This is a genomic window from Pseudomonas sp. KCJK9058 (genome assembly GCF_046230975.1).
Taxonomy (GTDB): domain Bacteria; phylum Pseudomonadota; class Gammaproteobacteria; order Pseudomonadales; family Pseudomonadaceae; genus Aquipseudomonas; species Aquipseudomonas alloputida.
The window spans coordinates 57672-105741 of sequence record NZ_JBJJLR010000018.1 but is presented as its reverse complement, the minus strand read 5'-3'; the positions used below and the strand labels follow the sequence as shown (position 1 = coordinate 105741).

Below are 48070 nucleotides of genomic sequence, written 5' to 3'. Positions count from 1 at the left end.
GTTCGCCCAAGGCCCTTGCATGTCCGACCCCCGCTATCAAATCGACGTCAGCGTCGTGACCCGCTACCTGAAAGAACAATCCGACCCCGAAAACAGTCGCTTCGCTTTCGCCTACACCATTACCGTGCAGAACAACGGCTCGCTCAGCGCAAAGTTGCTGTCGCGCCACTGGCTGATCACCAACGGTGACGGCGAGGTAGAGGAAGTCCGCGGCGCCGGTGTGGTCGGCCAGCAACCCAACATCGACCCAGGCCAGAGCCACACTTACAGCAGTGGTGCCGTCATCAGCACCCGCGTTGGCACCATGCAGGGCAGCTACCAGATGTTCGCCGAAGACGGTAAGCGCTTCGACGCCGAGATTGCCCCCTTTCGGCTGGCAGTGCCCGGAGCGCTGCACTGATGGCCACCTACGCCGTCGGTGACCTGCAGGGCTGCCTGCAGCCACTCAAATGCCTGCTCGATCGCGTCAGTTTCAACCCCGCCGTCGACCGCCTGTGGCTGGTCGGCGACCTGGTCAACCGCGGCCCCGAGTCACTGGAAACCCTGCGCTTCCTGTACTCGATCCGTCATTCACTGGTCTGCGTGCTGGGCAACCATGACCTGCACCTGCTGGCCGCCTGGCACAACGTCGAGCGCCTCAAGAAAAGCGACACACTGCGCGAGATCATCGAAGCGCCGGACGCCGACCAGCTGTTCGACTGGCTGCGCCAGCAGAAGCTGCTGCATTACGACGAGCCCCGCGGCATCGCCCTGGTTCATGCCGGCATACCGCCACAATGGACCCTTGGCAAGGCCCTGGAGCTCGCTGCAGAGGTCGAGGAAGTGCTGCGTGACGACACCCGCCTGCAGCTGTACCTCGACGGCATGTATGGCAACGAGCCGAACAAGTGGAGCAAGAACCTCGCCGGCGTCGAACGCCTGCGGGTCATCACCAACTACTTCACCCGCATGCGCTTCTGCACGGCCGATGGCAAACTCGACCTCAAGAGCAAGGAAGGCCTGGGTAGCGCGCCCAAAGGCTACAAAGCCTGGTACGCGCACAAGGACCGCCGCTCACGCCACGTGAAGATCATCTTTGGCCATTGGGCCGCTCTGCAGGGTGAGGTCACCGAGCCCGACGTCATCGCCCTGGACACTGGCTGCGTATGGGGCGGCGCCATGACCCTGTACAACGTCGACAGCGGCGAATACCACCGCTGCGACTGCGCCGACGACGGCACCCTGCGCCGGCCGGCACAACCCACTACACTCAACGACCACACCTGAAGGAAGTAGTACCCATGAGCGAATTCAAGCGCATCCCTCCTGAGCAGGCCTTGGAGCTTCGCAAGAAAGAAGGTGCGGTCGTCGTCGACATTCGCGACCCACAGGCCTTCGCCGCCGGCCACATCACCGGCGCCCGGCACCTGGATAACCACTCGGTCGCCGATTTCATCCGCAACGCCGACCTCGACGCGCCAACCCTGGTGGTCTGCTATCACGGCAATTCCAGCCAAAGCGCTGCCGCCTACCTGGTAGGCCAGGGTTTCTCCGACGTGTACAGCGTGGACGGCGGCTTCGAACTGTGGCGTGCGACCTACCCGGCCGAGACCGCCCAAGGCAGCACTGAATAATTTTTTTAATTTTTCCTGCAGCCCGCGCCCCGTGCGGGCTTGCGGCTTATCTGACGAACGGTCATTCGTAACTTCTGCCCTCCTCGCCCCTTGACCTTGCAGATAACCAACTACGCTTAAGCTCAGGCCATCCAAAAAAGGGGAGAGCCGGTACACCGGCGTGCGGGTCATCGGTAGCGTTACAGGGTGTTCTGGGGGGTATACAGCAATCGGCCAACCCGGTTGCATGCCAGCATCAGCTGACTGATCCGGCGTCGTCTCCACGTATCGAGCGAGGTGACGTCATGAGTATTTTTAGCCACTTCCAACAACGTTTCGAGTCTACGCGCCAGGAAGAACTCTCGCTGCAGGAGTACCTCGAGCTGTGCAAAGAGGATCGCAGTGCCTACGCATCGGCGGCCGAACGGCTGTTGCTGGCCATCGGTGAGCCAGAACTGATCGACACCTCTACCAACTCCAGGCTGTCGCGCATCTTCTCCAACAAGGTTATTCGCCGCTATCCGGCCTTTGCCGACTTCCATGGCATGGAAGAGTGCATCGACCAGATCGTGTCGTACTTCCGCCACGCCGCCCAAGGCCTGGAAGAGAAGAAACAGATCCTCTATCTGCTGGGCCCGGTAGGCGGCGGCAAGTCCTCGCTGGCGGAAAAACTCAAGCAGCTGATGGAAAAGGTGCCGTTCTACGCGATCAAGGGCTCGCCGGTATTCGAGTCACCTCTGGGCTTGTTCAATGCCACCGAAGATGGGGCCATTCTCGAGGAAGAGTTCGGCATCCCACGGCGCTACCTCAATACCATCATGTCGCCTTGGGCCACCAAGCGCCTGCAGGAGTTTGGCGGGGACATCTCCAAGTTCAAGGTGGTGAAGCTGTACCCGTCGATTCTTAACCAGATCGCCATTGCCAAGACCGAACCCGGCGATGAAAACAACCAGGACATCTCGGCCCTGGTCGGCAAGGTCGATATCCGCAAACTTGAGGAATACCCACAGAACGACGCCGATGCTTATAGCTACTCGGGCGCGCTGTGCCGGGCCAACCAGGGCCTGATGGAATTCGTCGAAATGTTCAAGGCGCCGATCAAGGTCCTGCACCCCTTGCTCACCGCCACCCAGGAAGGCAACTACAACAGTACTGAAGGCCTTGGGGCGATTCCCTATACCGGGATTCTGCTGGCGCACTCCAACGAATCGGAGTGGCACACCTTCCGTAACAACAAGAACAACGAAGCGTTCATCGACAGGATCTATATCGTCAAGGTGCCGTACTGCCTGCGGGTCAGCGATGAAATAAAGATCTACGACAAACTGCTGGTCAACAGCTCGCTGTCCAAGGCCCACTGTGCCCCAGATACGCTCAAGATGCTGGCTCAGTTCACGGTGCTTTCCCGCCTGAAAGAGCCAGAGAACTCCAATATCTATTCCAAGATGCGCGTTTACGACGGGGAAAACCTCAAGGACACCGATCCAAAGGCCAAGTCGATCCAGGAATACCGGGACTCTGCGGGTGTCGACGAAGGCATGAATGGCCTGTCGACGCGCTTCGCCTTCAAGATCCTGTCCAAGGTGTTCAACTTCGACCCACACGAAATTGCCGCCAACCCGGTGCACCTGCTGTATGTCCTCGAACAGCAGATCGAACAGGAACAATTCCCGGCTGAAGTGCGCGAACGCTATCTGCGCTACCTGAAGGAATACCTGGCACCGCGCTACATCGAGTTTATCGGCAAGGAAATCCAGACCGCCTACCTGGAGTCCTACAGCGAATACGGCCAGAACATCTTCGACCGCTACGTGTTGTATGCAGACTTCTGGATCCAGGATCAGGAATACCGCGACCCGGAAACCGGCGAAATTCTCAACCGCATTGCGCTCAACGAGGAACTGGAAAAGATCGAGAAACCGGCTGGCATCAGCAACCCGAAAGACTTCCGCAACGAGATCGTCAACTTCGTACTGCGCGCACGCGCTAACAACAATGGCAAGAATCCAAGCTGGCTGAGTTATGAAAAGCTGCGGGTCGTGATCGAGAAGAAAATGTTCTCCAACACCGAAGACCTGCTGCCGGTCATCAGCTTCAACGCCAAGGCCAGCAAAGAGGACCAGAAGAAACACAACGACTTCGTCACCCGGATGGTGGAGCGTGGCTATACCGACAAACAGGTGCGCCTGCTGTCGGAATGGTACCTGCGGGTCAGGAAATCGCAATAAAGCGGCAAGCTACGAGCCGCAAGCTGCAAGCTGCCTGGCGTTGGCATTGCTGCCCGCGTCACAGCTTGCAGCGGCGGTGGCTGCTCTTTCTTGCAGCTTGAAGCTTGTGGCTTGCAGCTTGTGGGTTGCAGCTGCATCCAGTCACCGGAGGGACCATGAGCTACGTTATAGACCGACGCCTGAACGGCAAGAACAAGAGCACGGTCAACCGCCAGCGCTTCCTGCGGCGGTACCGCGAACACATCAAGAAAGCCGTCGAAGAGGCGGTGAGCCGCCGTTCCATCATGGATATGGAACACGGCGAGCAGATCAGTATTCCCGGGCGCGACATCGACGAACCCGTCTTGCATCATGGTCGTGGGGGCAAACAGACCATCGTGCATCCTGGCAACAAAGAGTTCACTGCCGGTGAACACATCCCACGGCCGCAAGGCGGTGGAGGCGGTGGCGGTCGCGGCAAGGCCGGCAATTCCGGCGAGGGCATGGACGAGTTCGTCTTCCAGATCACCCAGGAAGAATTTCTCGAATTCATGTTCGAAGACCTTGAGCTACCCAACCTAGTCAAACGTCACCTGACTGGCGCCGATACCTTCAAGACTGTTCGCGCCGGCATCGCCAACGAAGGCAACCCGTCACGCATCAACATCGTGCGCACCCTGCGCTCGGCCCATGCCCGGCGTATCGCCCTGACCGGCAGCAGCCGCGCCCTGCTGCGCGAAGCACAAAAGGAACTCGATCGCCTGCGGGTCGAAGAGCCAGACAATTTCACCGATATCCAGGAAGTCGAACAGGAAATCGAGCGCCTGAAGGCACGTATCAACCGCCTGCCCTTCCTCGACACCTTCGACCTCAAGTACAACCTGCTGGTCAAGCAACCCAACCCCAGCTCGAAGGCAGTGATGTTCTGCCTGATGGACGTATCCGGCTCCATGACCCAGGCCACCAAGGACATCGCAAAGCGCTTCTTCATCCTGCTGTACCTGTTCCTCAAGCGTAACTACGAGCGCATCGAAGTCGTGTTCATTCGCCACCACACCAGTGCCCGGGAAGTCGATGAAGAAGAGTTCTTCTACTCGCGGGAAACCGGCGGCACCATCGTCTCCAGTGCCCTCAAGCTGATGCAGGAGATCATGGCCGAGCGCTACCCGGCCAGCGACTGGAACATCTATGCCGCGCAGGCTTCTGATGGCGACAACTGGAACGACGACTCGCCCATCTGCCGCGACATCCTCTCCAAACAGATCATGCCGCATGTGCAGTACTACACTTACGTTGAGATCACCCCCCGTGAACACCAGGCGCTGTGGTATGAATACGAGCGTATCGGAGATGCTTTCCCCGACACGTTCGCCCAGCAGCAGTTGGTATCGGCCGGCGATATCTACCCGGTCTTCCGTGAACTCTTCCAGCGCAGGTTAGCCACATGACCGCCAGAGCACAGAGACGCCAACCCATTTCCACTGGGTCCGAGTGGACGTTCGAGCTGATCCAGACCTACGACCGGGAAATCAGCCGCTTGGCCGAGCGTTACGCCCTGGACACCTACCCCAACCAGATCGAGGTCATCACTGCCGAACAGATGATGGACGCCTACGCCTCGGTCGGCATGCCGCTGGGCTACCACCACTGGTCCTACGGCAAGCAGTTCCTCAGTACGGAAAAGTCCTACAGCCGCGGCCAGATGGGCCTGGCCTACGAGATCGTGATCAACTCCGACCCTTGTATCGCCTACCTGATGGAAGAAAACACCATGTGCATGCAGGCACTGGTGATTGCGCACGCGTGCTACGGCCATAACAGTTTTTTCAAAGGCAATTACCTGTTCCGCACCTGGACTGACGCCAGTTCGATCATCGACTATCTGGTGTTCGCCAAGCAGTACATCGCCCAGTGCGAAGAGCGCCACGGTATCGATGCTGTGGAGGACTTGATCGACTCCTGCCATGCCCTGATGAACTACGGTGTCGACCGCTACAAGCGGCCTTACCCTATTTCTGCCGAAGAAGAGCGGCGCCGGCAACAGGAGCGCGAAGAGCACCTTCAGCGTCAGATCAACGACCTTTGGCGGACAATTCCGAAAAACGCCGAAAAGGGTAACGACCGCGATGAGGGGCGCTTCCCCGCCGAACCGCAGGAAAACATCCTGTATTTCATCGAGAAGAACGCCCCGCTGCTTGAACCCTGGCAGCGTGAAGTAGTGCGCATCGTGCGCAAGATCGCCCAGTACTTCTACCCGCAGCGCCAGACCCAGGTGATGAACGAAGGCTGGGCAACCTTCTGGCACTACACCCTGATGAACGACCTGTACGACGAGGGGCTGATTACCGAAGGCTTCATGATGGAGTTCTTGCAGTCGCACACCAGCGTGGTGTTCCAGCCCGGCTTCGACAGCCCGTACTACAGCGGCATCAACCCCTACGCGCTGGGCTTTGCGATGTACACCGACATCCGCCGCATGTGCGAAAACCCCACCGAAGAAGATCGCCACTGGTTCCCCGACATTGCCGGCAGTGACTGGCTTTCTACCATCAAGTTCGCCATGAGCAGCTTCAAGGACGAGAGCTTCATCCTGCAGTATCTGTCGCCCAAGGTGATGCGCGACCTCAAGTTGTTCAGCATCCTCGATGACGACCAGCGCGACGACCTGCTGGTGCCCGCCATCCATGATGAGGCCGGCTACCGGGTGATTCGGGAGCAGCTGGCAGCGCAGTACAACCTGGGCAACCGCGAACCAAACGTACAGATCTGGAGCGTCGACCGCCGCGGAGACCGCTCGCTGACCCTGCGACACCAGCAACACAACCGCAAACCGCTGGGCGACTCGACCGACGAAGTGCTCAAGCACCTGCATCGCCTGTGGGGCTTCGATATCCACCTGGAGACCGTGCAAGGCGAGCAAGTGATGAGTACTCACCACATGCCGCCGCGCGGCGAGCATAGCGAAAGCGCCGACTACGGTCGCATGGACCTGGCCGTTATCCACCACCTCTGATGCAACCCCATGACCGCCGACGGGTTATCCTGTCGGCAGTTATGGAGAGCTGCACATGCACATCTACAAAGTTGGCGGCGCCGTGCGCGACCGCCTGCTCGGCCGCCCTGTCAGCGATATCGACTGGCTGGTGGTGGGCGCCACCGTCGAAGAAATGCTAGCTAAGGGCTATCGGCCGGTGGGTGCCGATTTCCCGGTGTTCCTGCACCCGAAAACCGGCGAGGAATACGCCCTGGCGCGCACCGAGCGCAAGAGTGGGCGAGGCTACGGCGGGTTCACCTTTCACGCCAGCCCCGACGTAACCCTGGAGGAGGACCTGATCCGTCGCGACCTCACCATCAATGCGATGGCCGAGGATGAGGCGGGCACGGTATACGACCCCTACCAAGGCAGGAACGATCTGGATCAACGCCTGCTACGCCATGTTTCCCCCGCATTCGCCGAAGATCCTTTGCGCGTGCTGCGTGTTGCACGCTTTGCTGCCCGTTACGCATCACTGGGGTTCCGGGTTGCCGATGAAACCTTGGCGCTGATGCGCCAGATCAGCGCCTCGGGCGAACTGCAGGCACTCACTGCCGAGCGCAGCTGGAAGGAAATCGAGCGCGCGCTGATGGAAGTGCAACCGCAGGTGTTCTTCAAGGTGCTGAGCGCGTGCGGGGCCCTGCAGGAGCTGCTGCCAGAGCTCGATGACAGCTCCCGGACATTGGCGGCGCTGGAGCAGGCAGCGGTGCACGAACAACCGCTGCACGTGCGCTGGGCCTGCCTGTTGCGGGGGTTGTCACCGACATCAATCAAAGCCGTCAACCAGCGCCTGAAGGCACCGCGTGAGTGCCAGGAACTGGCCATGCTGACAGGGGAATGCCTGGCGCAGGGCAATCAGGCGCTCGAACTGCCTGCCACGGCACTGCTGGAGCTGTTGCAGAAGTTCGATGTTTACCGACGGCCGCAGCGATTTGAGGATTTTTTAGTCGTTTGCGAGATGGCAGCGCGGGGCGATGGCGAGCAGGGTTACCCACAGGCCGATTACCTGCGACGCGCAGCAGCGGCGGCGCGAGCGGTGGATGTGAAGCCGTTGGTGCAAGCCGGGCTCACGGGGCAGGCACTGGGCGAAGCACTCAAAGGTGAACGGCTGAAAGCGCTCGAAGCTTACCAGCGCGGTTAGACCTACCGGCCTCTTCGCGGGTAAACCCGCCCCTACAGGGGCACACATCGAGGGTTGGGCACAGCCCGTTGTAGGAGCGGGTTTACCCGCGAAAGGGCCGGGCCTGCTGGCCAATTTCCACCCGCTTTTCACCGTCGCAGCCGCCACCGTATTCGCGGGTAAACCCGCTCCTACAGGGGGCACACATCAGAGGTTGGGCTCAGCCCGTTGTAGGAGCGGGTTTACCCGCGAAGAGGCCGATACAGGCTTAAGCGGGCGTCAACTGCAACCCGCGCCACTCAAAGGCGACCGGGGCCAGCACCTGATCGATCTGCGCTTCCTGCCACAGCTGCGCCATGCGCTTGCCCACCCCCGGATGCACCAGGTCGGGTGCCAGCAACGACAGCGGCCACAGCACAAAAGCGTTCTTCAGGATCTCGGCACGGGGCAATACCAGCCCATCGAAGGTACCGTGCAAATCGTCATACATCAGCACGTCGATATCCAGCGGCAACCCTTTGCGGTCCGGGGCATAGCGGCCATTGTCGGCCTCGATGAACTTCAGCCGGCGGTCCAGCTCGATCAACGGCAACGCGGTTTGCCCGGTCACCACGAAGTTGATGAACGGCCCGCTCTTGATGCCCACCGCCTGGCTTTCGAATGCCGGCGAACAGCGCATGTCGGTCAGGATGCCAGCCAACGCATCGAGCCCGGCGCACAAATGCGCCTCACGGTCGATATTGCTGCCCAGGCCCAGGTAAACCGTGCTCAAAGACATCCGCGCTCGATCTCCACGCCTACACCACCACGGGCCGCCGGCACCGCGCCCGGCTTGGTCAGCTTCAAGCGCACCCAAGGGATGTGGAACTCGTCCATCAGGGTGGCCACCAGGCGCTCGGCAAATGTTTCAACCAGCTCGAAACGGGCCTGTTCGGCAAACGCCTGGATGCGCGCCGACACACTGGCGTAATCCAGCGCCAGGTTCAGGTCGTCTCCGGCGGCGGCCGGGCGGTTGTCCCAGGCAAAGCTCAGGTCCAGGCGCAAGCACTGGCGAATATCCCGCTCCCAGTCATAGGCACCGATAACGGTATCGACTTCCAGGCCTTCGATGAACACTCTGTCCAAGCACTTCTCTCCACAGCACGACAAGGGCGACTGGCGCCGTTAGAATCAGGGCGTCCTCGCCCGGAATAGTTAGCATGTTTTGGTTACTGGCGTTGCTCGCCTACCTGCTCGGCTCGCTGTCCTTCGCCATTGTTCTCAGCCGCCTCTCGGGCAGCCCGGACCCGCGTTCCAGCGGCTCAGGCAATGCCGGCGCCACCAACATGCTACGCCTGGCAGGCCGTAAACTGGCGATCCTGACCCTGCTTGGCGACCTGTGCAAGGGCCTTTTTCCGGTACTGCTCGCCCGCATTGCCGGGCTGGACCTGCACGCGCAGGCCTGGGTGGGCATATGCGCGGTGCTGGGCCATCTGTTCCCCCTGTACTTCCGTTTCAAGGGCGGCAAGGGCGTGGCGACGGCTGCCGGCATGCTCATGGGCCTGTATTTCCCGGCCGCGCTGCTGGCCATCGGCGCCTGGCTGCTGACCTTCTACCTCACGCGTACCAGCTCACTGGCCGCACTGATTGCCACGCCACTCACCTTGCCATTGCTGGCCTGGCGCGAGCCCGAAGCCCTGCTGCCGATCAGCGTACTGACTGTGATGATCGTGTGGCGCCACCGCAACAACCTGCGCGACTTGTTTGCAGGGCGCGAACGGCACTTCTGAACCTTCGACGCGCTGCCTTACAGCGGCGGCAACTGTTCCATTGGCCAGCGTGCCTGCACGCTGATCGCCAGGTCTTGCTGCTGCCCGGCCAGCAGGCGCTGGCAACCGGCGTAGGCGATCATCGCACCATTGTCGGTACAGAATTGCGGGCGCGCGTAGTACACGTTGCCCTTGATGCTACCGAGCATGTCCTCCAGGGACGCGCGCAGGGCCTTGTTGGCACTCACGCCACCCGCGATGACCAGCCGCTTGAGGCCGGTCTGCTTGAGCGCCCGCTTGCACTTGATGGTCAAAGTCTCTACCACCGCCTGCTGGAATGCCAGGGACAGGTCGCAACGGGTTTGCTCACTGTCGTCGCCAGCATTCTTGCATTGCTGCCAGGTGTTCAGGGCGAAGGTCTTGAGGCCACTGAAGCTGAATTCCAGGCCTGGCCGATCGGTCATTGGCCGCGGGAACACGAAGCGCCCAGGCACACCTTGCTCGGCCAGACGCGCGATTTCCGGACCACCCGGGTAATTGAGGCCGATCAGCTTGGCGGTCTTGTCGAACGCTTCACCGGCAGCATCGTCCAGGCTCTCGCCCAACAGTTCGTACTGACCGATGCCATCGACCCGGACCAGCTGGGTATGCCCACCGGAAACCAACAAAGCGACGAACGGAAACGCTGGCGGGTTTTCTTCCAGCATGGGTGCCAGCAGGTGACCCTCCATGTGGTGCACACCGATCGCCGGGATGTCCCAGGCAAAGGCCAGCGCCTGGGCGCAGGAAGCGCCCACCAGCAAGGCACCGACCAGGCCGGGACCCGCGGTGTAGGCGATGGCGTCGATTTCGGTGGCAACGCAGCCTGCCTCGTCCAGCACCTGGCGGATGAGCGGCAGCATTCGCTTGACGTGATCACGCGAGGCAAGCTCGGGCACCACGCCGCCGAAGACGCGGTGCAGGTCGATCTGGCTGAACAGTGCGTCGGCCAACAAACCGCGTTCACTGTCGTATAATGCGACGCCGGTTTCGTCGCAGGATGTTTCCAATCCCAGTACTAGCATGGGCTCGTCCCTTGTGGGGGCTGAATTCGAAGCCGCGCATGATAGTCCCCGTGTCGGGTGCCGACCAGCGGTTTTCGATCAGAGGCTTTGCATTCCGGCTTGCTAAGGGTTAACATCCGCAACCCTTGAAAACCGACGTTCTCCAGCACACCTTTGTTTTGCCAGGAGCACGTCTACCCCGGTAATGAATTAAGGTAGCCCTGGATGCCAGCCGTCAAAGTTAAAGAGAACGAACCCTTCGACGTAGCTCTGCGTCGTTTCAAGCGCTCCTGCGAAAAAGCCGGTGTACTGGCTGAAGTTCGTAGCCGCGAGTTTTACGAGAAGCCGACCGCAGAGCGTAAGCGCAAAGCAGCTGCTGCTGTTAAGCGTCACGCCAAGAAAGTTCAGCGCGAACAGCGCCGCGCCGTTCGTCTGTACTAGTACAGACGTTCAACGCAAAGCTTCTGCCCTGCCCGGCTAACCCCCGGGCGATGGCAGTGGTCGTTTCAAACTTGAGCAGCTAGCTCAAGGCCCTGCACAAGCTTCATGCGAACTGCATCATGGGCAACCTGCCTGAAACGTCAGAGCTGGTCCTCCTTGCTGTATGACCAGACGTGCACGTCCGACTGACGAGCCCTTAGGGGCTGGCGACGAGCACACATTCCCTCGCACTTCCCCAAGCAGCACTCGCCCCCTTCGGCGCGTGAGCGATTAGACTTGCCAGTTGCCAGATAACGAGACTGCCATGGCCGGGCTGATTCCCCAGAGTTTCATTGACGACCTGATCAACCGCCTCGACATCGTCGACGTGGTGAGTTCGCGCGTCCAGCTGAAAAAAACCGGCAAGAACTACTCGGCCTGCTGCCCGTTCCACAAAGAAAAAACCCCGTCCTTCACGGTCAGCCCCGACAAGCAGTTCTACTACTGCTTCGGCTGTGGCGCCGGTGGCAACGCCTTGGGCTTTGTCATGGACCACGACAACCTGGACTTCCCCCAGGCCGTCGAGGAACTGGCACGCGCCGCTGGCATGGAAGTCCCCCGCGAGCAAGGCCGCCGCGACCAGAAGCCGCGCCAGCCCACTGACTCGCCACTGTATCCGCTACTGGACGCCGCCTCGGAGTTTTACCGCCAGGCCCTGCGCAGCCACCCGTCACGCAAGGCAGCGGTGGACTACCTCAAGGGCCGCGGCCTGTCCGGGGAAATTGCCCGCGACTTCGGCCTGGGCTTTGCCCCGCCCGGCTGGGACAACCTGCTCAAGCACCTGGGTGCCGACACCCTGCAGCAGAAGGTGATGATCGATGCCGGCCTGCTGATCGAGAACGCCGAGAGCGGCAAGCGCTACGACCGCTTCCGCGACCGGGTGATGTTCCCGATACGTGACAGCCGCGGGCGCATCATCGCCTTCGGTGGCCGGGTGCTCGGCGACGACAAGCCCAAGTACCTGAACTCCCCGGAAACCCCGGTGTTCCACAAGGGACAGGAGCTGTACGGGCTGTACGAGGCGCGCAAGCACAACCGCAACCTCGACGAGATCATCGTCGTCGAGGGCTACATGGACGTCATTGCCCTGGCCCAGCAAGGCCTGCGCAATGCCGTGGCCACCCTTGGCACCGCCACCAGCGAAGAGCATCTCAAGCGCCTGTTCCGCGTGGTGCCCAGCGTGCTGTTCTGTTTTGACGGCGACCAGGCTGGGCGCAAGGCGGCCTGGCGCGCACTGGAATCGACATTGTCGAACCTGCAGGACGGCCGTCGCGCGCGCTTCCTGTTCCTGCCCGAAGGCGAAGACCCGGACAGCCTGGTGCGTGCCGAAGGTACCGACGCCTTCATGGCCCGTATCAACCAGCACGCCCAACCGCTGGCCGACTACTTCTTCGAGCAACTTGGCGTCGAAGCCGACCCGCGCTCACTGGAAGGCAAGGCGCATATGGCGACCTTGGCCGCACCGTTGATCGAAAAGATCCCCGGCGCCAACCTGCGTCAGCTGATGCGCAACCGCCTGAAGGAAATCACCGGCCTCGACCCGCAGCAGGTCGAGCAGCTGGCGCAGCAAGCGCCGGCGACCAGCAGCATGCCGGACTACGACCCTGGCTACGATTACGACGCCATGGCCAGCTACACCCCCGACTACGGCGACATGCCGCAGCACGACTATGCCCCCGTTCATCAGGAGCAGGCATGGAAACCCAACAAGGGTGGTAGCAAGAAGCCGTGGAGCGACAAACCCTGGGACAAGAACCGCAAGGGCGGCAAGCCCTGGCAGCAACGCGACGAAGCACCTCCCCGCGTGCCTGCACCGGTCGAGCCGCCCACCCTGGCAGCCCTGCGCACCCTGCTGCACCACCCACTGCTGGCAGGCAAGGTGGAAGATGCCAGCCACTTCGCCGACGAAGAACACCTGTACAGCCAGCTGCTGGTGGCGTTGATCGAAGCCGCGCAGAAAAATCCTGGGCTAAGCTCAATGCAGTTGATCGCACGTTGGCATGGCACCGAACAGGGCCGCCTGCTGCGGGCCCTGGCGGAAAAGGAATGGCTTATCGTGGCCGACAACCTTGAACAACAGTTTTTCGACACTATAACTAGCTTGTCCGCCCGCCAACGCGAGCGCAGCCTGGAACAACTGCTCAGGAAATCACGTCAAAGCGAATTGACCAGCGAGGAAAAAACCCAGCTCCTCGCCCTGCTGAGCCGAAATGTTCCCGCACAAACGCCGACCTCATCTGGCGCGTGAGGCCCATGCTCGGGTATAATCCTCGGCTTGTTTTTTGCCCGCCAAGACCTTCAGTGGATAGGGTGTTATGTCCGGAAAAGCGCAACAGCAGTCTCGTATCAAAGAGTTGATCACCCGCGGTCGTGAGCAGGGCTACCTGACTTACGCGGAGGTCAACGACCACCTGCCTGAGGATATTTCAGATCCGGAACAGGTGGAAGACATCATCCGCATGATCAACGACATGGGGATCAACGTATTCGAGAGTGCTCCGGATGCGGATGCCCTTCTGTTGGCGGAAGCCGACACCGATGAAGCCGCGGCCGAAGAAGCCGCTGCTGCATTGGCGGCAGTTGAAACCGATATCGGCCGCACGACCGACCCGGTGCGCATGTACATGCGCGAAATGGGTACTGTCGAGCTGCTGACCCGCGAAGGCGAGATCGAAATCGCCAAGCGTATCGAGGAAGGCATTCGTGAAGTCATGGGCGCTATCGCCCACTTCCCGGGCACTGTCGACTACATTCTCGGCGAATATGATCGCGTCACCACCGAGGGTGGCCGCCTGTCGGACGTCCTCAGCGGTTACATCGACCCTGACGACAACATTGCCGCGCCAACCGAAGAAGTGCCGATCCCAGGCGCCAAGGCTGCAGCGGCGAAGGAAGAGTCCGACGACGACGAAGAAGAATCCGAAAGCGGTGACGACGAGGAAGAGGCCGAGAGCGGCCCAGACCCGGTAGTCGCAGCCCAACGCTTCGGTGCGGTATCCGATCAGCTTCAGGCGACCTCCAAGGTCCTGAAGAAAAATGGTCGTAACCACAAGGAAAGCATCGAGGCCCTGCAGGCCCTGGCTGACCTGTTCATGCCGATCAAACTGGTACCGAAGCAGTTCGAGGTACTGGTCGAGCGTGTACGTGATGCCCTGAACCGTCTGCGGCAGCAAGAACGCGCCATCATGCAGCTCTGCGTACGTGACGCCCGCATGCCGCGAGCCGACTTCCTGCGCATGTTCCCAAGCAACGAAACCGACCAGACCTGGAGCGGTGACCTGGCCAAGCGCAACACCAAGTGGGCTGCCGCCCTGGGTGAAAAGAACGCTGCCATCGTCGCTTGCCAACAGAAGCTGATCGACCTTGAGACCGAAACCGGCCTGACCGTTGCCGAGATCAAGGAAATCAACCGTCGCATGTCGATCGGTGAAGCCAAGGCCCGCCGCGCCAAGAAAGAAATGGTCGAGGCGAACCTGCGTCTGGTGATTTCCATCGCCAAGAAGTACACCAACCGTGGCCTGCAGTTCCTCGACCTGATCCAGGAAGGCAACATCGGTCTGATGAAAGCGGTGGACAAGTTCGAATACCGTCGCGGCTACAAGTTCTCGACCTATGCCACCTGGTGGATCCGTCAGGCGATCACCCGTTCGATCGCCGACCAGGCACGCACCATCCGGATTCCGGTGCACATGATCGAGACGATCAACAAGCTCAACCGTATTTCCCGCCAAATGCTGCAGGAAATGGGTCGCGAACCGACTCCGGAAGAGCTGGGCGAGCGCATGGAAATGCCTGAGGACAAAATCCGCAAGGTACTGAAGATCGCCAAAGAGCCGATCTCCATGGAAACCCCGATCGGTGACGACGAAGATTCGCACCTGGGCGACTTCATCGAGGACTCGACCATGCAGTCCCCGATCGACGTAGCCACGGTCGAAAGCCTCAAGGAAGCCACCCGTGACGTGCTCTCGGGCCTGACCGCACGTGAAGCCAAGGTGCTGCGCATGCGTTTCGGTATCGACATGAACACCGACCACACCCTCGAAGAGGTGGGCAAGCAGTTTGACGTAACGCGTGAGCGGATCCGTCAGATCGAAGCGAAGGCGTTGCGCAAGCTGCGCCACCCGACTCGCAGCGAGCACCTGCGCTCCTTCCTCGACGAGTGATGACAAAACCCCGGCCCAGGCCGGGGTTTTTCTTTACTGGCCCGAGACATAAAGCCCGCCTTCCGTTGCACACCTGCAGCAATGCCCGTCTACACTCGACTTCAGACCACCTGAGTGCGAGGCTGCCATGTCCTTGAAGCCGGCCATTCTGTTGCTGATCCTGATTTTGTGGAACACAACGGCCGGCGCCCTGACCCTGACAGATGAGGAGAACGCCTGGCTGGCTGCCCACCCGCAGCTGAAACTGGGTGTAGACGCCTCTTGGCCACCGTTCGAGTTTCGCGACCAGGAGGGCCGGTACCAGGGATTGGCCGCCGACTACATCGCCATGATCCAGCAGCGCCTGGGCGTGACGTTCAAACCGGTCGAACCCAGCAGCTGGACCGAGGTACTGGCGCAAGCGCGGGAAAGCCGTATCGACCTGCTGCCCGGCATCATGTCCACCCCCGAACGCCAGGGCTTCCTGGCTTTCACTCGCCCGTACCTCGACTTCCCCATTGTCATCCTCGCGCACAAAGGCGGCGCACAACCGCGCAAGCTGGCTGACCTGTACGGCCTGAAAATTGCCGTGGTCGAGAACTACGCCCCGCACGAGTTGCTGCGTACCCACCACCCGGACCTCAACCTGGTTGCCCTGCCAAACGTCAGCTCCACGCTGCAAGCCCTGGCCACCGACCAAGTGGATGCCGTGGTCGGCGACCTCGCTTCCAGTATCTGGAGCCTGCGCCAACTCAAGCTCGACGGCCTCTACGTCAGCGGCGAAACGCCCTACCGCTACCAGTTGGCGATGGCCGTTCCCCGCGACAAGAGCGTGCTGGTCGGCATCCTCGACAAAGTGATGGCCGACATGAGCAGCAGCGAAATCAGCCAGATCCAGCAGCACTGGGTGGGCAATGTGGTCGACCAGCGGATGTTCTGGTCCGACCTGCTGGTGTATGGCCTGCCAACGGTGCTGTTGCTGATGGCTGTGCTGGCAGTGGTCATTCGCATCAACCGCCGGCTCAGCTCGGAAATTTCCCGGCGCATCGCCCTTGAGCAAGAACTGCGCAGCAGCGAGTACCACTACCGCGGCCTGGTCGAGAGCCTGTCAGCCATCGCCTGGGAAGCCGATGCCAACGACTTCACCTACAGCTACGTTTCACCCCATGCCGAAGATCTGCTCGGCTACCCATTGAGTGACTGGCTCAGGCCCGGTTTCTGGCGCAGTATCCTGCACCCGGAGGACGCGCTCTGGGCCCAGGCCTACTGCGACAGCGAGACCGCAGCGGGGCGCGACCACAGCCTGGACTACCGGGTGATCCGGGCTGACGGTCAGCCCCTCTGGATACGCAACATCGTCAGTATGATCGAGCACGGCCACCAGCCAGTGATGCGCGGGCTGATGATCGACATCAGCGAAACCAAGCGCACGGAGGATGCCCTGCGTCTGTCCGAACAGAAGTTCGCCTCGGTATTCCAGCAGTGCCCCGATATCTTGCTGATCGCTCGCCACAGCGATGGCTGCCTGCTGGAGGTGAACGAGGCTTTCGAAGAGCAGATCGGACTGCCCCCAGACCAGGTCATAGGCCGCACTGCCACCGACCTTGACCTGTGGGGCGTAGAGGGCAGTGGCCCGCTCCTGCTTCAAAGGTTGCACCAAGGGGGTGTCCGTAACCTGGAAATGAGCTTCCGCCGCAGCAACGGCCAACTGTTCACCGGCCTGACTTCGGCTGAAACCTTCGAACTGGACGGCACACCCGCGCTGGTAGTGGCGGTACGTGACATCAGCCAGCTCAAGGAGACCCAGCAGCAGCTGCAAACTTCTGAAGAAAAGTTCGCAAAGGCCTTCCACGCTTCGCCCGACGGCCTGCTGCTGTCGCGCCAGAGCGACGGTTTGCTGCTGGAGGTGAACGAAGGCTTCTGCCGCCTCACCGGCTACGACCTCAACCCAACCATCGACCAGACCTCGCTGGACCTGGGTATCTGGGTCGACCTCAACGAGCGCAAACGCCTGGTCGACCAGCTCAACCGTGATGGCTTCGTGCGCGACTTCACCTGCCATATCCGCCGCAGCGACGGGCAGATCCGACTGTGCGAGCTGTCCGCCCGGCCCCTGCCGATTACTGGCGTCGACTGCATGCTGACCATCGCCCGCGACATCACCGAGCGTCACCTGATGCAAGAAAAACTGCAGCTGGCCGCCACTGTGTTCGAGAACACTGCCGAAGGGGTGCTGATTACCGACATTGACCAGCGCATCAGTGCCGTCAACCGCGCCTTCAGCGAAATCACCGGCTACAGCGAGATCGAGGCCCTCGGCCAGACCCCGCGCCTGCTCGCCTCTGGCCAGCACGACAGCGCTTTCTATCTGGCCATGTGGCACCAGCTTACCGCCGAGGGCCACTGGCAGGGCGAAATCTACAACAAGCGCAAGAACGGCGAACTTTACCCAAGCTGGCTGACCATCAGCGCCGTGCGCAACAGCGACCGCGAGATCACCCACTTCGTGGCGGTTTTTGCAGACATCTCCAGCATCAAGCACGCCCAGGCCAAACTCGACTATCAGGCCCACCACGATCCGCTGACCGGCCTGCCCAATCGCACCTTGTTCGAAAACCGGCTGCAGGGTGTACTCACCTGCGCGCAGGTGTCCAACCGCCAAGGCGCAGTGCTGTTCCTGGACCTCGACCGCTTCAAGCACATCAACGACAGCCTTGGCCACCCGGTCGGCGACCTGCTGCTCAAGGGCATCGCCCAGCGTCTGAAAGAGCAGGTACGCGACGTTGACACCGTAGCCCGCCTGGGTGGCGACGAATTCATCATTCTGCTGCCCGGCTTGCACAAGCCCAGTGACGCCAGCACTATCGCCAACAAACTACTGGCCTGCTTCAACGCACCGTTCCAGGCCGGCGAGCATGAGTTTTTCACCAGCGCCAGCATCGGCATCAGTCTTTACCCACAGGATGGCACTGACGTCTCCACACTGATCCGCAACGCCGACGCCGCCATGTACCGCTCCAAAGCCAAAGGCCGCAACCGCGTAGAAGCCTACACCCGCGACCTCACCGCCCAGGCCAGCGAGCGCATCGCCCTGGAGCATGAGCTGCGCCGGGCCGTCGAACGCAACGAAATGAGCCTGTGCTTCCAGCCCAAGCTCAGCCTGAAGACCCAGAGCCTGGTGGGCGCCGAAGCGCTGATCCGCTGGAGCCACCCGACCTTTGGTGAGGTACCGCCGGAACACTTCATCCACTTGGCGGAAGAAAATGGCACCATCCTGCAGCTCGGCGACTGGGTACTGGAGCAAGCCTGCCGGCAGATGCAGGCCTGGAAGCAGCACTACGAACCCTTCGGCCCGCTGTCGATCAACCTTGCCGGCGCCCAGCTGCGCCACCCACACCTGGCACGGCGCATCGAACAACTGCTCAAGCACCATCAGTTGAAGGCTGGTGACCTGCAGCTGGAAATCACCGAAAACTTCATCATGAGCCAGGCAGAAGAGGCCCTGGCGGTGCTGTACCAACTGAAGAAACTCGGCGTACAACTGGCCATCGATGACTTCGGCACCGGCTATTCCTCGCTCAGCTACCTCAAGCGCCTGCCGCTGGACATCCTCAAGATCGACAAGTCGTTCATCCGCGGCCTGCCCGACGATCCACACGACGCCGCCATTGCCCGGGCGATCATTGCCCTGGGCCGCAGCATGCAGTTGACCATCATTGCCGAAGGCGTGGAGAACCAGGCCCAGCAACGTTTTCTGGCGGCCGAGGGCTGCGAGCAGATCCAGGGCTACATCGTCAGCCTCCCGCTACCGCCAGAGGAATTCGCGGCCGCGTTTCTTCGCATAGCACTATCGGATCTTTCAGATGGCACAGGTGCGAAACCCTCGTTATAATCCGCCCACTTACTGAGGGCCTATAGCTCAGTCGGTTAGAGCAGAGGACTCATAATCCTTTGGTCCACGGTTCGAGTCCGTGTGGGCCCACCAGATACGACAAAGCCGCGCGATTGCGCGGCTTTTTTGTGCCTGACATCAATCTGCCCCGCAAATCACCAAGGCATCTTCCACCTTGCAATTGTGGAGTAGCCCATCGTAGCCCCAATAATTAGACGGTAGCGGCCCACTCCCCACCGAACTGCCGTCCTCTTCATACACGTTGATGACAGCGTTCCACAAACTGGTACGAGGCGTTTCGCCTGCGGGGTCCAGGCAGAGGATGTGCGTCAACTGGAAACCTTCTCCATCTTCATAACCTTGGTAACCAACAGCCATCATCCAGTGCCCACCTCCCCCACTGAAGCGAACACCAACAATAGGAGCGCACTGACTATCAATGGCACGTGCCACCTGCTCTACGATTTCTTTTTTGCTGCCACTCACATATTCAGCACCCACACCTATCCCGCTGAAGCAGTCGACAAGCCGAATCATGTCTTTATGATCGGTGCCCCCGGATACCAGCGCACCTAGATTGCGGATTTCACTCCGGAACCGGCCTTCTCGACTGTTGCCGTGCCACTGGTGCATCTCTGTGGCTTCGTCGTATCGCATGACGCCCAGGGTGATAAGCGCCATGACTACACTGTAGGGCCCGCAAGCACCATCCAGCCCGCCTTGGCGCAGATGCACCTGCTGGTTGTCATCGAACGCACAGGTGACCGGTCCATCGGGCGAAACAATCAACCATGGGCTTACCATCATCTTGTTCATTGCGGATCCTTGTTCGAGGGAGCTCCCGGGGGTAGCGGCGGGAAAGGTATCAATAAGCCACCACAGCGTCCAGGCGCCAGCAGCACAGCCGTCCGCTTGGCTAGCCAGAGCCAGATGAACCCATAAGAACCCTCCCAGCCTGCTCCACCACCCCTCTGCCAACGTCCGCAAATGTACCGCTGTTGGTTAATCCCCTCCCGGACGCATCTCGACCTGCCGTGGGTTGTAGAAGGTCATGCCAGGCGGAATATCCCGCGTAACCAACGACATCGCGCCAATCACCACGTCATCGCCAATGTCGATGCGATCAGCAACGATGCAACTGTTGGCGCCCATGCTCACGTTGTCACCAATGCGCACTGCGTAATCCTGCAACCCCAGGGTCTTGATGCCGATCGAGCAGTTCTGCCGGATGAAGAAATTGCGCCCGATGCTGACGTACCGGGTAATCACCACCCCCGGCAGGTGCGCGATGCGCAGGCCAGGAGCAATCTGGGCGCCGATGTCGATGTCCACCCCATACTTGAGGTTGAGCCGCTGTTGCATGCGCCGGGCGTGACGCCGGGCAAGGCCGCCGCGGGCGTCGAGGTACTGGGCCAGGCGATAGGCGAAGAGGAAACGCAGTTTGTTGTCCTTGCATGCGCGGCGCAGCACGTTGAACAGCAGGCTGATAGGGCGTCCGGGCCTTTTCTTGTTGGAGACTTCCAGTCGCCAGCATTCGAGCAGGTGGTCGAGGTTCACGCTGAGGTTCCCGTTGAACTAGCACTTCATCATGCCGAATTAGTGTCGAAGACGCAGCCTTCGGACATGCGCGGCCGTTCTAACCCAAAGTGCCAAGCCGACGCCGTCAACGGTGATCGACTGTACCTGGCCTTGCCCTGATTGGCACAGGCTGGCTAGGCTAGCGGGCCAACCGTAGAGACTCGCCATGTCGGACTCCCGCTCCATTACGCTGGATGAAATCGATCGCCAGCTGATCGCCCTGCTGCAGATCAACGCCCGCGAAAGCGTCGCCACCCTCGCCCGCCAGCTGGGCATCGCTCGCACCACCGTCAATTCGCGCCTGGAGCGCCTGGAGAAGAACAAGGTTATCTCCGGCTATGGCGTACGCCTGGGCCAGAGTGTGATAGGCGGCGGGTTGCAGGCGTATGTCGGGATCAAGGTGCAGCCACGCTCCGGCAAGGACGTGGTGCGGCGCCTGAGTGCCATGGGCCAGGTGCAGCAGCTGTGTGCGGTAAGCGGCGAATTCGACTATGTGGCCTGGCTGCGTACGGACTCGCCCGAGCAGCTGGATCAGTTGCTCGACCAGATTGGCAGTGTCGACGGGGTGGAGAAAACCACCACGTCGATCATTCTCAGCAGCAAGGTGGACCGTGGACAGCCGCTTTGAACGGACTGGCGCTCGGGTGGGGTTATCGATGAGGCCGGTTGTAGGAGCGGGTTTACCCGCGAATAGGGCAGAGAATCTACCGACGCATTCGCGGGTGAACCCGTTCCTACAAAGGGCCAGGGCGGTTTTTGAATTACTTCGATCGCCTGCCTCGTCTTAATGAACATAAGCTTAATCATTACGACGAAACTAACTACATTCAGACAACACTCTGCACCTTAATAACGAACACCTCACTCCCTAAAATGACTGCCGGGCATCTCCTATACTCAGGCTCCGCTCCTCGCGCAGCCTCTCTGGCAAGGTCATTTCATGAACAAGAAGAACCGCCACCCCGCCGACGGCAAGAAGCCGATCACCATTTTCGGCCCGGACTTCCCTTTTGCGTTCGACGACTGGCTGGAACACCCGGCAGGCCTGGGCAGCATTCCGGCTGAGCGCCATGGGGAAGAGGTGGCCATTGTCGGTGCCGGTATCGCCGGCCTGGTAGCGGCCTACGAGCTGATGAAGCTGGGCCTCAAGCCGGTGGTGTACGAGGCTTCCAAGCTGGGCGGCCGGCTGCGCTCGCAAGCCTTCAATGGCACTGACGGGATCGTTGCCGAGCTGGGTGGCATGCGCTTCCCGGTGTCGTCCACCGCCTTCTACCACTACGTCGACAAGCTGGGCCTGGAAACCAAGCCCTTCCCCAACCCGCTGACCCCGGCTTCGGGCAGCACGGTGATCGACCTGGAAGGCCAGACCTACTACGCCGAGAAGCCCACCGACCTGCCACAACTGTTTCATGAGGTAGCCGACGCCTGGGCCGATGCGCTGGAGAGCGGTGCGCAGTTCGCCGATATCCAGCAGGCCATCCGCGACCGTGATGTACCGCGCCTGAAGGAACTTTGGAACAAGCTGGTGCCGCTGTGGGACGACCGCACCTTCTACGACTTCGTCGCCACCTCGCGCTCTTTTGCCAAGCTGAGCTTCCAGCACCGCGAAGTGTTCGGCCAGGTCGGTTTCGGCACCGGCGGTTGGGACTCGGACTTCCCCAACTCGATGCTGGAAATCTTCCGCGTGGTGATGACCAACTGCGACGACCACCAGCACCTGGTGGTCGGGGGCGTGGAACAAGTGCCACAAGGCATCTGGCGCCACGTACCGGAACGCTGCGTGCATTGGCCAGAGGGCACCAGCCTGAGCACGCTGCATGGCGGCGCACCACGTACCGGGGTCAAGCGCATTGCCCGCGCCGCCGATGGCCGCTTGGCGGTCACCGACAACTGGGGCGACACCCGCCACTACAGCGCAGTACTCGCCACCTGCCAGACCTGGTTGCTGACCACCCAGATCGACTGCGAAGAATCGCTGTTCTCGCAAAAGATGTGGATGGCCCTGGACCGTACCCGCTACATGCAGTCGTCGAAAACCTTCGTCATGGTCGACCGCCCGTTCTGGAAGGACAAGGACCCGGAAACCGGCCGTGACCTGCTGAGCATGACCCTCACCGATCGCCTCACCCGCGGCACTTACCTGTTCGACAACGGCAACGACAAGCCCGGGGTGATCTGCCTGTCATACTCGTGGATGAGCGACGCGCTGAAGATGCTGCCGCACCCGGTGGAGAAGCGCGTACAACTGGCCCTGGATGCGCTGAAGAAGATCTACCCGAAGACCGATATCGCCGGCCACATCATCGGCGACCCGATCACGGTTTCCTGGGAGGCCGACCCGTACTTCCTCGGCGCCTTCAAAGGCGCGCTTCCGGGCCATTACCGCTACAACCAGCGCATGTACGCGCACTTCATGCAGCAGGACATGCCGGCAGAGCAGCGCGGTATCTTCATTGCCGGTGACGACGTGTCATGGACCCCCGCCTGGGTTGAAGGCGCGGTGCAGACGTCGCTGAATGCAGTGTGGGGTATCATGAACCACTTTGGTGGCCACACCCACCCCGACAACCCGGGCCCGGGCGATGTGTTCAACGAAATCGGCCCGATCGCCCTGGCGGATTGAGACAAGGAGGCACCATGCGCATCGCTCTGTACCAGGGCGCACCCAAGCCACTGGATGTGCCCGGCAACCTGCAACGGCTGCGCCACCAGGCGCAGCTGGCAGCCGAACGCGGCGCACAGTTGCTGGTGTGCCCGGAAATGTTCCTGACCGGCTACAACATCGGCCTGGCCCAGGTCGAGCGCATGGCCGAGGCCGCCGATGGCCCGGCAGCCATGACCGTGGTAGAGATCGCCCAGGCGCACCGCATCGCCATTGTCTATGGCTACCCGGAGCGCGGCGACGACGGGGCGATCTACAACAGCGTGCAGTTGATCGATGCGCATGGCCGCAGCCTGAGCAATTACCGCAAGACGCACCTGTTCGGTGAACTGGACCGCTCGATGTTCAGCCCAGGTGCCGACCACTTCCCGGTGGTGGAACTGGAAGGCTGGAAGGTTGGCCTGCTGATCTGCTACGACATCGAGTTCCCGGAGAACGCCCGACGCCTGGCGCTGGATGGCGCCGAGCTGATCCTGGTGCCGACGGCGAACATGACGCCGTACGACTTTACCTGCCAGGTGACCGTGAGAGCGAGGGCACAGGAAAACCAGTGCTACCTGGTATATGCCAACTACTGCGGTGCGGAAGACGAGATCGAGTATTGCGGGCAGAGCAGCATCATCGGCCCGGATGGCAGCTTGCTGGCCATGGCCGGGCGGGATGAGTGCCAGTTGTTGGCAGAGCTTGAACATGAGCGGGTGGTGCAGGGGCGCACGGCGTTTCCCTACCTGACCGATTTGCGCCAGGAGCTGCACCTGCGTAAAGGCTGACAAGGGCCGCTATGCGGCCCATTCGCGGGCACGCCCGCTCCCACGGGGTCTGCGCTGCCTTTCATACCGGCGCCCTACCCGCGAAAAGGCCGGGCCTGCGAACAAATCGGTTAGCATGGAGCGCAGCCACCGGAGCCCCCATGCCTGACGCCATCCGCCACCTCACCCTCGCCAACGGCTTGCAACTGACCCTGCGCCACGCCCCGCGCCTCAAGCGCTCGGCCGCCGCACTGCGGGTGCACGCGGGCAGCCACGACGCGCCTGCCAAATGGCCCGGTCTGGCGCACTTCCTCGAACACCTGTTCTTCCTCGGTACCCCGCGCTTCCCGCTGGAAGACGGCCTGATGCGCTACGTGCAAGCCCTGGGCGGTCAGGTCAACGCCAGCACCCGGGAACGCGCCACCGACTTTTTCTTCGAGGTGCCCCCCAACACGCTCGGTGGCGGTCTCGAGCGCCTGTGCCAAATGCTGGCAGAACCGGATCTGGGCATCGAACGCCAACGCCGTGAGCGCGAAGTGATCCATGCCGAATTCATCGCCTGGTCGCGCAATCCATCGGCCCAACAGCAGTTCGCCTTGCTGCAGTCAGTGTCAGCCAAGCATCCACTGGGCGCTTTTCATGCTGGCAATCGATACACCCTGGCCTTGCACGATGCGGCCTTCCAGCAAGCGCTTGCGGGCTTTCATCAGCGCTTCTACCAAGGCGGCCAGATCTGCCTGAGCCTTTGCGGTCCGCAGCCGCTGGATGAACTTGAACGCCTTGCCCGGCAGCATGCCGAACTGTTCGCCGCAGGTGAGCGCGTGCCGCAAATGCTGCCGCCGCCACTGCCAGCAATGGCTAGCGCTTTGACCTTCACGCACCATAGCCTCCCCAACGGTGCCGAGCACGCCCTGGAACTGCTGATCGCTTACCTGGAGGACAGCCGCCCAGGTACCTGGCTGGGCGCGCTTCGCGAGCGTGGCTGGCTACAACGTTTCACGGCCGAAAGGCTGTATGCGTTCGCCGGTCAGCTGCTGTGGCACCTTGACCTGAAGCTCAGTGCCGACGCTTGCCCGGACGAAGCCAGCGCCCTGCTGCAAGGTTGGTTCAGGTTCATCCGCCAGGCCGACCGCGAACAGTTGAACCACCAATTCGGCCTGTTGCAGCACAGCCGTGCGCACAGTGCCAGCGCGCTCGAGCTGGCACGCCGGGACAGCACAGGCCAGCCGTTCGCCAAGCTGGATGCCCAAGGGTTGCGGGCGCTTGGCGCCCTGCTGGAAAGCCTGCCAGGTGGCGACCATGGCGATTGGCAGCTTTTGCCAGTCGACCCATTGCTGAAGGCTGACCTGCCCCATGCCAAGGCGCAGCCGCTGCCGGCAGCGCTGAAGATCAGTGACCAGCTCCCGCCGGCGCGCCAGTACGCTGCGCTGTACCTGCGCTGGCATGTACCTTCGCCTTTGCGCCAGCAGCTACAGCGTGTGCTGGAACTGGCCCTGGCACCACTGCAGGAACGCTGTGACCGCGCCTCCGTGCAACTGCAGTACAGCAGCGCCGGAGAATACTGGCAGTTGCGCTGCGCCGGCCTGCCAGCAGCAGTGCTGCGGGCAGTGGAACAAGCCTTGGCCTTGATGCTCAAGCCACCTGCCAGTTGCTGGCTGCCCGACACGGCGCAGCCCCCGGCCCTGATCCCCATCAGGGCACTGCTCAAGCAACTGCCAGACGCGGTACGGGGTAGCCTGCCCGCAGCGGTGCCTGCCTGCACGCTGACCCAGCAGCAGCTCGACAGCCTGTGGCTGCACACCGAGTGGCATGGCATGGCTGCAGGTTTCGAGGATACCGCGCTAAACGCCTTGGGCGCCGCGCTGTTGCAGTGCCCTGGGCAAGGCTCGCGGCCGGGGCCCCTGCCGTCATGGGCCAACCACCGCTGGCAGCATGCCCAAGTGCCAGGTAGCGAACATGCCCTGCTGCTGTTCTGCCCGTTGCCGGTGGCAAAAGAGGCCGCAGGCCGCCTGTTAGTCCAATTGCTGCAAGGGCCGGTTTACCAGCGCCTGCGGGTAGACTTGCAACTCGGCTACGCGGTGTTCAGCGCCTTTCGTCAGGTCGAGGGGGTCGGTGGGCTGCTGTTCGGTGTGCAGTCCCCCAACACCGGTCAGGCACAGGTGCTCGACCACCTGCTCAGCCTGCTGCGCCAAGGCGTCACCCTTGACCCGGCCGCTCGCCAGGCGTTGGCCGGGCAATTCGACGAACCCGCCATGGCCAATGCCGATGTCGCCGAATGGGCGTGGCAGACACACTTGGGCACACAAGCCGATAGGCTGGATGTACTGCGCAGGTCTATCCTGACTACGCGGCAGACGGATCTGGACCACCTGCTGAGCGACCTGCTCGACCCAGGTTCCGCTTGGCTATGTTTGGCCAACGCTGCCGCGCCAGACACTTCCTGGCAGGGCGAAAATCGATGATTATTACGCGAACTGCAACGGCGCTTCTCGAATAATTAACCTTCCGGTTCAAATTTTTCTTGTAAGATAGCGCAATCCCGTTTTCACGGAACTGCCAACGCATGGCGGTACCCAAGTAGTAGCTGAACAACCCAACCCTCATTCGGAAGGAGTAATTCCATGTGGACCAAACCTGCATACACTGACCTGCGTATCGGCTTCGAAGTCACCATGTACTTCGCTAACCGCTAAGCCGGGCTTAGGGTTTCACGCCTCGGCCTGCCGGGGCGTTTTCGTTTTTCAGATCCGGTTTCTGCATAGAGAGTGGCCATGTACATCCAGGTTCTCGGCTCCGCCGCCGGTGGCGGGTTCCCGCAGTGGAACTGCAACTGCGTCAACTGCAAGGGCTACCGTGATGGCACCCTGAAAGCCACGGCGCGCACCCAGTCATCCATCGCCCTGTCCGACGACGGTGTGCACTGGATATTGTGCAATGCCTCGCCCGACATCCGCGCCCAACTGCAGGCCTTTGCGCCGATGCAGCCGGCCCGGGCACTGCGCGACACTGGTATCAACGCCATCGTCCTGCTGGACAGCCAGATCGACCACACCACCGGCCTGCTGAGCCTGCGCGAAGGCTGCCCGCATCAGGTGTGGTGCACGGACATGGTCCACCAGGACCTGACCACCGGTTTCCCGCTGTTCAACATGCTCAGCCACTGGAACGGTGGCTTGCAGTGGAACCGTATCGAGCTGGAAGGCAGCTTCGTGATCGACGCCTGCCCCAACCTCAAGTTCACCCCCTTCCCCCTGCGCAGCGCCGCGCCGCCCTACTCCCCGCACCGCTTCGACCCGCACCCGGGCGATAACCTGGGTTTGATGGTCGAAGACACCCGCACCGGCGGCAAGCTGTTCTACGCCCCGGGCCTGGGGCAGGTAGACGAAAAGCTGCTGGCGATGATGCACGGTGCCGACTGCCTGCTGGTCGACGGCACCCTGTGGGAAGACGACGAAATGCAGCGCCGTGGCGTGGGCACCCGCACCGGCCGCGAGATGGGTCACCTGGCCCAGAACGGCCCTGGCGGCATGCTGGAAGTGCTCGACGGCTTCCCGCGCCAGCGCAAGGTACTTATCCACATCAACAACACCAACCCGATTCTCGACGAAGACTCACCCGAGCGCGCCGAAGTCCTGCGCCGGGGCGTCGAAGTTGCCTTCGATGGCATGAGCATCGCGTTGTAAAAAAGTCTGTGAGGCGACACCAGACCCTGTGGGAGCGGGCATGCCCGCGAAAAAGCCAACACGGTCCATGGCACCGGCTTCGCCGGTGTTCTCGGGCACGCCCGCTCCCACAAGGGAGAGGGATGTGCCAGGCCAGATAATCGTTCTACAGGAGCCAGCCGAATGAGCGACGCACTGCCAATGTCCCCTGCCGAATTCGAGCAGGCCCTGCGCGCCAAGGGCGCCTATTACCACATCCATCACCCGTACCACGTGGCGATGTACCAGGGGCGCGCCACCCGCGAGCAGATCCAGGGCTGGGTAGCCAACCGCTTCTACTACCAGGTCAACATCCCGATGAAGGATGCCGCGATCCTGGCCAACTGCCCGGACCGCGAAGTCCGCCGCGAGTGGATCCAGCGCCTGCTCGACCACGATGGTGCTCCCGGCGAGGATGGCGGCATCGAAGCTTGGCTGCGCCTGGGCCAGGCTGTCGGGCTGGACCCGGACCAATTGCGCTCGCAAGAGCTGGTATTGCCTGGCGTGCGCTTTGCCGTGGACGCCTACGTCAACTTCGCCCGCCGCGCCAGCTGGCAGGAAGCCGCCAGCAGCTCGCTGACCGAGCTGTTCGCCCCACAAATCCACCAGTCACGCCTGGACAGCTGGCCGCAACACTACCCGTGGATCGACCCCGCCGGCTATGAGTATTTCCGTACCCGCCTGGGCCAGGCTCGACGCGATGTGGAACACGGCCTGGCGATTACCCTGCAGCACTACACCACCCGTGCGGGCCAGGAGCGTATGCTGGAGATACTGCAGTTCAAGCTGGATATCCTCTGGAGTATGCTCGATGCCATGAGCATGGCCTACGAACTGAACCGCCCACCCTATCACTCCGTCACCCAGGAACGGGTGTGGCACAAGGGAATCACCCTATGAGTTTCGACCGTAACCAAGTGCCGAACTGGCGCCCCGGCTACCGCTTCCAGTACGAGCCGGCGCAAAAGGGCCATGTGTTGCTGTACCCCGAAGGCATGATCAAGCTCAACGACAGCGCGAGCCTGATCGGTGGCCTGATCGACGGCCAGCGTGACGTGGCAGCCATCATCAGCGAACTCGAACAGCAATTCCCCGATGTCCCGGAAGTGGCCGATGACATCGAGCAGTTCATGGAGGTGGCCCGTGCCGAACACTGGATCGTCCTCGCCTGAGTTGCCACCTACGCCCGAGGTCGGCCTGCCGCTGTGGCTGCTGGCCGAGCTAACCTACCGCTGCCCGCTGCAGTGCCCGTATTGCTCCAACCCGCTGGACTTCGCCGCCCAGGGCCAGGAGCTGAGCACCGAACAGTGGTTCAAGGTCATGGCTGAAGCGCGGGAAATGGGTGCCGCACAAATCGGCTTTTCCGGCGGTGAACCGCTGGTACGCCAGGACCTTGCCCAGCTGATCGCAGAGGCCCGCCGCCTGGGTTACTACACCAACCTGATCACTTCGGGCATCGGCCTGACCGAGGCGCGCATCGCCGACTTCAAAAAGGCTGGCCTGGACCATATCCAGATCAGCTTCCAGGCCAGCGACGAGCAGGTGAACAACCTGCTGGCCGGCTCGAAAAAGGCTTTTGCACAGAAGCTGGAAATGGCCCGCGCGGTAAAAGCCCATGGCTACCCGATGGTGCTCAACTTCGTCACCCATCGGCACAACATCGACAAGATCGACCGCATCATCGAGTTGTGCATTGCCCTTGAGGCCGACTTTGTCGAACTCGCCACGTGCCAGTTCTATGGCTGGGCGCACCTCAACCGCCTTGGTCTGCTGCCAACCCGCGCGCAGCTCGAGCGGGCAGAACGTATCACCAACGAATACCGGGACAAGCTCAAGGCCGAGGGCAACCCGTGCAAGCTGATTTTCGTTACCCCTGACTACTACGAAGAGCGCCCCAAGGCCTGCATGAACGGCTGGGGCAACCTGTTCCTCACCATCACCCCGGACGGTACCGCCTTGCCCTGCCACGGCGCCCGCCAGCTGCCCGTGCAGTTTCCGAATGTACGCGACCACGACTTGCACCATATCTGGTATGAGTCGTTCGGTTTCAACCGCTTCCGCGGCTATGAGTGGATGCGCGAACCTTGCCGCTCCTGCGACGAGAAAGAAAAAGACTTCGGCGGCTGTCGCTGCCAGGCCTTCATGCTGACCGGCGATGCCAGCAACGCAGACCCGGTGTGCGCCAAATCGACCGAGCACGGCATCATCCTCAAGGCCCGCGAGGAGGCAGAAACCGCCCAGCTCGCGATCGAACAGATGACCTTCCGCAATGATCGAAACTCCCGTGTCATCGCCCGCGGCTGAGTTCAGCGCGGCCCAGGCGGTTGCCGCCGGCACCGACTTCGCCGAACTCAAGGTCAGTGCCGACGGGCTGTTCTGGAACGAATTCCGCCCGGCCGATGGAGCGTGCCGTATCTGGCACTGGCTGCACTACCAGGCCCGTTGCCTGACCCCGGACGGCTTCAGCGTACGCAGCCGGGTTTATGAGTACGGCGGCGGCAGCTTCTGCCTGGGTGGCGACGGGCTGGTGTTCGTCAACGAAAAGGACCAGCAGGTCTACACCCAGCCGCTGGACGATTCGCTACCGCGTGCGCTGACCCAGGATGCCAGCTGCCGCTATGGCGATGTGCAGTGGCACAACGGCCAGGTGCTGGCCGTCGAAGAGCGCCATGCCGAGCAGGTAGAGCACCGCCTGGTCGCTTTGGGTGACAGCAGCCGCGAGGTGCTCGCCGAGGGCGCCGACTTCTATGCCTCGCCTGCTGTCAGTGCCGATGGACAGCGCCTGGCGTGGATCGAATGGGACCGCCCGGCGCAGCCCTGGACCGTCACCCGGCTGATGTATCGCGCGCGCGATGCCAGCGGCCACTGGGGGCCGGCGCAATGTGTAGCCGCCGCAGAAGAATCGCTGCAACAACCACGCTTCGATGCCGAAGGTCGGCTCTACTGCCTGTCCGACCGCAATGGTTTCTGGCAACCCTGGGGTGAGGTCGATGGCCAATGGCAGGCGTTGCCTGCCGCACCGGCAGACCATGCTGCTGCGCCTTGGCAATTGGGCACCTGTACCTGGTTGGCACTGGGCCCGCAAAGCTACCTGGCCAGCTGGTTCGAAGACGGCTTCGGGCAATTGGGGCTGCGTGGTGAAGATGGCCGTATGGAGCGTTTCGCCAGTGCCTACACACGCTTTCGCAGCCTGGCCATGGACAGCGAACACCTGTATGCCATCGCCGCGTCGCCCATCAGCCCCCCGGCAGTCATTGCCATTGACCGCAGCAACCATGAAGTACGCGTGCTGGCCGGTGGTGCCGAAATGCTGCCGGCAGGGCAAATCAGCCTGCCGCAGCCGATCCATTACGACAGTGGCGGCGAGCAGGCCCATGGTTTCTTCTACCCGCCAGCGCAGCCGCAAGGCGCCGCACCGCTGGTGGTGTTCATCCACGGCGGGCCAACCTCAGCCTGTTATCCCGTGCTCGACCCGCGTATCCAGTATTGGACCCAGCGCGGCTTTGCCGTGGCCGACCTCAACTACCGGGGCAGCACCGGCTATGGTCGGGAATACCGCCAGGCACTGCACCAGCGCTGGGGCGAGAGCGATGTGGCCGATGCCTGCGCGGTAGTCGAATACCTGGCAGCTCAGGGCGTGGTCGACAAACGCAAGGCGTTCATCCGCGGCGGCAGCGCCGGGGGCTACACCACCCTGTGCGCTTTGGCGTTCCAAGACGTGTTTCGCGCCGGCGCCAGCCTGTACGGGGTCAGCGACCCGATAGCCCTGGGCCGTGCCACCCACAAGTTCGAGGGTGATTATCTGGACTGGTTGATCGGCGACCCGCAGCGGGACGCTGACCGCTATCGCCAGCGCACGCCGCTGCTGCATGCAGAGCGCATCAAGGTGCCGGTGATTTTCTTCCAGGGTGAGCTGGATGCAGTGGTGGTGCCGGAACAGACGCGGTCCATGCTGGCAGCGTTGCAGGCCAACGGGATCGACGCTGAAGGGCACTTTTATGCGGGAGAGCGGCATGGGTTCCGCAAGGCGGAGAACCTGGCGCATGCCTTGGAAGAAGAGTGGAAATTTTATTGCCGGGTGTTGGTGCAATAGTTCCAGGCGCCCCCGCAGGAGCAACCTTGTGATGCTCCTGCGGGGCCAATCTCTGCCTGTATCAACGCTTGGCGATGATATACACCGCATGCACGATCCCCGGAATGTAACCCAGCAGGGTCAGCAGGATATTAAGCCAGAACGCCCCACCAAACCCGACCTGCAGGAACACCCCCAGCGGCGGCAGGATGATGGCGATGATGATGCGGATAAAGTCCATGCGAGTCTCTCCTTAAGGGTTACATCAAAGACTAGCTGCCCGCCCTAGAGGTTCCACAGGCAAAAAAAAACGCCCCGGGCCGAATGAAACAGGCCAGGGGCGATGCGCAGGAACGCCAGACGGTTCGTTGAATTCTTTGCCAGGCCGCTACGCCGGCACTTCGCGACGGGCCTGCTGCTGGGCATGCAGGCGGGCGAAAGCGCGCGCCAGGCGCAGCAGCATTTCGTCGATGTTGCCTTTGCTCACCGTCAGCGCCGGTGAAAAGCGCACTACATCCGCTTGCGGCGCGTTGAGCAGCAGGCCTTCGTGCAGGGCCGCAGCCACCAGTTCGCGGGCCAGGTTTTCTTTCAGTTGCAGGGCCCATAGCAGCCCGTGACCGCGCACTTCACCCTGACCATAGCGCCCGGTCAGGCGGCTCAGGCCTTCACGCAGGTGACGACCGTTGTCCTGTACCTGGGCTAAAAAGCCAGGTTCCAGCACGCTGTCCAGCACCGCCAGGCCGGCGGCGCACATCAGCGCGTTGCCGTGATGGCTGCCTTCCAGCTCACCAGGCTCGGCGCAGCATGCCTTGCCCCTTGCCAACAAGGCGGCCAGCGGCACGCCGCCCCCCAGGCCCTTGCCCAAGGTGATGATGTCGGCGCGCACGCCATAGAGCTCCTCGGCCAGCAGCGCACCACAGCGACCAATACCGGTCTGCACCTCATCAAGGATCAGCAGGATGCCCAGTTCGCGGCAGAGCGTTTCCACGCCCTTGAGGTATTCCTGAGTAGCGGGAATAACGCCCGCCTCCCCCTGTATCGGCTCGAGCATGATTGCCACGGTGCGTGAATCCACCTCGGCGTGCAGCGCCGCGAGGTCATTGAACGGCACCTTGCTGAAACCCGGCAGGCCAGGTTCGCAGCGATTGCACGGCAACGGGTCGGACGCGGACAGCGCGCCGAGGCTACGGCCATGGCAGGCTTGGCTGGCAGTAATGATGTGATAGGCGCCGTTGCGGTGCAGTTGGCCCCACTTACGCGCCAGCTTGATCGCCCCTTCACAGGCCTCGGCACCGCTGTTAAGCAGGTAGGCCTGGTCACTGCCGGTACTCTGACACAGCCGGTTGACCAGCCCCAGCAGGCCACGGTTGTGGAAGCCCGAGCCCGGGTTGATCAACGCCTGAGCCTGGTTGCCCAACGCTTTGACCAGCACGCTGGGGCTGTGGCCCAAACTGTTGACCGCACCGCCCTGAGTGAAGTCCAGGTAGGCATGCCCTTCGTTGTCCCACAACCATGAGCCCTGGCCACGCACGAATACCTGCGCTGCACGTTCGGCGCCGGGCATCAGGCGCTCAGGCGACAGCTCAGACGCGTGCGGCACGATCACCGGCGCACGCTTGGGCTCGGCGGCGGCGGCAGGAGCCGAGCGGCGCAGGTTGAACAGGTTCATCAAGGGCTCCAACCAATCACGGTAAAGGGCAGCCACGGTGCGGTCTTGGTGCCGGCACTCGATATTTTGCCTTTCCTATCAAAAGTGTTTTTCATCCGGGGTAACAATCGACCGAATCATCGCTGTAACCCTTTGGAATACGGCGATAGACTAGGCTTCAGCAGGGTTTTCGACCATTTCGTTTTTCCAGCATTTTCGATAAGTATTACTTATGGATTTCCGCCAACTGCGTTATTTCGTCGCGGTGTACGAAGAAGGCCACGTAGGCCGTGCCGCCGAACGCCTGTCGCTGTCACAGCCGGCGCTTTCCCAGCAGATTCGCCAATTGGAGCACAGCCTCGACCTGAGCCTGTTCGAGCGCAGCAACAAACGCTTGCTGCCGACCCTGGCCGCCCACACCTTGTACAACCATGCCCTGCCGTTGCTCGACGGCCTGCAGCGCGCCCACGAGGCTATGCGCAACTTCAAGGGCCAGTCGCTGCGCACCTTGGCTATCGGTGTATTGCAGACCGTGCGGCCAAGCCTGATACCGCAGCTGCTTGAACGGCTGCGCAAGGCTCAACCTCACCTGGTCGTGCAGATTTACGAGTTGTCGGGGTTGGAGATCGAACGGCGTCTGCTCAATGGCAACCTGGACATCGGCATCAGCTACTTGCCGCCGCGCCAGCCAGGGCTGCATGGCCTGCTGTTGTACGAAGATGAGCTGCAACTGGTCATACCCGATACCCACCCGCTGAAGGACTTCAAGAAGGTGTCCATCCGTCAGGCCGCCGAGTTGCCCATGCTGATGCTGGGCGAAGAGTTCCAGATCCGCCAGATCTGGCAGGCGCAGCTGGCCAGCCAAGGCCGACGGCCGCAGGTGCAGGCAGAGATGAACAATATGGCAGGGATTCTCGATAGCCTCGCGCACACGGCGCTGGCTACCATTCTGCCGGGGCGCGCCAAGGAGGCCGCCGAAGATGATCAGGGGCTGCTGTGGAAGCCGTTGAGCGAGCCGCGCGTGCCATTGAAGGTTGGCCTGGTATTTCGCGATGCCCAGCGCCAGCAGGCCTCTGTAGAGCTGCTGCGCACATTGCTTGAGGAAGAGACGGACGCCCGCCTGCTGGGGGCATCACCGCTGGATGTGCTGGCCTAAAACACGCACACAAAGAAAACCCCGCCGAAGCGGGGTTTTCCAGACTGTTTCCCTGTGACATCCGTATCGCCCCGCCATCCTGGCAGGTGGTCCTTCGTCGTCATCCTTGATCTGTCCTATGCGCTTCCTGCACAACGTCCATGTGGTAAAGATTAACAGTGGATCCAATCTTAGAACAGTGGTGAAAAGTCACCGCGTCGTGTAGGAAAAAGCTTACACAAGGGGCATTCACAGATATGCGATGGCTGGGGCTGCTTTGCGGCCTAATCGCGACGCAAGGCCCCACATATCCAAACTTAGGCGATACCTGTGGGAGCGGCCTTGCGTCGCGATTGGGCTGCGCAGCAGCGCCAAAAATCGATCAGAACTGCTCGGCATCCAGCAGGTACAGCGACTCACTTCCCGCCTTCACCGAAGCCACCAGCGAATCCACCCGTGGCAGTAACCGCGCGAAGTAGAACCGCGCCGTACCCAGCTTGCCCGAATAGAACGGCGCATCCCCCTCGCCCGCCTGGGCCGCCCGCGCCATCAGTGCCCACATGTAGCCATAGGCAACATAGCCAAAGGCATGCAGGTACTCGACCGAAGCCGCGCCAATTTCATTCGGGTTGCCCTTGGCCTGCTGCAGTACCCACTCGGTCAACCCGTCGAGCTGATCGAGCGAAGCGCCCAGTGGCTTGGCGAATTCGTCCAGTTCGCTGCCTGCATCGGTAATGAACTGACGAATCTCGTCAGAGAACAGCTTGTAGTATGCCCCGCCGCTGGCCACCACTTTACGCCCCATCAGGTCGAGGGCCTGGATGCCATTGGTACCTTCGTAGATCTGGGTAATGCGCACGTCGCGCACCAACTGCTCCTGCCCCCACTCACGAATGTAACCATGCCCGCCAAATACCTGCTGGCCGTGCACTGCGCACTCCAGGCCCAGGTCGGTGAGGAAGGCCTTCGCCACCGGCGTCAGCAGTGCCACCAGCTCTTCGCTGCGTTTGCGCACACTGGCGTCTTCGCTGTACTTGGCACTGTCCAGTTGCATGGCCACATAAGTGGAGAATGCGCGGCCACCTTCGATCAGCGCCTTCATGGTCAACAGCATGCGACGCACGTCCGGGTGGACGATGATCGGGTCGGCAGCCTTGTCCTTGGCTTGTGGGCCGGCCGGGGCACGGCTTTGCAGGCGATCGCGGGCGTACTCCACGGCGTTCTGGTAGGAGCGCTCGGCCGACGCCAGGCCTTGAATGCCAACGCCCAGGCGCTCGTAGTTCATCATGGTGAACATGGCCGCCAGGCCTTTGTTCGGCTCACCGACGATGTAGCCGACAGCTTCGTCGAAGTTCATCACACAGGTAGCCGAGGCCTGGATGCCCATTTTGTGCTCGATCGAGCCGCAAGTGGCCGGGTTCCGCGCGCCGAGGCTACCGTCTTCATTGACCAGGAATTTCGGCACCAGGAACAGCGAAATACCTTTCGGCCCCGCCGGTGCATCCGGCAACTTGGCCAGCACCAGATGGATGATGTTCTCGGTCAGGTCGTGTTCGCCACCCGTGATGAAAATCTTGGTACCACTGACCTTGTAGCTGCCATCCGCCTGGGGCTCGGCCTTGGTGCGGATGATGCCCAGGTCAGTACCGGCATGCGGCTCGGTCAGGCACATGGAGCCGGCCCAAACGCCGGCATACATGTTCGGAAGGTATTTTTCCTTCAAGGCCTCGCTGGCGTGGGCGTTGATCGACAGACAGGCGCCGGCCGTCAGCATCGGGTACAGGCCGAAAGCCAGGCTGGACGCGTTGACCATTTCCTCGACCTGGGCCGAGATGGCCTTGGGCATGCCCATACCGCCGAACAGCGGGTCGCCGCCCACGCCCACCCAGCCGCCTTCGGCGTAGGTGTTGTAGGCTTCAATGAAACCGGCCGGGGTCCGCACCGCGCCGTTGTCCCAGTGGCAGCCCTCTTCGTCGGCGGCGCGGCTGAGCGGCGCAATGGTCTTGGCGGTGACCTTGCCGGCTTCTTCCAGCACGGCCATGGCCGTGTCGGCATCGACAACCTCGGCCAGCCCGGGCAACTGCGTCCACTGCTCGGCCACGTTGAAGACTTCATTCAGTACGAAGCGCATGTCGCGCAGGGGCGCTTTATAGTCAGCCATGACAACCTCTCGCTAGTCGGGTCGGGGCGGTCTCGGGGAACCGCGACACTGGGGTTACTGGCAGTGTAACCGAACAACTTTTGCGAGACATAGGGTCATCAATCGACTGTATAGTCTCGCCCGGTCACGCCGTGCGCACTGCCCCACGCTGTGATTGTCGCCCATGCACCATGACACAATTTCGCCCCGCGCCTTTGGCACTGTAAAGCGCCTGGTCGGCGGATTTCAGCACCGCCTCGGGGTTGCGATGATCGGCCTGGCGCTCGGCCACGCCGATACTGATGGTGACCGAGACCGTGCCGCCGGCGCTGCCCGCCCGGCGCTGGCGCCCGGCGGTATCGTCCTGCGGGCGGTTGTGCTGATCGCGCAAGTGCATCACGTAATTGGCGATCACTTCACGCACGGCTTCCACATGCGGCACGCATTCCGCGGCAGTCTTGCCGGCGAACACCAGGGCGAACTCCTCTCCGCCATAACGGTAGGCGCGGCCACCGCCGGTGACCTTGGACAAGCGGCTGGCGACCAACCGCAGCACCTGGTCACCGACATCGTGGCCGTGGGTGTCGTTGAATTTCTTGAAGTGGTCGACATCGGTCATGGCGATCACATAGTTACGCCCCAGGCGCTGCATGCGCTCGTTCAGCGCACGACGCCCCGGCAGGCCAGTCAGCTCGTCACGGAAGGCCATCTGATAAGCCTCGTGCGCCACTGCCGCGGCGATCATCAGCATTACCTGGCTGCACATGATGTTCAAGGTAAACGGCAGGATGAAGGTTTGCGGCAGCATCCAGAAAATGCCCAGCAGGCCGATCAACTGCGCAGCGTGCAGCGGCCGGGGTGCACGCAGGTACTGCACCACCAGCAGAATGAACACACCCAGGAACAGTGGGTAGACCATCTGGATCAGGCTCATCCAGTGGCCATGCAAAGCCGGCCAGCGGATCTCCGCCAACCAGGTCAGCAACGCCTCGGGGTAGCTTTGCTGGAGGGCCACCGCCACACTGCCCACGGCAAACAGTACGGCACCGCGGGCGACCAGGTCCTGCAGCAGGTGCGTGCGCTCCTGCCAGGCGCCGTACAGCCCGAACAGCGCCGGCAGCAACAGGCAGACCAGGTGGAAGATCACCGCGGCGTCCTCACGCACGCGGCCATGGTCACGGTAGAAGTCGGTCTGGGTATCGAGCAGGAAGTAGGCGATGTACACCGTCAGCATCAGGAACAGCTCACGCTGGCGGCGGTAAACCGCGCAGTAGGTGCCACCCAACAGCAGAACCAAGGTAGGCAGGACATTGAACAGCGATGTGAAAAAGACGCTGAGGTCTCTCACATAGGCTGCGGCGAGCCCTGCCAGCAACAAGAACAGCGACGGCAGGAAGTGGCTTGCGCGAACAGCGTTAAAACGAAACAAGGGTAATCTCCAACCCGGCAGATCAATAATGGCATTGTGCCCTCACTTCATCGGCAGTGCACTGGAACAGTTGAATTTGCGGTTGGATGAACGAACTTCCGGCCGCCACGCGAGCCTTGTAGGAGCGGGTTTACCCGCGAATACGGTGGTGGCAGCAACGGTGAACGGCTGATGGAGATTGGCCAGCAGGCACGGCCTCTTCGCGGGTAAACCCGCTCCTACACGACGGCCTGTGTCCAACCCCTGATGTGTGTCCACCAGCGTGGTAGGAGCGGGTTTACCCGCGAATACGGTAGCGCCGGCAACGGTGAACGGCTGATGGAGATTGGCCAGCAGGCCCGGCCTCTTCGCGGGTAAACCCGCTCCTACGAGGGACCACGCTGAACCTGAAGACGTAAAAAACCCGCCTGCCGGTCAGGGCAGGCGGGTTTTGGGTACAGCGCCAGTATCAGTACGATAGGCCGAAGTGCTCTTCGTCCATCGCCATCAGGTTGTTGGCGCCCGACAGCATGGTCGCCACATGGGTACGGGTACGTGGCAGGATGCGCTGGAAGTAGAAGCGGGCAGTCTGCAGCTTGGCGGTGTAGAACGCCTCCTCGCTGGTACCGGCTGCCAGTTTCTCGGCGGCCAGGCGGGCGATGTCGGCCCAGAAGTAGGCCAGGCAGGCATAGCCGGAGTACATCAGGTAATCGACCGAAGCCGCACCCACTTCTTCACGGTCCTTCATGGCAGCCATGCCCACTTTCATGGTCAGCTCGCCCCACTCCTTGTTGATGGCCGCCAGCGGTTCGACGAACTCCTTGACCGCTTCGTTACCTTCCTGCGCCTGGCAGAACTTGTGCACGATCTTGGTGAAGCCCTTCAGTGCTTCGCCCTGAGTCATCAGCACTTTGCGACCGAGCAGGTCGAGGGCCTGAATACCGGTAGTGCCTTCGTACAGCATGGAGATACGGCTGTCGCGCACGTTCTGCTCCATGCCCCATTCGGCGATGAAGCCATGGCCACCGTAGATCTGTACGCCGTGGTTGGCGGCTTCGAAACCGACTTCGGTCATGAATGCCTTGGCGATCGGGGTCAGGAACGCCAGCAGGGCGTCAGCCTTCTTGCGCTCTTCTTCGTCCTGGCTGTACTTGACGATGTCCACCTGCTTGGCAGTGAAGTACACCATCGCGCGGTTGCCTTCGGCGAAGGCCTTCATGGTCAGCAGCATGCGCCGTACGTCCGGGTGGACGATGATCGGGTCAGCAGCCTTGTCCGGTGCTTTCGGGCCGGTCAGGGAACGCATCTGCAGGCGCTCACGGGCGTACTTCAGGCCACCCTGGAACGCCACCTCGGCGTGGGCCAGGCCTTGCAGCGCGGTACCCAGGCGAGCAGTGTTCATGAAGGTGAACATGCAGTTCAGGCCTTTGTTGGCTGGGCCGATCAGGTAGCCGGTGGCCGCATCGAAGTTCATGACGCAGGTAGCGTTACCGTGGATGCCCATCTTGTGTTCGATCGAGCCGCAGCTCACGCCGTTGCGCTCGCCCACGCCGCCCTCGGCGTTGGGCAGGAACTTCGGCACGATGAACAGCGAAATCCCCTTGGTACCGGCCGGTGCGTCCGGCAGGCGGGCCAGGACGATATGGACGATGTTGTCGGCCATGTCGTGCTCACCGGCCGAAATGAAGATCTTGGTGCCCGACACTTTGTAGCTGCCGTCGGCCTGTGGCTCGGCCTTGGTGCGCAGCATGCCCAGGTCGGTGCCGCAGTGCGGTTCGGTCAGGCACATGGTGCCGGTCCACTCGCCGGACACCAGCTTGGTCAGGTAGGTGTGCTGCTGCTCGGCAGTGCCATGCGCAGAAATAGTGTTCATCGCGCCATGCGACAGGCCTGGGTACATACCCCACGACCAGTTCGAGCCACCGACCATTTCGCTCAGGGCCAGGCCCAGCGACTCTGGCAGGCCTTGGCCGCCATGCTCGACGTCATGTGCCAGGCTAGGCCAGCCGCCTTCGACGAACTGCTGGTAGGCTTCCTTGAAGCCGGTTGGGGTTTTCACCCCCGATTCGCTCCAGGTGCAGCCTTCCTGGTCACCCACGCGGTTCAGCGGCGACAACACCTGCTCACAGAACTTCGCGCCTTCTTCAAGGATCGCGTCGACCATGTCGGGCGTGGCGTCCTGGCAGCCCGGCAGGCTCTGATAGTGCGCCTCATAGCCAAGCAGCTCGTCGCGAACGAAGCGGATATCACGCAAGGGGGCTTTGTAGTCAGGCATTGCGATGAACCTCTAGGTGAGTTCTGTGGGGTGACCCGCGCTTGGCGGAAGCCGATCAAACAGTTGTTTGAAACTTACGTTTAGCTCAGCTTTCTGTCAAGGATGGACTATGGTGCCATTTACGCCACGAAAAATGGCAAATCAGTCATGCCATGGCAAAAACCCTTGTAGGAGCGGGCTTGCCCGCGAAGAGGCCCGACCAGACAAAATTGTTTTCTGATCGGAAGCATTCGCGGGCAAGCCCGCTCCTACAAGGGCAGGCGCTGAAATAGGGGATGACGCAAGTGTTCAGGCGTAGGTGTCGATGATCCGGCCAAGCATTTCGTCGGATGCCTTGGCAACCTTTGCGCCGAGCTCGACTTCGGTCTTGCCCACCGCCTGTTGCACGACACTGGTGGCCATGTCCATCTGCTGGCTGCGGTCGACCGCGCGCAGCCGTTCGGCCTGAAAATCGCTGGACTGGCTAGTGGCGGTACGTTCGGCAGTGGTGTTGGCGATCTGGCTGGCGGCCTGATCGACGCGGTTCTGGCCGGTCTGGATTGCGCTCAGGCCCGCGTAGTAGGCGGAGCTACCGGTGATTTCCATGTCAGGACTCCATTGACGCTGGATGACGAACAGCCCCAATTAAAACAGGCTAGGGGCAAAAAGGCCCGTTTAAATCCCTAATGGCTCAATGCCAGTTGATAGGCCTTGGGTATTCCTGCACTGGCCGCCTCGCGGGTAAACCCGCGCCCACAACGGTATGCGTCCCCTCGTAGGAGCGGGTTTACCCGCGAAGAGGCCGGGCCTGCATCACACTAATCCAGCAGATCCAGCTGCAGATGCTCAGCCACCATGTCGGCACTGGCCTGCTTGAGCTTGGGCACCCGCCCCAGGCAAGGCGCCGGCAAGCGCTCTGCAAGGCTGGCCAGGTTCTCTTCCAGGCGTGAGGTGCGCGGCTCGATGATGTTTGCCACCCAACCCGCCAACTGCAGCCCATCACGCTCGATCGCTTCGGCGCTGAGCAAGGCATGGCTGATGCAACCCAACCGCACACCTACCACCAGAATCACCGGCAACCGCAGGGCAACGGCAAGGTCGGACAGGTTCTCCAAGCCCGACAGCGGTACGCGCCAGCCACCGGCCCCCTCTATCAGGGTGAAGTCGGCATTTTGCTGCAGCACATTGCGCATCGCCGCGAGCAGTTCTGGCACAGCCAGCGTCACCCCTGCCTCGCGCGCCGCCACATGCGGGGCAATAGCAGGCTCGAAGGCAAACGGATTGACCTGCTCATAGGGCAGCTTGACCGTGCTTTCGTCGATCAGCGCCAGGGCATCGCTATTGCGCAAACCTTTCGGCGTCATGGTGCAACCCGAGGCCACCGGCTTGGCACCCAGTGTGCTCATGCCCTGCAAACGCGCCGCATGCAACAGGCCAGCGGCGATGGTGGTCTTGCCGACATCGGTATCGGTACCCGCAATGAAAAAGGCCTGGCTCATCGTGCTCCCTTTACGCCAGTGGCTTGCGCAACACACCATAGACCACTTGATAGGTGGCTGGCAGCCCCGCGGGTTGGCGAAATGCCTCATAGGCCTGCAACAGGCCCTGCATTCGCGCCCGGCCGGTGAGGCCGGAAGGTCGCCCAGGGTTCAGATTGTGCGCCCCCAACGCCTTCAGTTCGTGGGTCAGGCTGCGCACATCCGGGTAGTGCAGCACATGCGGGCACCGCTCCAGCTCAAGCTGTTCAAAACCGCTGGCTGCGCACAGGCGCTGATAGTCTTCGAAACGGCGGAAGCGGTTTACATGCACCAGGCCATCCACCGCCTGCCAACTGGCGCGCAGTTCATCAAGGGTGCCCACGCACAGGCTGCTGAAGGCCAGTACACCGCCTGGGCGCAGCACCCGCTGCGCCTCGTCCAGCACACTGGTGAACTGATCGCACCACTGCACCGCCAGGCTGGAAAACACCAGGTCGACGCTGCCATCGCGCAGCGGCAGACGCTCGGCGTCGCCAACCACGTGATACTGCGCCCCACCCTTTACATGACGGGCATGAAGCAACATGCCTTCGGCAATATCCACCGCCACGCCGCTGGCCTGGACGAAACGCTCGGCCAGCATGCGGCTGAAATGGCCGGTGCCACTGCCCAGGTCCAGCCAGTGTGACGGCTGCAGGCCTGCCGGCAACAGCTCCAGCAGGCTCAGGCCTACAGCGCGCTGAAGGGCCGCCACGCTGTCGTAACTGGCCGCGGCGCGGGAGAACGAGGCCGCCACCTGGCGCTTGTCGGGCAATGCGCCGGGCAGGGTCGGACGGGAAAGGTCAGTCATCGCCACTCTCATGCAGAAAACTCTTGATGCCCGCCGCCAGCTCCTGCGGATACTCCAGCAGGAACGCGTGGGAACTGTCTTCGACCAGGCCCACTTCTACATCGGGCAACAGCTCGCTCAACGCCTTTGCCGCCTCTGCCGGCACTAGCGCATCGCTGCCGGCGAACAGGTGCAGTTGCGGGCCACCATAGGCCTGCAAGGCTTCACGGGTGTCCAGCTTGGCCAGCACTTCAAGGCCAGTGGCCAGGTACAACGGGTCGGTATCCGGCACGCCGACACCCAGCTGACGCAACAAGGTGCGCGGCTGCAGGGCGCCGTCGCTGCACAAGGTACGGAAGCGCTTGAGGGTAACCTGGGTATGGTTGCGGCAGCCGTCGAGGAAGGTGCCGAAGGTGTCTTCGGCCATGCCATGGGGCCAATCTGGCCGGGCCAGGAAGCTGGGGTTGCTGGCCAAGGTCAGCAGCCCGCAGCAGTGGTCGCCACGCTTGTGCGCCAGCGCGCTGGCCAACATGCCACCCAGTGACCAGCCACCCAGCCAGACATTGCTGGGCAGCTTGCGGTCCAGATGGTCGATCCAGGCCTGCACATCGCTGTGGGCCAGTTCTGGCAGGGGCATCAGCTCTACCTGCAGGCGGGCGTCCTGAGCACGCAGGCTAGCGGCCAGCGGCTCCAGCGCAGCAGTTCCCAAGCCCCAGCCGGGCAATAGAACAAGTCGATTACGCATCGGCGTTCTCCAACTGTGGATAACACTCGGCCAATGCATTCAACAATAGCTGCACCTGCGCCTCGCTGTGTGCGGCGCTCAGGGTTACCCGCAGGCGTGCGCTGCCAGCCGGCACGGTGGGTGGGCGGATGGCCGTCACCAGCAAGCCGCGCTCACGCAGCAGGCGTGACAGGCGCAACGCCTGCGCACTGTCGCCGATCACGATGGGCTGGATCGGCGTCGGGCTGTCCATCAACTGCAGCCCCAGCTGCTGCGCGCCTTCTCGGAACTGGCGAATCAAGGCTGCCAGGTGCTCACGACGCCAGGTTTCGCGGCGCAGCAGCTCCAGGCTCTTGAGTGTGGCGCAGGCCAGCGCCGGTGGCTGGCTGGTGGTGTAGATATAGGGGCGGGCGAACTGTACCAACGCCTCGATCAGCGCTTCGCTGCCAGCAACAAAGGCGCCCGCAGTGCCGCAAGCCTTGCCCAGCGTGCCGATCAGCACCGGTACGTCATCCACGCCCAGGCCAAAGTGCTCGACGATGCCGCCGCCCTGTGCGCCCAAGGTACCCAGGCCATGGGCATCGTCAACCATCAGCCAGGCTCCGCGGGCACGGGCGACATCAGCCAGCGCCGGCAGATCGGCGAGGTCACCGTCCATGCTGAATACGCCATCGGTCACCACCAGGGTATTGCCGACTGCCTTGTCCAGGCGGCTGGCCAGGCTGGCCGGGTCGTTATGCAGGTAGCGGTTGAAGCGGGCACCACTGAACAGCCCGCCATCCAGCAGCGAGGCATGGTTGAGGCGGTCTTGCAGTACCGTGTCGCCCTGCCCCACCAGCGCGGTGATGGCGCCCAGATTGGCCATATAACCGGTGGAGAACAACAGTGCGCGCGGGCGGCCGGTAAGTTCAGCCAGTGCCTCTTCAACCTGATGGTGCGGAGTGCTGTGGCCAACCACCAGGTGCGAGGCACCACCCCCCACACCCCAGCGCTCGGCGCCGGCCTGCCAGGCGGCGATCACCTCGGGGTGGTTGGCCAGGCCCAGGTAGTCATTGCTGCAGAAGGCCAGCAACCGCTGGCCGTCGACCACGACTTCCGGCCCTTGCGGGCTTTCCAGCAATGGCCGGTGCCGATACAGGTCTGCGGCGCGCCGTTCGGCCAGGCGCGCTGCCAGGTCGAAAGCCATATCAGGCTGTCGCGGCGTCGTAGAACATCTCGCTGCTGCGCTGCTCGACCAGCGCTTGCTCGATGGCTGCCTGGTGCACTTCGTCGGCGTGCTCTTCACGCGCTTCGGGCTTGATGCCCAGGCGTGCGAACAGCTGCATGTCCTTGTCGGCCTGGGGGTTGGCAGTGGTCAGCAGCTTTTCGCCGTAGAAGATCGAGTTGGCGCCCGCCATGAAGGCCAGGGCCTGCATCTGCTCGTTCATCTGCTCGCGGCCGGCGGACAGGCGCACGTGAGACTTGGGCATGAGGATACGGGCCACGGCCAGCATACGGATAAAGTCGAACGGGTCGACGTCCTCTTCCTCAGCCAGCGGCGTGCCGGCCACCTTGACCAGCATGTTGATCGGCACCGACTCCGGGTGTTCCGGCAGGTTGGCCAGCTGGATCAGCAGGCCGGCGCGGTCATCCAGCGATTCACCCATGCCCAGAATGCCACCAGAGCAGATTTTCATCCCGGCATCGCGCACGTAGGCCAGGGTCTGCAGGCGCTCGCTGTAGGTACGTGTGGTGATGATGCTGCCGTAGAACTCCGGTGAGGTGTCGAGGTTGTGGTTGTAGTAGTCCAGACCCGCGTGGGCCAGGGCCTTGGTTTGCTCCTGATCGAGTTTGCCGAGGGTCATGCAGGTTTCCAGGCCCATGGCCTTGACGCCTTTGACCATCTCCAGCACGTAGGGCATGTCTTTGGCCGACGGGTGCTTCCACGCCGCCCCCATGCAGAAACGGGTAGAACCGATGGCTTTGGCGCGGGCAGCTTCTTCCAGCACCTTCTGCACTTCCATCAGCTTCTGTTTCTCCAGCCCGGTGTTGTAGTGGCCGGACTGCGGACAATATTTGCAATCTTCCGGGCAGGCGCCGGTCTTGATCGACAGCAAGGTCGAAACCTGCACGCGGTTGGGGTCGAAGTGCGCGCGGTGCACGGTCTGCGCCTGGAACAGCAAATCATTGAACGGTTGCTGGAACAGCGCCTTGACCTCGGCCAGGGCCCAATCGTGACGTGTTGTTGCAGTTGTGCTGGCGCTCATCGGCGTTTCCTTGTTTAGGCTGTAGCTGGCGCCGGGACAGGAAAGCCCGCCAGCGCATCACGGATAGCTCGCATAGTCATGGAAGGCCTATGAACTGTCAACTGCACTTGAAGCGACTGGTTTACAAGTGCTCACTTATTAATCAGAAGTGCTTGTTATGCGATGAGCCTGCCGAGCAGCCTTACCCGTTGTGCGTCACCTGCGAACAGGCGCTGCCCTGGCTGGGTGATCAGTGCCGGCATTGCGCCCTGCCCTTGCCCATGGCCGGCTTGACCTGCGCCCCGTGTGGCCGCTGCTTGCCGGCCTTCGATCAGGTCATTGCCCTGTGGCATTTCGGTTTTCCGGTGGACACGTTGATCAGCCGTTTCAAGCACAATCGCCAATGGCCTTTGGGGCGCCTGATGGCTGAGCTGCTGGGGCAGGGGCTGCTGTATCGCTATGCCGAAGGGTTGCCTCGCCCTGACCTGCTGTTGCCTGTGCCTTTGGCCAGGCGTCGACTACGCGAGCGGGGGTTCAATCAGGCGGGGATGCTTGGGCGGTGGTTGTCGTCGCACGTCGGGGTAACCTGCAACGAGCGTTTGCTGGTCCGCACACGCGAGACACCGGCACAGCAACATCTGGGCGCCAAGGCACGGCAGCGCAATTTGCGCCAGGCGTTCGCGGTCATGGGCACACTGGAAGGCAAGCATGTCGCCATCGTCGATGATGTGTTGACCACCGGTGCCACTGCGCAGGCTATCGCCCAGGTACTGCGCAAGGCAGGTGCGCGGCGGGTGGATGTGTATTGCCTGGCACGTACGCCCAAACCGGGGTATGTATGACCAGGCGCGACCTGCCCCTTTGTAAAGCACCCTTGTATACGGAATACCCATGTCCCTACCCGCCCTTCTCACCCAGCACATCGCCCGCCGCCCACAGCGCATCGCGCTGCTGCAGCACATTGCCGAACAAGGCTCGATCACCCGCGCCGCCAAGGCCGCAGGTATCAGCTACAAGGCGGCCTGGGATGCCATCGACGAGCTCAACAACCTGGCCAGCCAGCCCTTGGTCAAGCGCAGCACCGGTGGCCGCGGCGGTGGCGGTGCGCACTTGTCGCCGGAAGGCGAGCGGGTGTTGCGCCTGTACCAACGGCTGCAGGCCCTGCAGGCACAAATCCTTGAAGCCGCCGAAGAATCCAGCGACCTCGACCTGCTCGGGCGCCTGATGCTGCGCACCAGTGCGCGCAACCAGTTGCAGGGCCAGGTCAGCGGCCTGCGCCGTGAAGGCCGGTATGACCGCGTCAGCCTGGCATTGAGCGGCGGGCTGGAGATCGATGCGCTGATCACCCACGACAGCACTGCGCGCCTGGAGCTGACAGTGGGAACAACGGTGGTGGCGCTGCTCAAGGCCGGGTGGGTGCGCTTGTTGGCGGAGGGGGAAGAGGCCGAAGCGGGGAGCAATTGCCTTTGCACGAAGGTGGAGGAAGTGCTGGCAGAGGTCGATGGGCCCAGTGAAGTCAGGCTGGCGTTAGGCAACGGGCAGACCCTGTGTGCAATGGCTGATGCGCACTGGTTGGCTGCCCAGCAGGTCGTGGATGGCAGTGTGGTGCGGGTGCAGTTTCACCCGTCTTATGTGTTGATCGGGGTTCCCGCATAGTCTGGCCGCGCGGTGCGCGGTTCGCGGGCTTGCCCGCTCCCACAGGGACCGCACCACCCGATGCATCTGGGCCGTAATGTGCGGGCACGCCCGCGAAGGGGCCGGCACCGGTATAAAGCGGTACCATGTCCCCACGCCGCTTACCCTCCGGAGCCACCATGTCCCACCCCTTCGACACCCTCACCCCCGACCTGGTCCTGGACGCAGTGGAAAGCCTGGGCTTTCTCAGCGATGCGCGGGTGCTGGCGCTGAACAGCTACGAGAACCGCGTGTACCAGGTGGGCATCGAAGACGCGCAGCCGCTGATTGCCAAGTTCTACCGCCCAGGCCGCTGGAGCGATGCAGCCATCCTCGAAGAACACGCCTTCACGGCCGAACTCGCCGACTGTGAAGTCCCGGTGGTTGCGCCCCTGCAGCACGATGACCGCACCTTGTTCGAACACAAGGGCTTCCGCTTCACGCTGTTCCCCCGTCGCGGCGGCCACGCCCCCGAGCCTGGCAACCTCGACCAGTTGTATCGCCTGGGCCAGTTACTTGGCCGCCTGCATGC

42 protein-coding genes and 1 tRNA gene (1 of these 43 running past the window's edge) are annotated in these 48070 nt (G+C 62.1%); 27 read left to right on the top strand and 16 right to left on the bottom strand.

Annotated features, from left to right (window positions below; genetic code table 11):
* Positions 1–19 precede the first annotated feature (19 nt).
* The 7 genes from apaG (at position 20) to ACK59Z_RS12605 (ending at position 7974) form a co-directional block, all read left to right on the top strand.
* Positions 20–400: a Co2+/Mg2+ efflux protein ApaG gene (apaG, locus tag ACK59Z_RS12635; RefSeq protein WP_003255559.1), complete on the top strand. Its 381-nt coding sequence runs from the start codon at positions 20–22 to the stop codon at positions 398–400.
* The gene (locus ACK59Z_RS12630; protein ID WP_003255561.1) at positions 400–1266 is read left to right on the top strand and encodes a symmetrical bis(5'-nucleosyl)-tetraphosphatase; all 867 of its coding nucleotides are present in this window, start codon (positions 400–402) and stop codon (positions 1264–1266) included. Before apaG ends, ACK59Z_RS12630 begins: the two co-directional genes overlap by 1 nt.
* Positions 1267–1280: 14 nt before the next feature.
* On the top strand, positions 1281–1613 hold the full coding sequence (gene glpE, locus ACK59Z_RS12625) for a thiosulfate sulfurtransferase GlpE (RefSeq protein ID WP_003255562.1): 333 nt from the start codon (positions 1281–1283) through the stop codon (positions 1611–1613).
* A 284-nt stretch (positions 1614–1897) separates the two neighbouring features.
* Positions 1898–3820, top strand: coding sequence for a PrkA family serine protein kinase (locus ACK59Z_RS12620; protein WP_003255563.1), 1923 nt, complete (start codon positions 1898–1900; stop codon positions 3818–3820).
* Positions 3821–3975: 155 nt separating this feature from the next.
* Positions 3976–5247 (top strand): YeaH/YhbH family protein, encoded by a 1272-nt coding sequence (locus tag ACK59Z_RS12615; RefSeq protein ID WP_003255564.1) that lies wholly within the window; start codon positions 3976–3978, stop codon positions 5245–5247.
* Positions 5244–6812: a SpoVR family protein gene (locus ACK59Z_RS12610; protein ID WP_003255566.1), complete on the top strand. Its 1569-nt coding sequence runs from the start codon at positions 5244–5246 to the stop codon at positions 6810–6812. Before ACK59Z_RS12615 ends, ACK59Z_RS12610 begins: the two co-directional genes overlap by 4 nt.
* Positions 6813–6867: 55 nt before the next feature.
* Entirely contained in the window at positions 6868–7974 is a 1107-nt protein-coding gene (locus ACK59Z_RS12605; protein WP_003255567.1) for a multifunctional CCA addition/repair protein, read from the top strand.
* Positions 7975–8221: 247 nt separating this feature from the next.
* On the opposite strand, the gene folK is transcribed toward ACK59Z_RS12605, so the two are convergent.
* Entirely contained in the window at positions 8222–8731 is a 510-nt protein-coding gene (folK, locus tag ACK59Z_RS12600) for a 2-amino-4-hydroxy-6-hydroxymethyldihydropteridine diphosphokinase (protein ID WP_003255569.1), read from the bottom strand.
* A complete protein-coding gene (gene folB / locus ACK59Z_RS12595) occupies positions 8722–9078 on the bottom strand; it encodes a dihydroneopterin aldolase (RefSeq protein WP_004576188.1) in 357 nt (118 codons plus the stop codon). Before folB ends, folK begins: the two co-directional genes overlap by 10 nt.
* 74 nt (positions 9079–9152) lie before the next feature.
* Between folB and plsY the strand changes: the two genes are divergently transcribed.
* Positions 9153–9722 (top strand): glycerol-3-phosphate 1-O-acyltransferase PlsY, encoded by a 570-nt coding sequence (plsY, locus tag ACK59Z_RS12590; protein ID WP_409293105.1) that lies wholly within the window; start codon positions 9153–9155, stop codon positions 9720–9722.
* A 17-nt stretch (positions 9723–9739) separates the two neighbouring features.
* Here plsY and tsaD read toward each other — a convergent pair whose 3' ends face one another.
* Positions 9740–10765 (bottom strand): tRNA (adenosine(37)-N6)-threonylcarbamoyltransferase complex transferase subunit TsaD, encoded by a 1026-nt coding sequence (gene tsaD, locus ACK59Z_RS12585; RefSeq protein WP_003255574.1) that lies wholly within the window; start codon positions 10763–10765, stop codon positions 9740–9742.
* A 204-nt stretch (positions 10766–10969) separates the two neighbouring features.
* Here tsaD and rpsU point away from each other — a divergent pair, with 204 nt between their 5' ends.
* From rpsU to ACK59Z_RS12560, 5 genes are all read left to right on the top strand, one after another.
* Positions 10970–11185, top strand: a complete 216-nt coding sequence (rpsU, locus tag ACK59Z_RS12580) for a 30S ribosomal protein S21 (RefSeq protein ID WP_003255575.1) — start codon at positions 10970–10972, stop codon at positions 11183–11185.
* Positions 11186–11489: 304 nt separating this feature from the next.
* Complete coding sequence (dnaG, locus tag ACK59Z_RS12575; protein WP_003255577.1) at positions 11490–13472, top strand: DNA primase; 1983 nt, start codon at positions 11490–11492, stop codon at positions 13470–13472.
* A 67-nt stretch (positions 13473–13539) separates the two neighbouring features.
* Entirely contained in the window at positions 13540–15390 is a 1851-nt protein-coding gene (rpoD, locus tag ACK59Z_RS12570) for an RNA polymerase sigma factor RpoD (RefSeq protein WP_003255578.1), read from the top strand.
* Positions 15391–15517: 127 nt separating this feature from the next.
* Complete coding sequence (locus tag ACK59Z_RS12565; RefSeq protein ID WP_108191996.1) at positions 15518–19261, top strand: bifunctional diguanylate cyclase/phosphodiesterase; 3744 nt, start codon at positions 15518–15520, stop codon at positions 19259–19261.
* Between the two features lie 16 nt (positions 19262–19277).
* A tRNA-Ile gene (locus tag ACK59Z_RS12560) sits at positions 19278–19354 on the top strand.
* Positions 19355–19399: 45 nt separating this feature from the next.
* On the opposite strand, the gene ACK59Z_RS12555 is transcribed toward ACK59Z_RS12560, so the two are convergent.
* Together ACK59Z_RS12555 and ACK59Z_RS12550 are read right to left on the bottom strand one after the other, a co-directional pair.
* Positions 19400–20077: a hypothetical protein gene (locus ACK59Z_RS12555; RefSeq protein WP_108191997.1), complete on the bottom strand. Its 678-nt coding sequence runs from the start codon at positions 20075–20077 to the stop codon at positions 19400–19402.
* A 186-nt stretch (positions 20078–20263) separates the two neighbouring features.
* Complete coding sequence (locus ACK59Z_RS12550; protein ID WP_108191998.1) at positions 20264–20818, bottom strand: serine acetyltransferase; 555 nt, start codon at positions 20816–20818, stop codon at positions 20264–20266.
* A gap of 187 nt (positions 20819–21005) precedes the next feature.
* Here ACK59Z_RS12550 and ACK59Z_RS12545 point away from each other — a divergent pair, with 187 nt between their 5' ends.
* From ACK59Z_RS12545 to ACK59Z_RS12500, 10 genes are all read left to right on the top strand, one after another.
* Positions 21006–21467, top strand: a complete 462-nt coding sequence (locus ACK59Z_RS12545) for an Lrp/AsnC family transcriptional regulator (RefSeq protein ID WP_003255583.1) — start codon at positions 21006–21008, stop codon at positions 21465–21467.
* A 312-nt stretch (positions 21468–21779) separates the two neighbouring features.
* Positions 21780–23462: an NAD(P)/FAD-dependent oxidoreductase gene (locus tag ACK59Z_RS12540; protein WP_003255585.1), complete on the top strand. Its 1683-nt coding sequence runs from the start codon at positions 21780–21782 to the stop codon at positions 23460–23462.
* 14 nt (positions 23463–23476) lie between these two features.
* Positions 23477–24271, top strand: a complete 795-nt coding sequence (locus tag ACK59Z_RS12535; protein WP_409293102.1) for a carbon-nitrogen hydrolase family protein — start codon at positions 23477–23479, stop codon at positions 24269–24271.
* Positions 24272–24411: 140 nt separating this feature from the next.
* Positions 24412–26712, top strand: a complete 2301-nt coding sequence (gene pqqF / locus ACK59Z_RS12530; protein WP_409293100.1) for a pyrroloquinoline quinone biosynthesis protein PqqF — start codon at positions 24412–24414, stop codon at positions 26710–26712.
* 159 nt (positions 26713–26871) lie between these two features.
* On the top strand, positions 26872–26943 hold the full coding sequence (gene pqqA, locus ACK59Z_RS12525) for a pyrroloquinoline quinone precursor peptide PqqA (protein WP_003243383.1): 72 nt from the start codon (positions 26872–26874) through the stop codon (positions 26941–26943).
* Positions 26944–27021: 78 nt separating this feature from the next.
* Complete coding sequence (pqqB, locus tag ACK59Z_RS12520) at positions 27022–27933, top strand: pyrroloquinoline quinone biosynthesis protein PqqB (RefSeq protein WP_003255590.1); 912 nt, start codon at positions 27022–27024, stop codon at positions 27931–27933.
* 162 nt (positions 27934–28095) lie between these two features.
* Complete coding sequence (pqqC, locus tag ACK59Z_RS12515) at positions 28096–28851, top strand: pyrroloquinoline-quinone synthase PqqC (RefSeq protein ID WP_003255592.1); 756 nt, start codon at positions 28096–28098, stop codon at positions 28849–28851.
* Entirely contained in the window at positions 28848–29123 is a 276-nt protein-coding gene (pqqD, locus tag ACK59Z_RS12510) for a pyrroloquinoline quinone biosynthesis peptide chaperone PqqD (RefSeq protein WP_003255595.1), read from the top strand. The genes pqqC and pqqD overlap by 4 nt, the downstream gene beginning before the upstream one ends.
* Positions 29095–30255: a pyrroloquinoline quinone biosynthesis protein PqqE gene (pqqE, locus tag ACK59Z_RS12505; protein ID WP_014860209.1), complete on the top strand. Its 1161-nt coding sequence runs from the start codon at positions 29095–29097 to the stop codon at positions 30253–30255. The genes pqqD and pqqE overlap by 29 nt, the downstream gene beginning before the upstream one ends.
* Positions 30221–32044: a prolyl oligopeptidase family serine peptidase gene (locus ACK59Z_RS12500; RefSeq protein WP_409293098.1), complete on the top strand. Its 1824-nt coding sequence runs from the start codon at positions 30221–30223 to the stop codon at positions 32042–32044. The genes pqqE and ACK59Z_RS12500 overlap by 35 nt, the downstream gene beginning before the upstream one ends.
* A gap of 61 nt (positions 32045–32105) precedes the next feature.
* On the opposite strand, the gene ACK59Z_RS12495 is transcribed toward ACK59Z_RS12500, so the two are convergent.
* Positions 32106–32264 carry a YqaE/Pmp3 family membrane protein gene (locus ACK59Z_RS12495; protein WP_009681539.1) on the bottom strand — a complete coding sequence of 53 codons (159 nt, stop codon included), beginning with the start codon at positions 32262–32264 and terminating at the stop codon, positions 32106–32108.
* A gap of 147 nt (positions 32265–32411) precedes the next feature.
* A complete protein-coding gene (locus tag ACK59Z_RS12490) occupies positions 32412–33692 on the bottom strand; it encodes an aspartate aminotransferase family protein (RefSeq protein WP_011953286.1) in 1281 nt (426 codons plus the stop codon).
* 211 nt (positions 33693–33903) lie between these two features.
* Between ACK59Z_RS12490 and ACK59Z_RS12485 the strand changes: the two genes are divergently transcribed.
* Positions 33904–34827 (top strand): LysR family transcriptional regulator, encoded by a 924-nt coding sequence (locus ACK59Z_RS12485; RefSeq protein WP_003255599.1) that lies wholly within the window; start codon positions 33904–33906, stop codon positions 34825–34827.
* A gap of 361 nt (positions 34828–35188) precedes the next feature.
* On the opposite strand, the gene ACK59Z_RS12480 is transcribed toward ACK59Z_RS12485, so the two are convergent.
* From ACK59Z_RS12480 to bioB, 9 genes are all read right to left on the bottom strand, one after another.
* Positions 35189–36967: an acyl-CoA dehydrogenase C-terminal domain-containing protein gene (locus tag ACK59Z_RS12480; RefSeq protein WP_108192004.1), complete on the bottom strand. Its 1779-nt coding sequence runs from the start codon at positions 36965–36967 to the stop codon at positions 35189–35191.
* 124 nt (positions 36968–37091) lie between these two features.
* The gene (locus ACK59Z_RS12475; protein ID WP_108192005.1) at positions 37092–38375 is read right to left on the bottom strand and encodes a diguanylate cyclase; all 1284 of its coding nucleotides are present in this window, start codon (positions 38373–38375) and stop codon (positions 37092–37094) included.
* Positions 38376–38823: 448 nt separating this feature from the next.
* Positions 38824–40629 (bottom strand): phenylacyl-CoA dehydrogenase, encoded by a 1806-nt coding sequence (locus tag ACK59Z_RS12470; RefSeq protein WP_010951720.1) that lies wholly within the window; start codon positions 40627–40629, stop codon positions 38824–38826.
* Positions 40630–40917: 288 nt separating this feature from the next.
* Positions 40918–41214 (bottom strand): pyrroloquinoline quinone biosynthesis protein PqqE, encoded by a 297-nt coding sequence (locus tag ACK59Z_RS12465; RefSeq protein WP_104960653.1) that lies wholly within the window; start codon positions 41212–41214, stop codon positions 40918–40920.
* A 212-nt stretch (positions 41215–41426) separates the two neighbouring features.
* Positions 41427–42107 carry a dethiobiotin synthase gene (gene bioD, locus ACK59Z_RS12460; protein ID WP_003255605.1) on the bottom strand — a complete coding sequence of 227 codons (681 nt, stop codon included), beginning with the start codon at positions 42105–42107 and terminating at the stop codon, positions 41427–41429.
* Positions 42108–42117: 10 nt separating this feature from the next.
* A complete protein-coding gene (gene bioC, locus ACK59Z_RS12455) occupies positions 42118–42936 on the bottom strand; it encodes a malonyl-ACP O-methyltransferase BioC (protein WP_003255607.1) in 819 nt (272 codons plus the stop codon).
* Positions 42929–43660: an alpha/beta fold hydrolase gene (locus tag ACK59Z_RS12450; RefSeq protein WP_003255608.1), complete on the bottom strand. Its 732-nt coding sequence runs from the start codon at positions 43658–43660 to the stop codon at positions 42929–42931. The genes bioC and ACK59Z_RS12450 overlap by 8 nt, the downstream gene beginning before the upstream one ends.
* Complete coding sequence (gene bioF / locus ACK59Z_RS12445) at positions 43653–44825, bottom strand: 8-amino-7-oxononanoate synthase (protein WP_108191828.1); 1173 nt, start codon at positions 44823–44825, stop codon at positions 43653–43655. Before bioF ends, ACK59Z_RS12450 begins: the two co-directional genes overlap by 8 nt.
* Before the next feature lies 1 nt (position 44826).
* Positions 44827–45885 (bottom strand): biotin synthase BioB, encoded by a 1059-nt coding sequence (gene bioB, locus ACK59Z_RS12440; RefSeq protein WP_003255611.1) that lies wholly within the window; start codon positions 45883–45885, stop codon positions 44827–44829.
* 89 nt (positions 45886–45974) lie between these two features.
* Here bioB and ACK59Z_RS12435 point away from each other — a divergent pair, with 89 nt between their 5' ends.
* From ACK59Z_RS12435 to ACK59Z_RS12425, 3 genes are all read left to right on the top strand, one after another.
* Entirely contained in the window at positions 45975–46706 is a 732-nt protein-coding gene (locus ACK59Z_RS12435; protein WP_108191829.1) for a ComF family protein, read from the top strand.
* Positions 46707–46755: 49 nt separating this feature from the next.
* Entirely contained in the window at positions 46756–47520 is a 765-nt protein-coding gene (locus tag ACK59Z_RS12430; RefSeq protein WP_108191830.1) for a TOBE domain-containing protein, read from the top strand.
* A gap of 158 nt (positions 47521–47678) precedes the next feature.
* Positions 47679–48070, top strand: partial view of a serine/threonine protein kinase gene (locus tag ACK59Z_RS12425; protein ID WP_003255617.1) — the 5' portion only. 583 nt of this gene lie beyond the right edge of the window; 392 of the gene's 975 nt are visible here — the first part of the coding sequence; the start codon lies at positions 47679–47681; the stop codon falls past the right edge of the window.

What these genes read in the sequence shown, in the direction of transcription:
- apaG (WP_003255559.1), top strand. Translation starts at nt 20, where the DNA reads ATGTCCGACCCCCGCTATCAAATCGACGTCAGCGTCGTGACCCGCTAC.
- ACK59Z_RS12630 (WP_003255561.1), top strand. Translation starts at nt 400, where the DNA reads ATGGCCACCTACGCCGTCGGTGACCTGCAGGGCTGCCTGCAGCCACTC.
- glpE (WP_003255562.1), top strand. Translation starts at nt 1,281, where the DNA reads ATGAGCGAATTCAAGCGCATCCCTCCTGAGCAGGCCTTGGAGCTTCGC.
- ACK59Z_RS12620 (WP_003255563.1), top strand. Translation starts at nt 1,898, where the DNA reads ATGAGTATTTTTAGCCACTTCCAACAACGTTTCGAGTCTACGCGCCAG.
- ACK59Z_RS12615 (WP_003255564.1), top strand. Translation starts at nt 3,976, where the DNA reads ATGAGCTACGTTATAGACCGACGCCTGAACGGCAAGAACAAGAGCACG.
- ACK59Z_RS12610 (WP_003255566.1), top strand. Translation starts at nt 5,244, where the DNA reads ATGACCGCCAGAGCACAGAGACGCCAACCCATTTCCACTGGGTCCGAG.
- ACK59Z_RS12605 (WP_003255567.1), top strand. Translation starts at nt 6,868, where the DNA reads ATGCACATCTACAAAGTTGGCGGCGCCGTGCGCGACCGCCTGCTCGGC.
- folK (WP_003255569.1), bottom strand. Translation starts at nt 8,731, where the DNA reads ATGTCTTTGAGCACGGTTTACCTGGGCCTGGGCAGCAATATCGACCGT.
- plsY (WP_409293105.1), top strand. Translation starts at nt 9,153, where the DNA reads ATGTTTTGGTTACTGGCGTTGCTCGCCTACCTGCTCGGCTCGCTGTCC.
- tsaD (WP_003255574.1), bottom strand. Translation starts at nt 10,765, where the DNA reads ATGCTAGTACTGGGATTGGAAACATCCTGCGACGAAACCGGCGTCGCA.
- rpsU (WP_003255575.1), top strand. Translation starts at nt 10,970, where the DNA reads ATGCCAGCCGTCAAAGTTAAAGAGAACGAACCCTTCGACGTAGCTCTG.
- dnaG (WP_003255577.1), top strand. Translation starts at nt 11,490, where the DNA reads ATGGCCGGGCTGATTCCCCAGAGTTTCATTGACGACCTGATCAACCGC.
- rpoD (WP_003255578.1), top strand. Translation starts at nt 13,540, where the DNA reads ATGTCCGGAAAAGCGCAACAGCAGTCTCGTATCAAAGAGTTGATCACC.
- ACK59Z_RS12565 (WP_108191996.1), top strand. Translation starts at nt 15,518, where the DNA reads ATGTCCTTGAAGCCGGCCATTCTGTTGCTGATCCTGATTTTGTGGAAC.
- ACK59Z_RS12555 (WP_108191997.1), bottom strand. Translation starts at nt 20,077, where the DNA reads ATGAACAAGATGATGGTAAGCCCATGGTTGATTGTTTCGCCCGATGGA.
- ACK59Z_RS12545 (WP_003255583.1), top strand. Translation starts at nt 21,006, where the DNA reads ATGTCGGACTCCCGCTCCATTACGCTGGATGAAATCGATCGCCAGCTG.
- ACK59Z_RS12540 (WP_003255585.1), top strand. Translation starts at nt 21,780, where the DNA reads ATGAACAAGAAGAACCGCCACCCCGCCGACGGCAAGAAGCCGATCACC.
- ACK59Z_RS12535 (WP_409293102.1), top strand. Translation starts at nt 23,477, where the DNA reads ATGCGCATCGCTCTGTACCAGGGCGCACCCAAGCCACTGGATGTGCCC.
- pqqF (WP_409293100.1), top strand. Translation starts at nt 24,412, where the DNA reads ATGCCTGACGCCATCCGCCACCTCACCCTCGCCAACGGCTTGCAACTG.
- pqqB (WP_003255590.1), top strand. Translation starts at nt 27,022, where the DNA reads ATGTACATCCAGGTTCTCGGCTCCGCCGCCGGTGGCGGGTTCCCGCAG.
- pqqC (WP_003255592.1), top strand. Translation starts at nt 28,096, where the DNA reads ATGAGCGACGCACTGCCAATGTCCCCTGCCGAATTCGAGCAGGCCCTG.
- pqqD (WP_003255595.1), top strand. Translation starts at nt 28,848, where the DNA reads ATGAGTTTCGACCGTAACCAAGTGCCGAACTGGCGCCCCGGCTACCGC.
- ACK59Z_RS12500 (WP_409293098.1), top strand. Translation starts at nt 30,221, where the DNA reads ATGATCGAAACTCCCGTGTCATCGCCCGCGGCTGAGTTCAGCGCGGCC.
- ACK59Z_RS12495 (WP_009681539.1), bottom strand. Translation starts at nt 32,264, where the DNA reads ATGGACTTTATCCGCATCATCATCGCCATCATCCTGCCGCCGCTGGGG.
- ACK59Z_RS12490 (WP_011953286.1), bottom strand. Translation starts at nt 33,692, where the DNA reads ATGAACCTGTTCAACCTGCGCCGCTCGGCTCCTGCCGCCGCCGCCGAG.
- ACK59Z_RS12485 (WP_003255599.1), top strand. Translation starts at nt 33,904, where the DNA reads ATGGATTTCCGCCAACTGCGTTATTTCGTCGCGGTGTACGAAGAAGGC.
- ACK59Z_RS12480 (WP_108192004.1), bottom strand. Translation starts at nt 36,967, where the DNA reads ATGGCTGACTATAAAGCGCCCCTGCGCGACATGCGCTTCGTACTGAAT.
- ACK59Z_RS12470 (WP_010951720.1), bottom strand. Translation starts at nt 40,629, where the DNA reads ATGCCTGACTACAAAGCCCCCTTGCGTGATATCCGCTTCGTTCGCGAC.
- ACK59Z_RS12465 (WP_104960653.1), bottom strand. Translation starts at nt 41,214, where the DNA reads ATGGAAATCACCGGTAGCTCCGCCTACTACGCGGGCCTGAGCGCAATC.
- bioD (WP_003255605.1), bottom strand. Translation starts at nt 42,107, where the DNA reads ATGAGCCAGGCCTTTTTCATTGCGGGTACCGATACCGATGTCGGCAAG.
- bioC (WP_003255607.1), bottom strand. Translation starts at nt 42,936, where the DNA reads ATGACTGACCTTTCCCGTCCGACCCTGCCCGGCGCATTGCCCGACAAG.
- ACK59Z_RS12450 (WP_003255608.1), bottom strand. Translation starts at nt 43,660, where the DNA reads ATGCGTAATCGACTTGTTCTATTGCCCGGCTGGGGCTTGGGAACTGCT.
- bioF (WP_108191828.1), bottom strand. Translation starts at nt 44,825, where the DNA reads ATGGCTTTCGACCTGGCAGCGCGCCTGGCCGAACGGCGCGCCGCAGAC.
- bioB (WP_003255611.1), bottom strand. Translation starts at nt 45,885, where the DNA reads ATGAGCGCCAGCACAACTGCAACAACACGTCACGATTGGGCCCTGGCC.
- ACK59Z_RS12435 (WP_108191829.1), top strand. Translation starts at nt 45,975, where the DNA reads ATGAACTGTCAACTGCACTTGAAGCGACTGGTTTACAAGTGCTCACTT.
- ACK59Z_RS12430 (WP_108191830.1), top strand. Translation starts at nt 46,756, where the DNA reads ATGTCCCTACCCGCCCTTCTCACCCAGCACATCGCCCGCCGCCCACAG.